The following is a 57347-nucleotide window of genomic DNA, read 5'->3' on the forward strand; positions in this document are numbered from 1 at the left end:
CCGATGGTAGTGTGGGGTCTCCCCATGCGAGAGTAGGGAACTGCCAGGCATCAAATAGTGAAGAAGCCCCGAACGAAAGTTCGGGGCTTTTTTACGTCCAGATATTAGTAAAAAAACCACTATTTCAACTCTTCTTCAGCCACTGAACAATAAAATCAGCAACCTGCATTGGTTGATTAATATCCAATACCGGCAAATTCACTTCTAAATTTTCATCAGTAGCGATTGCAATCACATACTGATCCAGCAAATCCTCAACCTTACCTTTAACGCCACGCCGCCAAAGTGCAATTTTGGGGACCGCCTCATCTTTAAAACCCTCTACCAGCACCAGATCCAACGTCGAGCTATCCATCTGCGATGCTAATTGCGTCAGACTTAACGGTTTATCGAGTGTTTCAACCATTAACGCCCAGCGCTGATTACTGGCGACGATCACTTGATCCGCCCCAGCTTTGCGCAGTAAATAGCTGTCTTTCCCCGGCGTATCGATATCCATCTGATGATGTGTGTGCTTAATTAAGCCCGATCGAATCCCCTGAGCTTTGAGCAGTGGGATAACTTGCTCGAGCAAGGTCGTTTTTCCGGTCCCACTCCACGCGGAAATCGCCAGTAAGCGCACACTCATAAACACCTTTCCTCATTCACGAGGTCGTCTGGCGTATTGATATTGCGGAACGCAGATTCTGGATCTGAAAACGCAACAGCATGCCCGCCATGCTCACGTAAAAATTGCATTAAGCGTCGCTCGCCGCGCAGTAGCCAGGCTTCAAGATCCTCAGCCAACGCACGATTGACCAGGGCTAAGGCTGGATGATCACGCAGGGAAGACTTCACCCACACGGCGGGCGCATCATTACGCTGCTGCCATAGACGCGCGACGAAATCATTGGGGATCCATGGCGTATCGCAAGCGCAGAAAGCGACCCATTCGGTTTCACTGCTGCGTAAACCACTGAGCATACCAGCCAGCGGTCCGGGATAATCGGGCAATGAATCGGTAACAACCTGACAACCACTTGCCTGATAGCGATCAATGTTACGGTTAGCGCTTATCAACACAATATTGACCTGCGGCCGGAATCGCCGCAAAACGTGCTGATAAAGGGGGTCGCCCTGTAACATCAACAACCCTTTATCCTGGCCTCCCATACGGCTGCCTTGACCACCCGCGAGGATCACGCCAGTAAATGCTGTCATCTTCGTCTCCTTGCTTCATTCTGGACGATACTTACTGAGCGGCAGCGTACCATCTGCATAAAGGAATCAATGATGAAATATCACCGACTCAATGAACTGCTCGAGCTCCTGCAACCCGCATGGCAAAAGGATGCCGATCTCAACTTACTGGCATTTTTGCAAAAACTGGCGCAGGAATCTGGTTTCAGTGGCCCATTAAGTGAATTAACCGATGATGTATTGATTTACCATCTCAAAATGCGTGACACAGACAGCCAGAGTGTCATTCCCGGCCTGAAAAAGGATTATGAAGTGGACTTCAAAACCGCGCTATTACGTGCACGCGGTGTGATTAAGGATGATGAGTAATGTTATCCTTGCGCATTAATCGCAAAGGTAACACACAGGCCAAATGATGAGCGAAGCCGCCTTTAATTTCCAGACGCTGAATCCCGATGTCATCCTTGATGCACTTTGGGATGCGGGTCTGCGTGTCGAATCAGGCTTAACCGCCCTTAATAGCTATGAAAACCGCGTCTATCAGTTCAGCGATGATGATAAACGCCGCTATGTGGCTAAGTTTTATCGTCCGCAGCGCTGGAGCGCGCAACAGGTCCTCGAAGAGCATCAGTTCACTCAGGATTTATTAGAGGATGAAGTGCCGGTTGCCGCGCCGATCGTTCTGCAGGGCAGTACGCTGAATCATCATGCCGGCTTCATGTACGCGGTCTTTCCCAGTTTAGGTGGACGGCAATATGAAACCGATAACGAGGATCAGATGGAATGGGTTGGCCGCTTTCTGGGTCGCATCCATCAAACCGCCAGGCAAAGCCTGTTTCAGCAGCGACCAACTATCGGCCTTGAAGAGTATGTGTTTCAACCGCGTAGGGAGCTAGAGCAAAGCGCGTTAGTACCGGCTTCGCTCAAAGACTTACTGCTTGCTGCCGTTGATAAGCTCAGCGCAACGCTGCAGCAGCGCTGGCATAGCCAGTGGCAGCCGTTAAGGTTGCACGGCGATTGCCATCCCGGCAATATTTTGTGGCGTGAAGGCCCGATGTTTGTCGATCTTGATGATGCCCGTAACGGGCCAGCAGTGCAGGATTTGTGGATGCTGGTCAATGGCGATCGTCAGGAACAGTTGATTCAATGGGACATTTTGCTGGAAGCCTATAATGAATTCGGTGATTTTGATTTACATGAATTGTCACTGATTGAACCTTTACGCGCTATGCGCATGGTTTATTATTTGGCCTGGGTGGTACGCCGCTGGCAGGATCCCGCTTTTCCGCGCGCCTTTCCCTGGATGACAGATGAGGATTTTTGGCGCCGGCAGATTGCATTATTTATCGAGCAGGAAAGGCTGCTACACGAACCGCCGTTGCAGCTTAGCCCGCAATATTAATGAAGTACTCAGGAGATTGTTTCACGATGAAAAAGATCATGTTTGCGCTGGTAGGTTTAATGCTGGCATTTGGCGCCTCAGCGGCACAGTTCAACGATGGTAAGCAGTTCGTTACTTTGCCAAAGCCAGTAGCGGGTGAGCCGCAGGTTCTGGAGTTCTTCTCCTTCTTCTGCCCACATTGCTACCAGTTCGAACGCGTTTATCACGTGAGCGATGCAGTGAAAAAGAACCTGCCGGCGGACACGAAAGTGACCAAATACCACGTTGATTTCCTTGGCGGTCAATTCGGTCCGGTTGTCACTCAGGCATGGGCTGTTGCCATGGCGCTGGGCGTAGAAAGCAAAGTTACTGCACCGATTTTCGACGGTATTCAGAAAACCCAAACCGTGACTGATGCAGCAAGCCTGAAAGAGACCTTTATTAAAGCGGCGGGTATCTCTTCAGAGGATTACGATGCAGCGTGGAACAGCTTCGCAGTAAAAGCGCTGGTTGCCCAGCAGCAGAAAGCGGCAGCAGACGTCAACCTGCAAGGTGTGCCAGCAATCTTTGTTAATGGCAAATATATGGTTAACAACGGTGGCCTGGATACCAGCTCAATGGACAACTTCGTTGCTGATTACGCCAACGTAGTGAAGTTCCTGGTAGAAAAGAAGTAATTTAGTTTTAAGAACGCCGGCACTGCCGGCGTTTTTTATTGCCTTTTTCGTGTTGCTTATACGTTGTATTTATTAACCCTCCGCTTAATATCCACATGGACGATCGTCTTTTCATTAGGACGGATAAGGTCACAGTAAGTATTTAACTAACTGATATAATTTAATTTTTAATATTAAAGTAATTACAATTAACGTAAATAACAATACGTTATGATTTTTACGCACAAACTTATCCACAGATTGATCCTTGCGATCCGTGCCGCGTAACGACGAAAAAGATCCTGACTTCCCCGAGTGCATTCAACATTCTCCTCCGGTTGTGGCATCCTTATAGCCCTCATTATCGCAACGAAGAAAATACGAACCTATGGCGCAAATTGCAGAAAATCCCCTGATTCTGGTCGACGGCTCATCTTATCTGTACCGTGCATATCATGCCTTTCCGCCGCTAACGAACAGTGCAGGCGAGCCAACTGGCGCCATGTATGGTGTGCTCAACATGCTGAAAAGCCTGTTGATGCAGTATCAGCCAAGCCATGTGGCTGTGGTCTTCGATGCGAAAGGCAAAACTTTCCGCGATGAGCTCTTTGAGCACTACAAATCGCACCGTCCGCCGATGCCAGACGATCTGCGAGCGCAGATTGAGCCGCTACATGAAATGGTCAAAGCGATGGGCCTGCCGCTGTTGGCGATCTCTGGCGTTGAGGCGGATGATGTCATCGGTACGCTGGCGCTAGAGGCGGAAAAACTCGGGCGCCCGGTGTTGATCAGCACCGGCGATAAAGATATGGCGCAGTTGGTGACGCCTGCGATCACCTTGATCAACACCATGACCAATACCGTGCTTGGTCCGGAAGAGGTCGAGCAGAAATATGGCGTGCCACCCGCGTTGATTATCGATTTCCTTGCCATGATGGGCGACAGCTCGGACAACATTCCGGGCGTGCCGGGCGTTGGTGAGAAAACCGCACAGGCGCTGCTGCAAGGCTTGGGCGGTATGCAGTCAATCTATGACAATCTCGATAAAGTGGCCGATCTCTCGTTCCGCGGCGCGAAAACCATGGCGGCGAAGCTGGAGCAAAATCGCGATGTCGCTTTCCTGTCTTATCAGCTGGCAACCATCAAAACCGACGTTGAGTTGGATCTGACGTGCGATCAGCTTGTCGTCAATGAACCCAATGTAGAAGCACTGCAAACCTTGTTTAGCCGCTATGAATTTAAGCGCTGGATCACCGATTTGCAGGATGGCTCATGGCTGCAACAAGGTAAAAAGAGCAACGCGCAGACTAAGAAAGCGCAGCTCAGCGAACCTGCTGCGCCCGCTGCCGAAGCGACCAGCGTGCTCTCTGCGGATGGCTACGTCACTATCCTCGATGAAGCGACATTTGCTGAATGGCTGAAAAAGCTGAAAAGCGTCGAGCTCTTCGCTTTCGATCTTGAGACCGACTCGTTGGATACCTTAAGCGCCAATATTGTCGGTATTGGGTTTGCCGTCGCGCCGGGTGAAGCGGCTTATCTGCCGGTCGCTCACGATTATCTGGATGCGCCAGATCAGCTGGATCGTAGCGAAGTACTGAAGCAGCTAAAACCGCTGCTGGAAGATGGCAAAGCGGCGAAGGTTGGCCAGAATCTCAAATACGATCGCGGCGTGCTGAAGAACTACGACATTGAACTGAACGGCATCAAATTCGACACCATGCTGGAATCCTATTGCCTGAACAGCGTGGGTGGAAAACACGATATGGATAGCCTGGCCGCGCGCTGGCTGAACCATAAAACGGTGACTTTCGAAGAGATCGCGGGCAAAGGCAAAAACCAGCTCACTTTTAACCAAATTGCTATCGAGCAAGCCGGCCACTATGCGGCGGAAGATGCCGATGTCACGCTGCAATTGCATCTGAAAATGTGGGAGAAGCTGGAGCCGGAAGCGGGACCGAAACAGGTATTTGAAGAGATCGAAATGCCGTTGTTGAAGGTGATATCGCGTATTGAGCGCAACGGCGTGCTAATTGACCAGAATATCCTGGCGAAACACTCGCAGGAGCTGACCACGCGTGTGGCAGAGCTGGAGCTGAAAGCGCACGAGCTGGCGGGCGAACCGTTCAATCTCTCGTCACCTAAACAGCTGCAAACCATTCTGTTTGAAAAGCAGGGAATCAAGCCAACCAAGAAAACGCCGGGCGGCGCACCGTCGACCAGCGAAGAAGTGTTGGCTGAGCTGGCGCTCGATTATCCATTGCCGAAAGTGATTCTTGAACATCGTGGTTTATCGAAGTTGAAATCAACTTACACCGACAAGCTGCCACTGATGATCAATCCGGTTACCGGCCGCGTGCATACTTCCTATCATCAGGCGGTAACCGCGACAGGACGACTCTCGTCTACCGATCCCAATCTGCAGAATATCCCGGTGCGCAACGAAGAAGGGCGTCGTATTCGTCAGGCGTTTATCGCCGGGTCGGGCAATCGTATTGTTGCTGCGGACTACTCACAGATTGAACTGCGCATCATGGCGCATCTGTCGCAAGACAAAGGCCTGCTGGATGCGTTTGCCCAGGGCGAAGATATTCACCGCGCCACCGCGTCAGAGGTGTTTGGTGTGGCGTTGAGCAAAGTTTCTGGTGAGCAGCGCCGCAGTGCTAAGGCGATCAACTTTGGCCTGATCTACGGAATGAGCGCATTTGGTCTCTCCCGCCAGCTGAATATCGGCGCGGGTGAGGCGAAAAAATATATGGATCTCTACTTTGAACGCTACCCGGGCGTGCTGCGTTATATGGAAGAGACGCGCGCGAAGGCGGCAGAGAAAGGCTATGTAGAAACGCTTGACGGTCGTCGCTTGTGGCTACCTGATATCACCTCCAGCAATGCCATTCGTCGTAAAGCGGCGGAGCGTGCGGCGATCAACGCCCCAATGCAAGGCACGGCGGCAGACATCATCAAACGCGCGATGATTGCAGTGGATGGCTGGCTGTTAGAGCAAAAAGACGATGCTGTGCGCATGATTATGCAGGTACACGATGAACTGGTGTTTGAGATCCGCAGCGACGCGGTAGATGGCTCGATTAAGACCATCCGTGACCTGATGGAGAACAGCATGAAGCTGGATGTGCCATTGCAGGTTGAAGTCGGAACCGGCGATAACTGGGATGAGGCGCACTGATTACGCGCATTCAGCGGCACTTGCGTGTCGCTGACATCATCATAAGAAAAAAGTTTACTTAATCGGTTCAGCAACTCCACAAAGCGGTCTATTAAATGCGCGTTTTGTAACTGCTTATCGGCTAAGCATTTTTTTAGTAATTAAACTACATCGCACACGTGAAAGTGTGATGAGCTTAGTAAAAAAGATGTCAAATCCTGAAACTTAACAACAAAAAACCCTTTGTAGGGCGCGGAAAATCAGGTAGAGTTTGTCGCGTAGGGTACAGAGGTAAGATGTTCTATCTTTCAGACCTTTTACTTCACGTAATCGGATTTGGCTGAATATTTAGCCGCCCCAGTCATTTATGACTGGGGCGTTTTTTATTGGGCTTTTTTCGCAAAAGCCGCAACAAAATTACTCTGCTGTTTCTTCGCCGTCGCCTTCTTGCGCAGGCTCCAGTTCGCTAAACCAGCTATCCAGCTTCTTACGCACAATATCAACGCCCATCTTCTTCAATGACGAGAACATTTCTACCTGCACATCACCGTTAAAGGCCAGCGACGCTTCGCGTACCATCGTCAGTTGTGCTTTACGCGCGCCTGATGCCAGCTTGTCGGCTTTGGTCAGCAAGACCAGCACGGGAATCTGGCTCTGTACAGCCCATTCAATCATGTTCTGATCGAGGTCTTTCAGCGGATGGCGAATATCCATCAATACCACCAAGCCTTTCAATGCCTGGCGTTTCTGTAAATATTCCGCCAGAGACTTTTGCCATTTGCGCTTCATCTCTTCCGGAACCTGGGCATAGCCATAACCGGGTAAATCGACCAGACATTTACCTTCAACCACTTCAAACAGGTTAATCAGCTGGGTACGACCTGGCGTTTTACTGGTACGTGCCAGACCCTTTTGATTGGTGATGGTGTTCAGCGCGCTGGATTTGCCTGCATTCGAGCGCCCGGCAAAAGCAACTTCAATACCCACATCCGCCGGTAAATGGCGAATATCCGGGGCGCTGAGCATGAAATGGGTCATGTGATAGTTCAAAGCAGACAAAGTGAAACTCCAGCAAAATGAATCGGGCAATTGGGCTGATTATACCTGTAATGGCGCAAAAGTGCCCGATAGCGTCTAAACGCGTCATTTTGTAAGAGATCTATGATTTTTACTGCCAGTGATTACCGCTTCATGGAATATTAACAATCATTTTAGGCATTTAATTTCAATGGCTTGAGATGTTTGTAGGAAATGCCACTCTAAAATAGAGACAAGTCTCACTTGTTCATTTTACCTATTAGTCTACATTTGTTGTCAGTGCACGGCAGCACCCATCAGGATGATGAGCTCAGGAGTGTCGGGGATGACCAAGAGCATGGCGGGAAGCGATTCAGGCAGGAATCGGACAAGGACAGGGAATAATCGCAGGAGCGATGTGGCGATGGAGCAACCGGGACGTTGTGAGCCGTAAAGGATTTATTCAGTGTTTCCTTCGTATGAAGGTGCGATAAAAGGCGATAGCATAGGCTATCGCCTTTTTTCTTTGCTTACTTTCTGCTAGATTTCGCCGCAATTCTATACTGAACTCACAAAGCACCGCCGAGACCGGACACCATGAAGCAACCTGCATCAGCCCCGCGTGGCAAACCTGCTGCGAAAGCCAAACGCAAATCGCGTGAAGACCTTAATCAGGAAGCGCGCGATCGCAAACGCGATAAAAAGCATAGCGGCCATAAATCTGGCAGCCGTGCCAATCCGGAAACGCAAACCGCTGGCAAAGGTCAGGGTAAAAAAGCTCAGGATCCACGCCTGGGAAGCAAAACGCCGATCGCATTAGTCGCTGATGGTAAAACCCAGCCGGCGAAAAAACCTGAAGCGAAACCAAAGCCAAAAGCGGAAAAAGTTCGCCTGACGCCGCAAGAAGAGCTGGCGAAGCTGGAAAATGACGAACGTTTGGATACGCTGCTGGATCGCCTGGAAAACGGTGAAACCTTGAGTGGCGAAGATCAGGCCTGGCTGGATCAAACCTTAGACCGCATTGACGAGCTAATGGAAACGCTGGGCATCGCGTTGGATGACGAAGCGGAAGATGAGCAGGCCGAAGAAGATATGATGCGCCTGCTCAAAGGCAATTAAGGCCAATCTTGATCGGCATGCGTTTTCGCGCATGCCGCGCTGAACAGGTATTCACCTATGTTTTGGCCTGGATCAATTTTCGCGCTGCTGCTGACATGTTATCTGCTCTGGTTATTGTTTAAACTACGCCGCCTGTCGCGTCTGAAGTCGCGTTTACGTCGGCGTTCAGCCCATCGCTTCGTCCACTCTTCTGCTACGCGACCCTCTCTCAGACGACGTCACCGTAAGGAGTGAGCATGTCATTGCAGCAGATTGATTGGGATCAGCGCCTCATCGAAAAATACAATTACGCTGGCCCGCGCTATACCTCTTATCCCACCGCGCTTGAGTTTAGTGAGAACTTTAGTGAGGCAGATTTTCAGCACGCCGTGCAGCGCTATCCCGATCGTCCGTTATCGCTGTATGTGCATATTCCGTTTTGCCATCGTCTTTGCTACTTCTGTGGCTGCAATAAAATCGTGACGCGCCAGCTGCATAAAGCCGATCGCTACCTCGATGTGCTGGAGCAGGAAATCCGCCAGCGTGCGCCCTTGTTTGCGGGCCGCTGCGTCACTCAGCTGCATTGGGGCGGCGGTACGCCGACATTCCTCAACCAGCAGCAGGTGAGCCGGCTGGTGGCGCTGCTACGCGATCATTTTACCATTGCCGATGATGTTGAAATGTCGATCGAAGTTGATCCGCGTGAAATCGAACTGGAGATGATCGATCATCTGCGCGCGGAAGGTTTTAATCGCCTGAGCATGGGCGTGCAGGACTTTAATAAAGCGGTGCAGGAACGCGTGAATCGCGTGCAGGATGAAGAAACCATCTTTGCGCTGGTGCAGCGTGCGCGTGAGCAGGGCTTCCGTTCGGTTAGCCTCGATCTGATTTATGGCTTGCCGCTGCAGACGCCGGAAAGCTTCGCCTTCACTTTACAGCGTGTTATTGCACTCAATCCCGATCGCCTCAGCGTCTTCAACTATGCGCACATGCCAGCGCTGTTCGCTGCGCAGCGCAAGATTAAAGATGACGAGCTGCCAGGCGCGGCACAGAAACTGCAAATCCTGCAGGAAACCATCGCCACCTTAACCGGCGAAGGTTACCAGTTTATCGGCATGGATCACTTCGCGCGTCCGGATGATGAACTGGCGGTGGCACAACGCGCCGGCGAACTGCATCGTAATTTTCAGGGCTACACCACTCAGGGCGAAACCGATCTGCTCGGTTTGGGCGTGTCGGCCATCAGTATGCTGGGCGACAGCTATGCGCAAAATCACAAAGAGTTGAAAGCCTATTACGCAGATGTCGAGCAGCGCGGCAATGCGCTGTGGCGCGGGCTCACGTTGAGTGACGATGATTGTTTGCGCCGCGATGTGATTAAAGCCTTAATCTGCAATTTCGCACTGGATTTTGCCGCGATAGAAGCGCAATACCCGATTGAGTTTGAACGTTATTTTGCCGAGGATTTAGCGCTGTCAGCGCCGCTGGTGGCGGATGGATTAGTGGAACAGCGCGGTCGCAGCCTGCACGTTACTGGCGTTGGGCGTTTGCTGATTCGAAACATTTGTATGTGCTTCGATGTGTATATGCGCCAAAAGGTGCGCATGCAGCAGTTCTCGCGAGTGATATAAAAAAGGGGAGCCCATTCGCTCCCCTGTATTAACACGCACAACGTGCGCGTTATTCCATTCCCAGCTCTTTCAGCTTACGCGTCAAGGTATTACGTCCCCAGCCGAGCAAGCGTGCCGCTTCCTGTTTGTGCCCTTGCGTGTGACGCAGCGCGGTGGTGAGCAGCGTGCGCTCCATCTCCGGCTGTGCTTCCGACAACAGGTTTTGATGACCGGAACGCAAGGCGCGATCTGCCCACTGCGCCAGCAGCGTGGCCCAGCTATCCGGCAACGATTGCACCGGATTGTCTGGCGTGCTGGATTCAAACAGTTCAGGCGGAAGATCCTGAATCAATACTTCCTGGCCAGCTGCCATCACCGTCAACCAGCGACAGGTATTTTCCAGCTGGCGCACGTTACCGGACCAATGCAGACGCGTCAGCGCGGTTTCGGTTTCCGGATGCAGAATCTTCGCTTCCACGCCTAACTCACGCGCAGCGACCTGCAGGAAGTAACGCGCCAGGCGCGGAATATCTTCGCGGCGTTCACGCAGCGGCGGCAGATGAACGCGAATCACGTTAAGACGATGGAACAAGTCTTCACGGAATTTGCCTTCCTGCACGCGCAGCTCAAGATTCTGGTGGGTTGCCGCGATGATACGCACATCCACTTTCACCGGCGCATAGCCGCCAACGCGATAAAACTGGCCATCGGCCAAAACGCGCAATAAGCGGGTTTGCACATCAAGCGGCATGTCACCAATTTCATCGAGGAACAGCGTGCCGCCATCGGCCTGCTCAAAACGTCCCTGACGAATCTGGTTAGCACCGGTAAACGCGCCTTTCTCGTGACCAAACAGCTCTGATTCAATCAAATCTTTGGGTATCGCCGCCATGTTCAGCGCGATAAAAGGGGACTTCGCACGCGGACTATGACGATGCAGCGCATGGGCGACCAACTCTTTACCGGTACCGGATTCACCGTTGATCAGCACGCTAATTGAGGAGCGTGAAAGACGACCAATGATGCGGAACACATCCTGCATGGCCGGCGCTTCGCCGATAATGTCGGTGGTTGGGCCGCTGACGGGCTGATTACGCGGCTGCTGCTGTTCCTGATAATGGCTAATCGCACGCTCAACCAGCGCCACCGCTTCATCAATATCAAACGGCTTTGGCAGGTAATCAAACGCACCTTGCTGATAAGCGCTGACGGCGGCATCCAGATCGGAGTGCGCGGTCATAATGATGACCGGCAGCATCGGATGGCGCTGCTTAATCTGTTTCAGAAGCGCAAGTCCATCCATGCCAGGCATACGAATGTCTGACAATAATACGTCTGGGGTTTTGCTTGCGAGCGCGTCCAATACCTCGTTAGCGCTGTCAAAGGTTGCACAGCTCAAACCGGCTCCAGTGAGTGCCCTTTCAAGCACCCAGCGGATGGAGCTATCGTCATCGACGATCCAGACTATCCCTCGTTGCATAGAAACCTCACTGGCGAATAGGCAGGTAAACCGAGAATTCGGTGTGTCCTGGCCAACTGTTAAATTCTATTTTCCCTGAATGCTGATCGATCAGGCTACGGGCGATGGACAGACCTAAACCGGTGCCGCCTTCGCGTCCGCTAACCATCGGATAGAACAGGGTGTCTTGTAGCTGGGCCGGAATCCCTGGGCCATCATCTTCAATATCAATACGTGCAACTAAACGGTAACGCGTGCCGTGCAGCGTGAGCTGGAAGGCAGTACGCGTGCGAATCACAATGGTGCCGCCTTCATCGCCTAAAGCTTGCAGGGCGTTACGCACCACATTCAACAGCACTTGTTCAATCTGGTCGGGATCGTGCGGCAATTCTGGCAGGCTTGGATCGTAATCACGCACCAGCGAGACGTTATCCGGCAACTCCATCGACACCAGATTCACCACGCGCTCGGCGACCTGATGAATGCTTTGCGTTACGTGCAAGCCCGGCTGTTGCGGGCCGAGCAGGCGATCGACCAGATTACGCAGTCGGTCGGCTTGCTCAATGATGATGCGCGTATATTCATGCAGGGAAGGATCGGGTAACGCGCGAGTCAGCAACTGCGCGGCGCCACGTAATCCTCCCAGCGGGTTTTTGATTTCATGCGCCAAACCGCGCACTAAATCGCGGGCAGCGACCTGCTGAGCATGCTGAATTTGTTCCTGGCTGAGACGACGTTGATTATCCATTGGCGCCATTTCCAGCAGAATAAAGCCATCCGGTAAGCGCTGTGCCGTGAGCGACATAATGTGCGCGCGACCATCGACCACCAACGTGACTTCGCTATCGGTAAAGCCCTGGCCAGCTCCGAGACTCTCGCTCATCACCTCAATATTCAGCGAAAAATAGCCGGTTAATTCCGGTAATGGCGTGCCGAACAATTTACGTGAGCTTTGCGCCAGTAATTGCTGAGCCGCCGGATTGGCGTAATGGATAACTAAATCGTTATCGACCAGCAAAATACTGTTGATCAGTGAGTTGAGAATCTGCCCCGCGTCGGGCAGCGTGCCAGTTGCCATACAGCGTTCCTCTGCACTAATTTAGTGCATTATAGCCTTTCAGGACGGAAATCTGTGCTTCGAACCATGAATGCGCGGAGAAAAAAGCCCATCCGGAGATGGGCTAAAGTTTCCACGGCAATATAAAATCTTCGGCGTCTTTTACACCGCCGCTGCGTTGGCTGCACTCGTTCACCCGAGTCACTGAGTTATCTCAGCTCCCCGGGATTCTCTCGATTGCCGCCTTGCGGCGATGCAAAATCCGCGAATCTTTAATGCTGATTAAACGCTGTAGTACAGTTCGAACTCAACTGGGTGCGGAGTCATACGCACGCGGTCAACGTCTGGCTTACGCAGTTCGATGTATGCATCGATAGCGTCATCAGTGAACACGCCGCCACGGGTCAGGAACTCGCGGTCTTCGTTCAGTGCGTTCAGTGCTTCTTCCAGAGAACCTGCAACTTTTGGAATCTCAGCTTCTTCTTCCGGAGGCAGGTCATACAGGTTTTTGTCCATCGCATCGCCAGGGTGGATCTTGTTGATAACACCATCAAGACCGGCCATCAGCAGCGCGGTGAATGCCAGGTATGGGTTAGCCGCTGGATCCGGGAAGCGTGCTTCGATACGACGTGCTTTCGGGCTAGCAACCACTGGAATACGGATAGAAGCAGAACGGTTACGGGCAGAGTAAGCCAGCATAACTGGTGCTTCGTAGCCTGGGACCAGACGCTTGTATGAGTTGGTGGTTGGGTTCGCCAGGGCGTTGATCGCTTTAGCGTGCTTGATGATACCGCCGATGTAGAACAGAGCCGTTTCAGACAGGCCGCCGTACTTGTCGCCAGAGAACAGGTTCACGCCGCCTTTTGACAGGGACATGTGGCAGTGCATACCAGAACCGTTATCGCCGAACATTGGCTTAGGCATGAAGGTTGCAGTTTTGCCGTACGCGTGAGCAACGTTGTGCACCACGTATTTGTAGATCTGAATTTCGTCAGCTTTTTTGGTCATGGTGTTGAAGCGGGTTGCCACTTCGTTCTGACCAGCAGTTGCTACTTCGTGGTGATGTGCTTCAACCACCAGACCCATCTGCTCCATGGTCAGACACATGGCAGAACGGATGTCCTGTGCTGAGTCAACCGGTGGCACTGGGAAGTAACCGCCTTTCAGACCTGGACGGTGACCTTTGTTACCGCCTTCGTACTCTTTACCGGTGTTCCATGCTGCTTCGATATCGTCGATAGCAACGTGTGAACCTGAAGTAGAAGAACCGAAACGGATGTCATCGAACAGGAAGAACTCTGGCTCTGGTCCAAACAGCACGGTATCCGCGATGCCTGAAGAACGCAGGAACTCTTCTGCACGCTTAGCAATGGAGCGTGGGTCACGGTCGTAGCCCTGCAGTGTGCCTGGCTCAAGGATGTCGCAACGGATGATCAGGGTCGAGTCTTCGAAGAACGGATCCATTACTGCAGTGGTTGCATCCGGCATCAGCACCATGTCTGATTCGTTAATGCCTTTCCAGCCACCGATGGAGGAGCCATCGAACATTTTGCCTTCTTCGAAGAAGTCAGCGTTAACCTGGTGAGCAGGGATAGTAACGTGCTGTTCTTTACCTTTGGTATCGGTAAAACGCAGGTCAACAAACTTAACTTCATGCTCGTTCATCATCGAGAGAACGTGTTCAGCGGACATACTCAACTCTCCTGGAAATGGTCATTATCGTCATGGTGAGAGAACTTCGTTGCCGGGAATGTGTCACGACTGCTAACCATTCCTAACCAAAGATCTCGGCAAGCTCTATCAACCGTTTTATAACTGTCGTTTTCGCTTAAAATATATAAAGCGAATTCTGTGCCAACTTTATGACAATGGTGAAAATGGCGCTACAATGCGCCCTTTCGTGAGTCGAAGGCTGCACCAGGATGGATTGCATGCATCGTTATGGTGCACCATGGGTGAAGTTAAGCACTAAATTGGTGCAAATTGCCATCGCAGTGCAGATTAATGCACCGTAAACGGTGCTAAAAACCAGCGCTACGAGAAACTTTCGGCGAAATCTGTGATCATGTTCAGTCTTCCGCTTAATCCGTGTACAATACCGCGTTATTTCTATAATGCCTGAGGCAAAGCTGTGATCGAAAATTTGCGTAACATCGCCATCATCGCGCACGTTGACCATGGTAAGACCACCCTGGTTGACAAGCTGCTCCAACAGTCCGGTACTTTTGATGCTCGTACCGAAGCGACTGAGCGCGTAATGGACTCCAACGATTTGGAGAAAGAGCGTGGGATTACCATCCTCGCAAAAAACACCGCCATCAAATGGAATGACTACCGTATCAACATCGTTGATACCCCAGGACACGCCGACTTCGGTGGTGAAGTGGAGCGCGTCATGTCCATGGTGGATTCGGTGCTGCTGGTTGTAGATGCGATGGATGGCCCTATGCCGCAAACCCGCTTCGTAACCAAGAAAGCATTTGCTCATGGTTTGAAGCCGATTGTGGTTATCAACAAAGTTGACCGTCCGGGCGCGCGTCCTGATTGGGTTGTTGATCAGGTATTTGACCTGTTCGTTAACCTGGATGCGACTGACGAGCAGCTGGACTTCCCGATCATCTTCGCTTCGGCGTTGAATGGTATCGCGGGTCTGGAACACACCGACATGGCTGACGACATGACCCCGCTGTATCAGGCGATCGTTGACCACGTTTCTCCACCTCAGGTTGAAGTTGAAGCGCCACTGCAGATGCAAATCTCGCAGCTGGACTACAACAACTATCTGGGCGTGATCGGCATCGGCCGCATCAAGCGCGGTACCGTGAAGCCGAACCAGCAAGTCACTATCATTGATAGCGAAGGCAAAACCCGTAACGGTAAAGTCGGTAAAGTGTTGGGCCACCTTGGTCTGGAGCGTATCGAAAGCACCCTGGCGGAAGCGGGCGACATCATCGCGATCACCGGTCTGGGCGAGCTGAACATCTCTGACACCATCTGCGACACGCAGAATGTGGAAGCGTTGCCAGCCCTGAGCGTCGACGAACCAACCGTAACCATGTTCTTCAACGTGAACACCTCACCGTTCTGCGGTAAAGAAGGTAAGTTCGTGACTTCGCGCCAGATCCTGGAGCGTCTGAACAAAGAACTGGTACACAACGTGGCACTGCGCGTTGAAGAAACCGAAGATTCGGATGCGTTCCGCGTTTCTGGTCGTGGTGAGCTGCACTTGTCGGTTCTGATCGAGAACATGCGTCGTGAAGGTTTCGAGCTGGCGGTATCCCGTCCGAAAGTAATCTTCCGCGAGTTCGAAGGCCGTAAGCAGGAGCCATTCGAAAACGTGACCCTCGACATCGAAGAAACCCATCAGGGTTCTGTGATGCAAGCGATGGGTGAGCGTAAAGGCGACCTGAAAAACATGGATCCAGATGGCAAAGGCCGTGTACGTCTTGACTACATGATCCCAAGCCGTGGTCTGATCGGCTTCCGTAACGAATTCATGACCATGACTTCAGGTACCGGTCTGCTGTACTCCACCTTCAGCCACTACGACGACGTTCGTCCAGGCGAAGTGGGCCAGCGTCAGAACGGCGTGCTGATCTCAAACGGTCAGGGTAAAGCGGTCGCGTTCGCCCTGTTCGGTCTGCAGGATCGCGGTAAGCTGTTCCTGGGTCACGGTGCGGAAGTATATGAAGGCCAGATCATCGGTATTCACAGCCGTTCTAACGACCTGACAGTAAACTGCCTGACCGGTAAGAAACTGACCAACATGCGTGCGTCAGGTACTGACGAAGCCACCACTCTGGTTCCACCGCAGAAAATGACGCTGGAACAGGCTATCGAGTTCATCGATGATGACGAACTGGTAGAAGTGACTCCGTTGTCAGTCCGTATTCGTAAACGTCACCTGACCGAGAACGATCGTAAGCGTTCTTCTCGCGGCAGCAAAGAGTAAGCGAAACAGTCTGATATTGAGCCCCGCACTTGCGGGGCTTTTTTATGCCTGCAACCCGCTGCAACGCTCGCTTAATGAAGTTTGGCTCCGCTTCCAGATTACTGATTTCCCACCTTTCGTCCCTGTTCAGCTCCCACTTTTGCCGCTAAAGTGAATGATCCAGGGAACGAAAAGGAGAGGCGTCATGCTGTACATCTTTGATTTAGGCAATGTGATTGTTGATATCGATTTCAATCGTGTGCTCGGCGTCTGGAGCGATTTGGGGCGCGTGCCGTTATCCACGCTGCAAAGTCGTTTCCGCATGGATGAGGCTTTTGAGCAACACGAACGCGGCGAAATCAGCGATCCGGAATTTGCTGCACGTATCTGCGACCAGCTGGATATCGCGCTGAGCTATCCGCAATTCACCGCTGGCTGGCAGGCGGTCTTTGTCGGCGTGCGTGCGGAAACGCTGGCGATCATGAACAAGCTGCGTGCCAATGGCGAGCGCGTAGTGATCCTGTCGAATACCAATCAGCTGCACTTTGAGTTCTGGCCAACCCAATATCCCGATGTTCAACAGGCGGCCGATCATCTTTATATGTCGCAGGATATCGGCATGCGTAAGCCGGAGGCGCGCATCTATAACTATGTGCTGCAGCACGAAGGTTATCAGGCCAATCAGGCGGTGTTTTTCGATGATAACCAGGCCAATATTGACGCTGCGCGCGCGCTCGGCATTGAAAGCGTGCTGGTGGTTGATGAAAAAACCGTGCCGGACTGGTTTGCGGGTCGTCTCTGAGTGCTGAACCAACGACATTTGCGCCACTCGGCGCATGCCTTTTATTTGTGGGTAAAACTGCTGTGGCGACGCATTGACGATGACAACATGACAACGCAGGCGGGTAATCTCGCCTACGTTTCATTGCTGGCATTGGTGCCGCTGATTGCCGTGGTGTTCGCGCTGTTTGCTGCTTTTCCGATGTTCTCGGATATCAGCGTGCAGTTGAAGAACTTCATCTTTACCAACTTCATCCCGGCAACGGGCGACGTGATTCAGCGTTATCTCGACCAGTTCGTCGCTAACGTCAATAAGATGACGGCGATCGGTATTGTGGGGTTGATCGTCACCGCGCTGCTGCTGATGCATTCGGTGGATAGCGCATTGAACGCCATCTGGCGCAGCGATAAGCCGCGTCCGATGGTCTATTCGTTTGCCGTTTACTGGATGATCTTAACGCTCGGCCCGCTGCTGGCAGGCGCAAGCTTAGCGCTCAGCTCCTATCTGTTGTCGCTGCGCTGGTTGAGTGTGACAGGCGTAACCAGTCTGGTTGATCAGCTGCTCCGTATTTTCCCGTTGTGCCTCTCCATCCTCGCTTTCTGGCTGCTATACAGCATTGTGCCGACGCGGCGCGTGCCCACACGCGATGCACTGATCGGCGCCATCGTTGCTGGATTGCTGTTCGAGCTGGGCAAAAAAGGCTTTGCGCTCTATGTTACGATGTTCCCTTCGTATCAGTTAATTTACGGCGTTCTGGCGGTCATCCCCATTCTGTTCCTTTGGGTCTATTGGTCGTGGTGTATTGTGTTGTTAGGCGCGGAAATCACCGTCACGCTGGATGACTATCGCCAGCTAAAACAGCAGGAACGCGAAAAAGAACGTGAGGAAACATGATTGCTTTGATTCAGCGCGTCAGCCGCGCCAGTGTTAGCGTTGACGACGCGACAGTGGGGGAAATTGGCAATGGGTTATTGGTGTTATTGGGTGTGGAAAAGGGTGACGACGAACAAAAAGCGCAGCGTCTAACCGAGCGCGTGCTGGGCTACCGCATCTTTGCGGATGAGAATGACAAAATGAATCTCAATGTGCAGCAGGCGGGTGGCAGCGTGCTGGTGGTATCGCAATTTACTCTCGCCGCAGATACTAATAAAGGGATGCGTCCCTCTTTCTCTGGCGGCGCAGAACCGGCGGAAGCCGAGCGCCTCTATGAATACTTTAGCGATTGCTGCCGAGCACAGGGCGTGACCACCGCAAACGGGCGCTTCGCCGCCAACATGCAGGTTTCGTTAGTAAACGATGGTCCGGTGACCTTCTGGTTACAGGTGTGAGGTTTTCAGCCGAGCGGCAAGGACTTAGCCACGCAAGCTCCGAACGAGAGAATCACTTTATGTATCATCTTCGCGTACCGCAAACGGCGGAAGAGCTGGATATGTATTATCAGTTCCGCTGGGAAATGTTACGAAAGCCGCTGCGTCAGCCGCAGGGTTCTGAGCGTGATGCCTGGGATGCGCTGGCACATCATCAAATGGTGGTGGATGAGCAGGGCAAACCAGTGGCGATCGGCCGTCTGTACATCAACGCCGAGAACGAAGCGGCGATTCGCTTCCTTGCCGTGCATCCTTCCGTGCAGGGCAAAGGTCTTGGCACGCTGGTGGCGATGACGCTGGAATCGGTCGCGCGTCAGGAAGGGGCGAAACGCGTCACCTGTAGCGCACGTGAAGACGCGGTTGAATTCTTTGCCAAGCTTGGCTACGTCAATCAGGGGGAAATCACCGCGCCGCAAACCACGCCGGTGCGCCACTTCCTGATGATCAAACCAGTGGTGACGCTCGACGATATTCTGCATCGCGCCGACTGGTGTGGGCAGCTGCAGCAAGCCTGGTATGAGCACATCCCGTTGAGTGAAAAAATGGGCGTGCGCATTCTGCAATACACCGGGCAGAAATTCGTTACCACCATGCCTGAAGCGGGCAACCAGAATCCTCATCACACCTTATTTGCGGGTAGCCTGTTCTCGCTCGCCACGCTGACCGGTTGGGGCTTGATTTGGCTATTGCTGCGCGAGCGTCATCTCGGCGGCACTATTATTCTGGCGGATGCGCATATTCGCTACAGCAAACCGATCAGTGGCCGTCCGGGCGCGATTGCCGATCTCGGCTCACTCAGCGGCGATCTTGACCGTTTGGCGCGAGGCCGCAAAGCGCGCGTGCAGATGGAAGTGGAGCTGTTTGGCGATGATGAGCTGGGCGCGGTATTCGAAGGCGTGTATATCGTGTTGCCCGCCGATTCGGACGGAGCGCTGGAAGAGGGCGGTTCCGGCGCCCGTATCAACTAGCATGTAAGGTCGCCATTCATGGCGACCTTGTTATTTAAACTCACTGAACCTGCCCGCCCCGCATCGTCTGCTGCACCGACTGTGCATCGGTCGTCACCGACAACGTACCATCCACGCTTGGGCGCAGCGGCGCGCTGGCGTTCAACGAACCTTTTACCTGCAGCTGCAAATTACTGTTCCCGCTCAACTGCAGCGTTGGCCAACCCCAATTTCCCAGCACGTTTGCCGGCACAGCCTGGCCTTTCAGATTCAGCGTCAGCGGACGTTGCGCATCCTGCCCAACCGTTGCTGAACCTTCCAGTAAACCGCTGCCGTTAAAGGCGCTCAACTCCGTTACCTGAATCTGTTGGTCATTGGCATTCAGCGCAATGGATGGATGGCGCAGATCGGTGCGATTAAAGGTGGCTTCAGCAGCGTTAAAGCTCGCTTTACCGGCCCAGATTCCCCATTGATGTTGACGCGCCAGCAGCAGGTTATCTGCACTGCCATCCAGTGACGTCATCTGGAACGGGAACGCTGGATTGATATCAATAATCAGATTACGGTTAGCGGTGGCGCGCGTTATCAGCACGCTATCCAGCCAATCCGGTAAGGTTTGCTGCCAGCGTTCACGCCAGTTTTGCGGCAAGGTATATTCCAGCCCGGCGACGGCCAGTTCATCCAGCGTCAGACGTTTATCGCTGCGCGTCCAGTTGCCGCTGGCGCGCACCACGCCATTCACCCAACGCGAACTGAACTGTGTCAGCGCTATGCCTTGCGGCGAAAGGTCGGCATTGACGATAGGATCGTTGAGCTCAAAGCCACCGTTAATAAAATTCCCGGCGTTCATGGAGAGTGAACCGCCATCGCTTTCCCAGTCATCGCCGCGCAGGGTGACATTTTTCAGGGTTAAATCAAGATCGGTCACCGCCCAATCCGGTCCTTGCAGGCGCGCATCGGTCATATCCAGACGGTTGATGCTCACTGAAGGCACATCGCGCAGCGGATTGAGGAAGTCGCTCAGGCTTTGATGGGTTTGCAGGCGGATATCGTTGAGGCGCAGTTGGTCGATCTTCCAGTTACCCTGCGCATCACGCTCGGCGTTGCCGGTCATCGAACCACGCGCCAGATCGGCGCCGATATTGCTCAGCACCAGTCGACGTTGATTAATGCTGCCCTGCAGCAGCACGTTGTTGCCCGGCACGCCATCCAGCGTTAGGGTGCCGGCGCTGATCTGGAACTGCGCATCGCTGCCCAGCACGTCGTTAGGCAGCGGTTTCCACGGCAGAAGACCGCCGTTGACGCGCTGAGCGGTCATCGGCAACGCGCTATGCGGATTCTCAATACGCACGTTATTCAGCTGCAGGCGATTGGCCTGAATGGGCAGCGTGGTATCGGGCGCTTGATTGGCAAGATTGATTTCACCGTCGCGTATTTCGATGCTGTTGAAGTGCAACGGATCGCTGAACTGAACCAGCGAAAGGCGGAGGTCAACGCGTTTCGCCACCAACACGGCGGGCTGGCCATCATGGCCAAAGCTGAAGTCATCGAGAATGATGTGCGAAGGAGAGGAGAAGTCGTGCTCAATCTTGCTGAGAGAGAGATGCCAGGCGGTTTTATCGCTTACCCAGCGGCTAAACCAACCTGCGCCCCATTGTGTTTGCAGCAACACATACAGCACTACCAGCGCCAGCAGAATTAGCAGCAGTAAGGTAAGGAAAAACTTGCCTAAAAATTTCATCGCACTCATCCATCCCGATATTTATCCGGTGAGTGGTTGTTATGCCTGAATTACCGTTACAGCTCAACAGCCTGGATGTAAATGCGGATAAATATCAGGCAGGCCGAAGCCTGCCGTCTGGATTACTTTTCTTGCGGGAAGATTAGGTTCAGCACGATGGCGGTAATACCACCGGCCGCAATACCAGATGAAAGCAGGGTTTTCAGCCAGTCAGGTGCAAATTGCAGAATCAGTGGCTGCTGAGAAACGCCCAAACCTACCGCCAGCGACAGCGCAATAATCATGATGGCACGACGATTCAGCGGCTCGCGTGAAACAATACGCACGCCAGATGCGGCGATAGTACCGAACATCACAATGGTTGCACCGCCCAGCACCGGTTCTGGAATGTGCTGCACAAAACCGCTTACAGCCGGGAACAGGCCAAGCACGATCAGCATCAGCGCCACGACAAACCCCACATAGCGGCTGGCAACGCCGGTAAGTTGAATCACGCCGTTGTTCTGGCCAAAACAGGAGTTCGGGAAGGTATTGAACAGCGCCGAGACAAAGGAGTTGAGCCCGTTTGCCAACACGCCACCTTTCAGACGCTTCATATACAGCGGACCACTCACCGGCTGCTCGGAAACATCAGAGGTCGCGGTGATGTCGCCGATGGTTTCCAGCGAGGTCACCATAAACACTAACATCAGCGGGATCAGCAGATTCCAGTCAAAGCCCAGGCCGTAGTAGAGCGGCGATGGCACGGCAATCAGCGGCTGATCGGCTGGCGTGCTGGTGGCGGGCAGCATATCCAGCGCCCAGGCCAGCGCATAACCTACCGCCATTGCGATTACCAGCGAAGCCACGCGCAGATAAGCATTACGCTGACGATTGAGCAGGATAATCACCACCAATACCGAAGCCGCCAGCAATAAGTTTTTCGGGGCACCGAACGTGTGATCGCTAATCGCAGCAAAGCCGCCGCCGATAGAGGTCAAACCGACCTGAATCAGCGACAGGCCAATAATCATCACCACAATGCCGGAAACCAGCGGCGTAATGATGCGGCGCGCCAGGTGCAACACGCGTGAAAGCACCATTTCGGTACAAGACGCTACCATCAGCGTGCCAAACAGCGCCGCCATCATGGTTGGAACATCAACGCCGCCGTTTTTCAGCGCCATCCCGCCCATGATCAGCGGCGTGACGAAGTTAAAGCTGGTGCCCTGGATCGACAACAGTCCGGAACCCACCGGTCCCCAGGTTTTGATTTGCAGAATCGATGCCACGCCCGAGGCAAACAGCGACATGCTGATGATGTGCTGCGTATCCTGCGCCGGTAAACCCAGCGCCTGGCAAATCAGCAGCGCGGGCGTAATCACCGCGACAAACATCGCGAGCAAATGCTGACAGGCAGCAAACAAGGTTTGCGGTAACGGTGGACGGTCTTCGAGGCGATAAATCAGTTCACTTTTCGGGCTTGCAGCGCTGGCAGGCTGGCGAGTTTCAGCGGTGTTGACGGACATGGTGGACGTTCTCAATTACAACAAAGGGGCGATTTTAAACGGTTGCGTTGTGAAAGCAATCGTTTGCAATGCCCCTTTTTACTTCCGTTGATCTAGAGCGTAAACACCGTACGGCAGCGGCTGTCATCTTCCTGCCACGCCAGCGCGACGTCACTCAGCGGTCGCATCTGGAAGGCGATGGAAAAATCGCTCTCGGCGGCGGCCGTCAGCATTTCTCCGATGCAGGCGATCAACTCTTTATCCGACACGCTGCCGAGGCCGCTGCCCATTAATATCAGCCCGGACGAACGCAGCAGTTTGCTGTGCAGGGTAATCTCCTGTCTGCTCAACGAACCGATTTGCACAAAGCGCACCGTTTTTTCTCCGCCTGCTACGGCGGCCTGCATAATATCGAGCGCGCTCTGGCCCCAGAGATAATCCAGCACTACATCAATGCCTTCTTTCATCAATGCCGGTAATGCGCCCGGCAATTCATCTAGCGTTAAAGTGAGGTCAGCACCCTGCGCGCGCAGTTGATCCAGCGCGGCGCGATTGCGGCCGGTGGCGATAATTTTTCCAGCACCCAAATGCTGCGCGATGCGCACCGCTAAACCGCCCGACGTGCCCGTTGCGCCATTGATCAGCACGGTTTCACCGGCGCGCAGCTGAGCGCGTCGGGTTAGTGCCGCCCACGATGACATGCCCGGATTCGCCAGCGCAGCGGCCAGCACCGGATCCAGTGTGGCCGGCAACGAAACGATGCTTGCGGCGGGCACTAAGGTTCTTTCTGCCATGCTGCCCCACGGCGCATTAAAGGCGAGGAAGTAAACCGGATCGCCATTGCTCAGCGTGCCGGTACCATCAATGCCGGTAATAAAGGGATAGTGCGCGGCCGCGCTGTAATGCGTACCGGCGGCGCGTGCTTTCGCTAGCTGGCTGACGGCGGCGGCTTTTACTGTCACCACCACATGGCTTTCATCAGCCTGCGGTTCAGGGAAATCACCGTAAACGGGCAGTTCACCTGCCGCAGAAACTATCGCTGCTTTCATGCTTTCACCTTCAGTAAATCGGAAACTATGTGTAATATGCACACATTAGGCTTGCCTCGGGATGACGTCAATGAAAAGTGTGCAAAATACACATAATAGTGCAGCATTCGATGATCTGCATAATGCGCTGCTGATGATTGTTGGAACCTTCAACCGTCCGCAACGTGATGAATTACTGATAAAAGAGTCGCATATTCAGCTCGATCGCGCGCTGTTTCCGCTGCTGATTCAAATTGGTCGCTTCGGCCCGATTGGCGTGGTCGAACTGGCGGAGCGTGCCGGGCGCGATTACACCACGGTGAGTCGGCAGGTGGCGAAGCTGGAGGAGCTAGGATTGGCGCAGCGCCAGAAAAATGCCAAAGACAAACGAGTGAATGAAGCGGTGATCACGGCAGCAGGTAAAGCGATGACCGACAAGATCGATGCGGCGCGTGCGCAGATCTATCAGAACCTGTTTGCCAGCTGGCCGGATGAAGAGCGCGCCGAGCTGGCGCGTCTGCTGCAGAAATTTGTCGGGGATTTCATGGCTATCGATAAAGCGATAACGGCGGATTAAGCGTTGCTGTAGCGCTCGGTTTCCGGCAGCCAGCGCTCTATCAGCGCCTGAGCCTGCTCTGGATAGTGCTGGTGGATATGACGCGCCACGCGCTGAACTTCGGGAATCATGCCCTGATCGCGCAATAAATCAGCCACTTTAAACTCGGCGTTGCCGGTTTGACGTGTGCCGAGCATCTCACCCGGACCGCGAATCTCCAGATCGTGCTGAGCAATCACGAAGCCGTCGTTGCTATCGCGCAGCACCTGCAAACGCTTCTGCGCGGTTTTGCTGAGCGGCGCTTTATACAACAACACGCAATGTGAGGCGACAGCACCACGGCCCACGCGGCCGCGCAGCTGATGCAGCTGGGCCAAACCGAGACGTTCCGGGTTTTCGATAATCATCAGGCTGGCATTCGGCACATCCACGCCCACTTCGATAACCGTGGTGGCGATCAGCAGCTGGATTTCATTGGCCTTAAACGCCGCCATCACCGCCTGTTTTTCGGCGGGCTTCATGCGGCCGTGTACCAGACCAACCTGCAAATCGGGCAGCGCCACTTTAAGCTCTTCCCAGGTTGCTTCCGCCGCCTGCGCTTCCAGCACTTCCGACTCTTCAATCAGTGTACATACCCAATAAGCCTGACGTCCTTCGTGACAGGCGCTTTGCACGCGCGTGATGATCTCACTGCGGCGGCTATCGGGAATCGCCACCGTGGTGACCGGCGTACGGCCTGGCGGTAATTCGTCGATGGTGGAGGTATCAAGATCGGCGTAAGCGGTCATTGCCAGCGTGCGCGGAATCGGCGTGGCGGTCATGATCAGCTGATGCGGATGGAAGCCTTGTTCCTCACCTTTTTCCCACAAGGCTAAGCGCTGATGTACGCCAAAGCGGTGCTGTTCGTCGATGATCACCAGCGCCATGCCGTTGAATTTTACCTGCTCCTGGAACAGCGCATGGGTGCCAACCACCATCGCGACCTGGCCGCTGGCGATGGCTTCCTGCTGCGCTTCGCGCGCTTTGCCTTTCTGCTTGCCCGCCAGCCAGCCCACTTCGATTCCCAGCGGTGCAAACCACTGGCGGAAGTTGTTGGCATGCTGCTCGGCCAGCAGTTCAGTCGGCGCCATCAGCGCCACTTGTTTGCCGTGCGCGATGACGTTCAGCGCCGCTAGTGCGGCCACCAGCGTTTTACCGGAGCCAACATCGCCCTGCACCAAACGCATCATCGGAAAATCGTTGGCCAGATCTTTTTCGATTTCTGCAACCACACGATTTTGCGCACCAGTTGGCGAGAAGGGCAGCGCCGCCAGCAGCTGATCAACCAGCTCGTGGCGCGCCGTCATCGGCAACGCATGATGGCGCTGCGCACCGGCGCGTACCGCCAGCATGCTGAGGTTATGCGCCAGCAGCTCTTCCAGAATTAAGCGTTTTTGTGCCGGATGGCGGCCGGTTTCCAGCTCGCTCAGACGCAGGTCCGGCGGCGGACGATGCAGCGTACGCAGTGCATCCGGCAAGCTAATCAGCCCGCCGCTCAGTTCAGAGGGCAGCAGCTCGGCAATCGGGCAACTCTCCAGCAGCGTCAACGCCTGATCGGTGAGATTGCGCAGTGTCGCCTGACGAATGCCTTCGGTGGTGGGATAGACCGGCGTCAGGGTTTCCTGCAGCTCAACGCCGCCTTGTTCGCCCTGCACGCGATACTCGGGATGAATGATTTCAGCACCGCGCTGACCGCGTTTAATCTCGCCATAGGCGGTAACGCGACGGCCCGGCGACAGGCTGTTTTTCATCCCGGCATTGAAATTGAAGAAGCGCATGGTCAGCATGCCGCTGCCATCGCTGATCTGGCATACCAACATGCGGCGGCGACCAAAAGTGATTTCGCTGCTCAGCACTTCACCTTCCACCGTCGCATAAACGCCCGGCAGCAGGTCATTGATTTTATACAGTTGGGTACGGTCTTCGTAGCGCAGTGGCAGATGCAGCAGTAAATCCTGAATGGTAAACAGGCCAAGTTTGGCCAGCTTGCCCGCCTGACTGGCGCCGACGCCGGTCAGGGTACTGAGCGGGATGGCATCCAGCAGACGGCCTTTCATTTTCTACCTGTTGATTGCATGGTGGCCCACCAATCGGCGTCGGCTTCCACTTCGCCCTGGCCATTGATGTACGGATAAGGCAGATTTTTTTGTTTGGCGACGCGCGCCAGCACCGGATAACCGCCTTCAAACAGCAAACGCTGTTGCTCATCTTCATCCAGCAGGCTGTAGGTGCGTTGATACATGCCGGCATTCTGTCGCTGACGTTGCGCTTCATACAGAATCAGCGCGGAAGCCACCGAGACATTGAGCGACTGCACCATGCCGACCATCGGCACAATGATGTCCTGATCGGCCAGCGCCAGCGCTTCAGAAGTAATCCCGGTTTTTTCCTGACCCATCAGAATACAGGTCGGTTTGGTGTAATCGATCTCGCGAAAATCTACCGCTTTGGCCGACAGATTCGTCGCCAGCACCTGCATGCCTTCATCCTTCAGATGACGCACCGCATCTGCAATATGCTGATGCGTTTTAACTTTCACCCAACTGTTGCTGCCCGCCGAAGCCGCAACCATAGTGCGCATACGCACGCTGGGCCACACAGCGTGCACTTCATGAATGCCCACCGCATCGGCGGTACGAATCACCGCCGAGACGTTATGCGGTTTATGCACCTGTTCCATGCAGACGGTGAGATCGTGCTGGCGCAGGGCCAGCATCTCCTGAATTCGGGCAAAACGTTGAGCGTTCATCGACTAGTTACGGTTGCGGTGAACTTTGATCACGTCCGGCATTACGCGGATTTTGCGCATAATATTCGCCAGATGGACGCGATCGTTCGCGGTGAGGCGGATAAAGGCGCTATACACGCGACCATCACGCTCTTCGGTATTCAGGCTCTGAATATTGGAACCGGCAGTGTTGATTGCCGCAGTCAGATTCGCCAGTGCGCCCTGATGATTGAACATGTCGACTTTAATCTCAGCGACAAATTCCTGATCGGTCACTTTATCCCACTCTACCGGCATGAACTTTTCAGGTTCTTTTTGGTAGCCGCGAATGTTCCGGCAGGATTCGTGGTGCACCACCAAACCTTTGCCGGGACTGACGTGCGCCACAATCGGGTCGCCAGGAATCGGACGGCAGCATTTGGCGAAGGTAATCAGCACGCCATCCGCGCCTTTGATCGGCAGCTTTTTGCGTTTGCTGTTGCTTTGCGGCTCTTCATTGCCGGACTGCAGCAAGTTTTTCGCCACCACCACGCTCATGGCGTTGCCTAAGCCGATTTCTGCCAGCAAATCATCGATAGCGGTGAGCTTCATGCGCTCAAGTTCGTGCTGAATGTTCTCAACCGGAATCTCTGCCAGCCTCTTGCTGCCGCCGAGCGCGTGGCTCAACAGACGACGACCAAGGTTAACGGAATCTTCACGCTTGAGGTTTTTCAGCAGCTGACGGATTTTGGCGCGCGCTTTTGAGCTGACGACAAAATTGAGCCAGGCAGCGTTCGGGCGAGCGCCCGGCGCGGTAATGATTTCAATGGTTTGACCGCTGGTCAGCGATTGTGACAGCGGATAAGGCTGGCGATCGACGCGGGCGCCGACGCAGGCATGACCGATATCGGTATGCACTGCATAGGCGAAATCGACTGGCGTGGCGCCAGCAGGTAATTCGACGATGCGGCCTTCCGGCGTGAACACGTAGATCTCATCCGGGAAGAGATCGGATTTCACGCTTTCGATAAATTCAAATGAGCTACCGGCGCTTTGTTGCAGCTCCAGCAGGCTTTGCAGCCAGCGTTGAGCACGAATCTGCGCGGTGGTGCCGCTGACTTCGCCGCTCTCTTTATACGCCCAGTGTGCTGCCACACCCATTTCTGCCATCTGATCCATATCTTCGGTACGGATCTGCACTTCAACCGGCACGCCGTGCGGGCCAATCATTGAAGTATGCAGCGATTGATAGCCGTTAGCCTTGGGAATGGCGATGTAATCTTTGACGCGTCCGGGACGCGGTTTGTACAAGCTGTGCATCTGTCCGAGCACGCGATAACAGGTATCCAGATCTTTCACGATGACGCGGAAAGCGTAGATATCCATGATCGAGTGAAAACGCTGCTCTTTCAGGTGCATTTTGCGGTAGATCGAATAGAGATGTTTTTCGCGTCCACTTACGCGGCAGGGAATGCCTGCTTCCTGTAAGCGACCGTCGATTTCAGCAAGGATCTTCTGAATCATCTCTTTACGGTTACCGCGCGCCGCTTTCACCACCTCTTTAATCACGCGGAAACGGTTCGGGTAGAGCGCTTCAAAGCCGAGCTCTTCCAGTTCTGTTTTTAGGTGATGAATACCAAGGCGGTGCGCCAGAGGACTGTAAATCTCCAGCGTTTCCAGCGCGATACGGCGTTTTTTATCCGGACGTAACGCGCCGAGCGTGCGCATGTTGTGCGTGCGGTCAGCCAGTTTGATCAAGATGACGCGGATATCCTGCACCATCGCCATGATCATTTTGCGGAAGTTTTCAGCCTGCGCTTCTTTCTTGTCGCGGAACTTCAGCTTATCGAGCTTTGATACACCTTCCACCAGTTCGGCAACGCTTTTACCAAACAGCTGTTCCATATCCTGGTAAGTGGCGGGCGTATCTTCAATCACGTCATGCAGCAGCGCCGCCATCAGCGTTTCATGGTCGAGTTTCATCTCGGCCAGAATGCAGGCGACAGCAACAGGATGGGTGATATAAGGCTCGCCGCTGGAGCGTGTTTGACCCTCGTGGGCATCACGCGCGACTAGATAAGCTTGCTTGAGGCGCTTAATTTGCTCCTCAGGCAAGTATTTTTCAATCAGTTGATTGAGGCTTTCAAACAGATACAAGGGCGACCTGCGAAGTGCTGTTAACGACGACCTTCAGCGATAGCGGTAACGGCTTGTAACTCAGCGGCTTCCTGCTCATGCTGTTCCTGACGATCACGGACATCCAGAATCTGGGTAGTGATCAGACCTTCTTCGATTTCGCGCAGGGCGATAACGGTTGGCTTATCGTTCTCTTCCGGAACCAGCGCATCTTTACCGCCTACCTGCATCTGACGTGCACGACGTGCAGCGACCAACACCAGGTCAAAACGGTTACCAACTTTCTCTACTGCGTCCTGAACGGTTACGCGTGCCATAGGTGTGCTACTCCACAGATGATGAAGAAATGACTGGGCATAATACTGAAAGTGAATTCAGACTGCCAATAGTTTGCTGATTAAAGCATCATGTCGCGATTTTTGGCGACCCATACGCAGACGTTCTGCGCGAATAATGGTTTTCAGATCTGACAGCGCCAGATCGAAATCATCATTAACAATTAAATAGTCATACTCGGCGTAATGGCTCATTTCTGCCACGGCCTGTTGCATACGACGGGCAATCACCTCTTCGCTGTCCTGACCGCGGCCACGCAGGCGACGATCCAACTCTTCGGTAGAAGGCGGCAGCACAAAGATGCTGCGTGCGGCAGGCATTTTCTGGCGAATTTGCTGCGCACCTTGCCAGTCGATATCCAGGAATACGTCCACGCCGGTCGCCAGCACCTGCTCAATCGCCGCGCGTGACGTACCGTAATAATTGCCAAACACTTCCGCATGTTCGAGGAAGTCGTCTGTGGCAATCATGGTCTCGAATTCGGACTTAGAGACGAAAAAGTAGTGCTCACCATGAGCTTCACCGGGACGCACGCCACGGGTGGTATGAGAAATAGACACCTGCGTATCGTACAGCGGTTGTGTCTTTAACAGCGCCTGAATCAGGCTGGATTTACCCGCGCCACTGGGGGCGGAAACTATATAAAGCGTGCCTTGAGCCATGGTTATCTTGAATTGAGTAAAGAGCGGAGTCGATTTCCTGCACAGTATACACGGCTTGGGGTGGTCACGCAGCGTTTGCCGCTTGGCTGAGGCAATTCTTTTTTCTGTGAAGCCGCGCCAGAGGCTGATGTAGCAGGCTGCAACAGCGAATTAATCTCTGGAATCTGCTTCCAGCGCGCGATTTTCATGGCTGGTAAATGGCTGCGCTGCGCTCTCCAATAGCGAAAAAGGAGAGCGAAGATGAAAGGATGTCTGAGTTTAATATGCTGCTTATTCAGCATCGGTTGCTGGGCCGAAGCGCTTTGCCCGAACTGGTCGCCGGTGCGCGCGGGGCAGGAAATCGCACAACTGCAAACCCAGCTACGACAATGGGATGACGCGTACTACCGGCAGGGCACCAATCTGGTGACCGATGCCGATTACGACAGTTTGCAACAGCGATTACAGCAGTGGCAGCGCTGTTTCACGCCGGCGCAAGCTACCTACGATGCACAACTCTCCACCGATGGCAGCATGCATCATCCGGTGGCGCATACCGGCGTGCGCAAATTGCGCGACAAGCTGGCGGTGGCGTACTGGATGCAGGATAAATCTGCGCTATGGCTGCAGCCGAAAGTCGATGGCGTCGCCGTCACCTTGGTATATCGACAGGGTAAGCTGGCGTCATTGATCAGCCGCGGCGACGGTTTGCGTGGCGAAGAGTGGCTGGCCAAATCCGCACATATTCCCTCCATTCCGCAGCGGCTGGATACTTTGCGTGAGGAAGTGGTGCTGCAAGGTGAGCTGTTTCTGCAAATGACCGATCATCAACAGGCGCGAGACGGCGGTAAGAACGCGCGTGCTCAGGTAGCGGGGGCGATGATGCGTCACGACAATAGCCCACTGCTTGAGCGACTTGGCATCTTTATCTGGGCGTGGCCGGATGGGCCAAATTCGATGCCCGATCGTCTGGCGCAACTCACACAATGGGGATTTGGACTGGCTCAGAGCTGGAGCCGTCAGGTGAGTAATGAAGAGGAAGTCGCGGTGTGGCGCGATCGCTGGTTCCATGAATCATTGCCGTTTGTCACCGATGGCGTGGTGATCCATCAGTCACCCGTCAGTGCAGGGCGCGACTGGCAACCCGGTCAGGGCAGTTGGTCTGCAGCGTGGAAATATCAACCGGCGGAAGTCAGCAGCGAAGTGCTGTCAGTGGATTTCAATGTGGGGCGCACGGGCAAGATCGCCGTGGTGCTGAATCTAATACCGGTGCAACTGGAGGACAAAACGGTACGCCGGGTAAACATTGGTTCACTACGGCGCTGGCGTGAATTGGATGTGATCGCGGGTGATGAGGTGACGCTCACACTGGCGGGATTAGGCATTCCGCGACTAGAGCGGGTGATTTGGCGCGTGGCGCAGCGCGATTATCCTGCGTCGCCACTGGATAGCGAATTCAACGGCTTAACCTGTTTGCACTTTAGCGCTGATTGCCGGGCGCAATTTTTGTCTCGCCTCAGTTGGCTCAGCCAGAAATCAGTACTCGATATTGCGGGCGTACAGCGCAGCAGCTGGCAGCGCCTGCTGGATAGTGGGGCTATCACTCATCTTTTTTCCTGGCTGACGCTGACGCCGGAGCAGATTGCGCAGGCTAATGGCATCACGCCAGTTCGCGCGCAACTTATCTGGCACCGCTTTAACCTGACGCGGCAGCAGCCGCTGCGGCGCTGGGTGAGTGCGCTTGGCTTGCCGTTGCCGCGCGCAGCGTTACAGGCTTTACCGGATGTGCAGTGGTCACAGTTGCTGACGCGAACGGCGGAAAGCTGGCAGCAGTTGCCCGGCATCGGAAGCGTGCTGGCGCAGCGGATTGTGATGATGCTGCAGGATGCGCACCTGCAGCAGTTGATTCACTATCTACAGCAGCAGGAGATTCCTGCCACTGACTCAATGTTCAGGATGGGGATAGTTGAAGATCGGCAAGCCGAGGCGGAAACGCAGCGCCAGTAAGCGGGCGAAGAAGCCGAACAGTAGCGTGATGATCACCACCGCTTCATGCGCCAGCGGCGTTTTCAGCAGCAGGATGTACATCCAACCTGAGGCGAAAGCGATCCCGGCATACAGCTCTTTCTGGAACACTAGCGGAATGCGGTTGCAGAACATATCGCGCAGCACGCCGCCAAACACGCCAGTGATCACGGCGGCGATGGCGGCGATGATGGAAGCGTGTCCGCTATCCAGCGCGACCTGGGCACCAATAATCGAGAACACCACCAAACCCAGCGCATCCAGCACCAGAAACACTTTGCGCAGGTGCGTCATCAGCGGCGCAACAAAGGTGGTCACCACCGCAGCCGCAGCAACGATCATGATGTATTCCGGGTTCTTAACCCAACTGAGCGGATAGTGGCCCAGCAGAATGTCACGCACCGAACCGCCGCCAATGGCGGTGACCGAGGCGATGATAATCACGCCAAACAGGTCCATTTTACGACGTCCTGCCGCCAACGCGCCGGTCATGGCTTCGGCTGTAATACCAATAATATAGAGAACGGTTAATAACATAGAGCACTCCAATAAATTGGCGGCAAGGCTAAAGATTTCCCAGAGTGTAGACCACTGAGATTTTCTCAATAAGGTGTCGTCGGATTAGCCTTTTTGATGGCGTGCATGCTAACAGGCTTATTTGGCGGGATACATCCGCTTTTAATGATAATTTCGCATGAGTATAAATGATGCGAATGGGCCTGAAACTGTCTTCTTAAGTTCCATTCTTTTTGTGTCGTAAGTGATTACTGCCTGCTCAACCGGGCTTATCACTCATTGGCATCAGACGAAGCAACTATTGGACAGGCATGAAAACGCGTAACGAAGACATTCTCTATTTTTCATCTGACAAACTGGCGGCGCTTGGGCTGGAGAGTCTTTTGTCCACGTTACCTTGCGCGGGACAGATACATGAATTGTGGTCTCTTAGCACTGTTATAGCTCAGTGTGAAAAACTCAAACCGCGATTACTGGTATGTATCTTTCATGAAAACATGCCCCTCGCAGGGACTTTAAAGGTGCTCTACGCCTTACAGCAGCAATTCCCCGCGATGCAAATGCTGGTGCTTACGCGACGCTTGTTACCGCTGATGCATGCGCTCAGTCGTTATCTGCCTTCGCTCACTGTTTTGGATTTAAAATCCTCGCGCCAAATGCTTTCCAGCCGCCTGCTTACCAGCATCAATACCCATGCCCAGGTACAGTTATTAGAAGGCGCGGATATTATTCTGCCCGACCGGCAATTGCGGGTGCTCCTGATGATGGCGTGGGGGTACAGCATGGAACACATCGGCATTCGCTTAGGAATTAGTCATAAAACGGTTAATGCACACAAGCTCAATGCACTGACGCGGCTGCAGATCAAAAGCAAGAATGATATGGCCGATCTGTTTATGGTGATTGATGAATTGCGCATGTTGGTGAGTTGGCTGCGCTTGCAGGGTAACGGTAAGTTAAGTGAGCTTAACTTTTACTCGCTTGAAGAGTTACTGGAAGCCTAAAAAGAAAAAAGCGTGCTGGCAACCAGCACGCGAACGCATCTTTTCAGATGCCCAGAGCCCACCATACAGACTTGTTTTTATTATCCGTTTTTTGCTCGCACGTTAGCGAAACTTTTCAGGCTAAAACGGTATTCTGGCTGGAACCATGAGCGACCGTAGTAGCAGTAGATCAGCATTCTGATGGATACCATCGCGAGGTAGCCCCAGATGGCGCACAGCACTGAAGGTGTCAGCCACACGGTAAACAGTGTGATGCCTAATCCCACAAGTACAGATGCTATTTCCGCAAAAGCGATGCGCGAAAATTGGTTTTCCCGCTGTAATATGGCGCGATAATGTTGTCCCTGCGGAATAATGATGAATATGACCGACATCATCTCCAGCATGATTGCCATTTCGGGCTGATTCATTATACGACTGGAAATATCGCTGCCAATAAACAGTGCAGCAAAAATTGCCAGGCCGCTTAATACATTCCCCCAATACAATATTGAGAGATCGCTGTTATTCAGTTTTTTACTTCTAATAATTCTATTACCAAATCCGCGATCGGCCAGCGTATCAATAATTAATAACATCACAATGGCAATGGCGAGTAGATCTAACTCGTTTGCCTGGAGTATTTGTGCCAGAAGTGAAAGTTGTAAAACACCAATGCCGACGATTTTAATCGATGACAAAATTGACCATTTAGTGTTAGCCAGATTTTTTTCTCTTATCGTCATACTCTGCTCATTATGGTACATGTACCAGTGCAATTAAGGGTTTACCCTGGCCGCAGGCCAAAGCACAGCTCACATTAATGCAGCGTGTCCTGACGCAGCCCTGATATTCCTTTCAGGTTTTGCCACGTAAAGATGCTCGCAATTAAATGATGTTCTGAATTTATTAAGATGCCCCTGGCGCTTAATGGTGTTGTTGTCTTAATGGTATCTCCTCCTGTGCGGAGGAAATCCGTAAGATCATTATAAAATCCCTTTTCGTTTATATATTCCCCGGCCAGCATCCGCCTGGCAATCTCAACGAATTCTTTTTCTGATAACAAAGGATAGGTTGAGCGATCCATGTTATTTCCCTGCTGTTGTTATTATGGTTACTGCTGTGTGTGAATGAGTTATACCGTGTTTTAATTAAATTAACACCATCAGAAAACTCCTATAAATAGACCGCAGGAATAAATGGTTTCAGAATTTGCATCAGAATATATAAGGCGAGTGATTTACTATTTATTAGTGCTTTTCTTGATTCCAGGCTGATTAATCAAGAAGTGTTCGAGGCAATTTGAAAAAACTTCGATAAATCAGAGTGACTCAGCATTTTCATGCGCATCCTCACCAGGACTTTTCCTGCTGAGGATGCTTAAGCCAGACTGGTGAATAACAGATAAACAAGAGAAGGTTTGAGTGAAACAGTTAAACGCTACTGAGCAAAAAAGTAACCGATTTTTATTGATTGATTCCAGCATGCGTTAAAGAGGCGAGCGCTGCATAATCCATTGATTCTAATGAGTTAACAGATGGAGGAGCTGTTCCAGGTCGCGTTTTACCCATGCAACATCCCCGGCAAACTTCTCGTCAGACATGAACGGTTGACGGTAAACCACCATCACCACTTCCGCACCTTGCTCGTTAGCAATCACCCGCATCGGCATATAAATCTCTTTACCGTTTCCGGTATCAATCCAGTGATCCATCACGCCAAACGGATTGTGTGGGGTAAAGCGAATCTTCACCGTTCCCTCGGGGCCTTTGGCTTTCCAGCTGTTCCCTTCCTGCGTCAGCGTACTTGCGCTCAGCCCGCTCGCCCATTTCGCAAAGCATTCAGGTTTCCAGATGGTTTCATACAAATCTAACCAGTTGCGTGGAACCGTGAGTGTGACTGTCTGAGATGGCAGCATGGAACCTCCTAATGAGCAAACAAGAAGTCATTAAAGCACGCTGATACCGGGCTGCAAACGGCCCGGTCATGGAAGTGTGGGACAGCAGCGGTTTCCGTGAAAATGCTGTAATCAGATAAACTTGCCGCGCCCCTGAATATCCTGCTCTTCACCCGCACCATCAGCATGGCGCAACACAAAGCGATCGGACTGCGCAACCACCGCGCAGCTGTGGTTAGGGAAGATGCGCAGCAGCGCACCAACGGCTGGTGCCTGTTCAGCGTATTGCAGGAAGCCATGCTCTTCCGACAGCTTCAACACTTCATAGTGATTGCCTTGCTCATCCACGGCGATACCAAATCCGCTGGCATTGGTGCCATGCGGGCCTTTGTCAGAGCTAAGCATTTTGGAACCGGCATCAATAATGGCGAAGTGCGGATTGACGGATACCACACGCGTCACCACGCTCAGCGCCAATGCATCTGGCGTGCAGAGACCCAAACGCCATGCGGTGAGATCGAGCAATGCGTAATTGCCGGGACGGATTTCATCGCTGCCCTGCGCGACGGGCGCTGCCAATGCCGTTGGCGTTGAACCGACCGAAATCGGGCAGTGCGCAAAACCGGCGGCAATCAGGCGCTGTTGAAGATCCTTCATCAGTGCGATTTCCTGCAAGGCTACTTCTGCAATCGCCGTGGCGTTACCTGCGCCATACGCGTGACCAGCATGTGAAACTAGTCCGGCAAAAGTGAGGCCCGCATCCTGAATCTGCTGCGCCAGCGTAATGGCAGTATCGCTGTGCGGATCAACGCCGATGCGATGTAATCCCATATCCACTTTGATGGCTAACGCCAGCTGACAATCGGGCTGGCGCTGATGTGCAGCCGCTATTGCCGCCACGCCATTGGCGCAATCAGCAATGCAGGTAATGCGCGCCTGATGTTGTGCGGCCACCGCCAAAAACTCTTTCAGTGTTTCGGCATGCACAATCGGATAAGCCAGCAGCAGATCGCGTTCGCCACCCAGAATAAAAGCGATGCCTTCACTCGGCTTAGATACGGTAATGCCACGCGCACCGAGCATGCGCTGTTGCTCAGCAATCCAGACACTTTTATGGGTTTTGATATGAGGGCGCAGCGCGACGCCAGCGGCATCGGCTTTTTGCTGCATCTGTTGCAGGTTACGCTGCAGGCGCGCGGCGTCAATTTCGAGGTAAGGCGTCAGTCGATCGGCAATCAGAGGCCGCAACCAGCCAGCCTCAATATTCTGTTCCATCATAATAGTCCGCAGGTGATTACACAGTGCGGACTATGATTCATCAACGCACGGCAGAATGCCAGCCGGCAAAATCTGCACATTCATGTGCACCCTACAAAAACCTTTCCAAACAACTGTAGGGTCGCCATTCATGGCGACCTTTTCAAACTTGAGAGCTGCCGCTCTGGAATCCGCCGCCCAAATCCTCAATCAACACCACCGCGAGATTAATCTGCTGTGCCTTCAGCGCCACCAGTTTTTGGTCGGATTCAATCAGCTGATTTTGAATGGTTAATACATCCAGATACGGACGCAGGCCCGCAGCGTATTCGCGATGCAAATCATCCCACGCACTGTGAATCAGCTGGTTGGCGCTTTCCTGCTGCGCCAGCTGATCCTGAATCGACTGCAGCTGCGTGATGGTATCGCTGATATTACCTAATGAACCGATCAGCAGCTTATTGTACTGCGCCACCGCCAGATCCCAGTTGGCATCGCTTTCGGCTAAATCAGCGCGACGTTTGCCCGCGTCAAAGATCGGCAACGACAGGCTCGGGCCCACATTAAAGAAACGACTTGGCGCGCCGAGGAAGGCATCGCCGAGCAGTGATTTGGTGCCGGCTTCAGCCACCAGATTGATGTTGGGATAGAACTCGGTTTTGCTGGCGGCAATCTGTTTCGATGCCGCTTCAACGCGCCAGCGCGCGGCCACCACATCAGGACGACGTCCCAGCAGTTCAGCCGGAATGGCGTTTGGCAGCATGGCGGCGACCGGCACATTCATCTGCGCCGGTTTTAACTGGTGCCAGTAATCCGGGCCTTTACCAATCAATGTCGAAAGCTGAATACCGGCATCGGTGACATCTTGTTTGGCTTCAGTCACTCCGGCTTGCGCCGTTTTTTGCTGCGACATCGCCTGCTTATATTGGTAATCGGAAGTGAGTCCGGCGCTGACATATTGCTGCTGAATGTTGGCGATACCCACAGCACGTTCGAGATTCTGCTGTGCCAGTTCGGCATTATTCCAGGCGAGATTAAGGTTATTCCACGCTCGCGTCACGTTTGCGGCTAAGGTTAACTGGCTGGCCTGACGATCCAGCTCGCTGGCGCGTGCTTGCCCCAGCGCGGCTTCAGCGGCATCTTTTTTGCCGCCCCACAAATCGAAGGTGTAGCTCAATCCAACGTTGGCGGTACGCAGCGTACTGTAGCTTTTGCCCTCCAGCAGCGGATCATCCACTTTTGCCACGCGCGAGCGCGTAATTCCAGCGTTGAGATCGACATCCGGATAGCGCTCGGCATCGGCGGCAATCACCTGTGCATTGGCTTTATCCGCCTGCGCGTTGACCACCTGCAAATCCGGGCTGGAAGCCATCGCATCATTAATCAGTCGATTGAGTTGAGCATCGTTAAAGCTTTGCCACCATTCGCTCTTTGGCCAATTCGCGGCGCTGAAATGCGCATCTTTTAGGGATTGATTGGCTTGCAGAGTGTTGGCATCGAGTAGCGTGTTTTTGGTGTGTAAGCCGTGTGAAATGGCACAACTGGTCAGCAGCGCAGTGGCAACGGCCAGCGCGAGAAATTTGCAATGGAAGTGCTGTGTCATGGTTCTGGTCAAAGAGAGGAGGAGGCGACCATTACAAGAGGCAGGACAGATTTTGACAAACCTGTTTTTCGTTAAGAATGGTTGTTAAATGTGAGTAGAGAAAATGAGCAGCAGGCGAAAACCTGCTGCATCAAGATTAGATATAAAGTGACGCTTCACCCGGCGGGCGGGTTTTAAAGCGACGGTGCAGCCACAGATATTGATCGGGTGCACGCAGAATTTCTTTCTCGATGACACGATTCATATAAGCAGCGGCGGCGGCCTCATCTTCATACGGATAATTTTCCAGTTCCGGCTGAATGATCAGCTGATAACCGCTTTTATCCTGATTGCGAATCAGCACGATGGTTAACATCGCCGGTTTCGCCAGACGAGAAAGCACAAAGGTGCCGTTGGTGGTCGCCGCTTGTTTAACCGCAAATAGCGGGGCAAACACGCTGCCTTTAGGGCCGTAATCCTGATCCGGCGCGAACCACACCGCTTCGCCTTTTTTCAGCGCCTGCACCATGCCGCGCAAATCGCGACGGTCGATCATCGCCTTATTCGAACGCATGCGACCTTTTGTCTGTGCCCATTCCATCGCTTGATTATTGTGCGGACGGTACATCGCCATCATTGGCTGGCATAAACCGGTAATGCGGCCGCCCAACTCCAGCGACATAAAGTGCACACCAATAACCATCACACCACGCTGGTGGCTTTGCGCGTGCTGCAGGTTTTCGAGACCGCTGACCTGGAAGTAGCGACGTACGCGTGCATCGGACCAGAACCAGGCGATGCCGGTTTCTGCCAGCGCCATTCCCAGAGATTCGAAGTTGCCGGCGATCATCGCTTCTTTCTTCTCTTCATCAATATTGGGGAAGCACAGCTCGATATTGCGGCGAGTGATACGTTCGCGACGCTTGAGGAAGTGACGCGACAATTTGCCAGCGCCCGCGCCAAGCCGGATCAAAATGGGGTAAGGAAGTTGCACCAGCAGCCACAGCACACCTAGCCCAAACCAGGTAAACCAATAGCGGGGATGCAGAAGTTTGGAGCGGAACTGCCTGGATTTCGTCATAACGCCTTCATGTCGGGAGAAAATGTATCGCACTAAGAAGAGAGTCCATGAGTTCCTGGCGGTACAACTGTTCTAATTACGACCAGTAGATTAACAAATAGTGCCGTCAAAGAAACGCGATCTCCACAATCTTTAAGATTAAAGGAAATCATTGATGAGGCGACTATTAGCAGGTTAATGGCTATCTGATGGATATTTTTCAATTCTAACAAAGATTTAATCACAGTGTTTAGTGCAGTTTTCTCATGCTGTTTGCGCGCTTAAATGCGCGGCAGAAATGTTTTTATATCATTGCTGACACTATTTTTACGCTAATGGCTAAAAATTTGTCTCAATCAGGCTAGCTTAAACTCTTTAAGACAATCCCTGCATTCGTTAATGGTTGATCTCGGTTTTTTTCACGCACAAAAAAAAGAATTATAAAAAGCATTTATAAATCATAGTTTTATGTGGTTGCTGGTGAGGCTGATAAGGATCGCATGAGGAAAGTCATTATTGAAACTTCAGCTTTAGTTATCGGATTCTCACTCTTTAATGCGTCAGCGATGGCCGCCGATGATAACGGACGTGTAACCTTTCATGGACAGATTATTGATGGCGATTCACCTTGTTTAATCGGCCACGCCGACAACGATCGGGCGATTCTCTGTCTGCCACCAAAACCAGCGCGTTTTATTGAGGGGTAATCTTTGTAGTGTTGAAACCTTGCAAGGCATTACCGCTTCTCAAATGCCAACATAATCCCTACCAAAAACAGCCGTGGCCAGTTGCTCAATGCAACACCACTTAGCCTCGCCTTGAGCCAGCAGCTCACACTGGATTTCACCGCTAGCGCGGCATCATCAAATACCCACAGTTGTAGCAGTATCAGATTGACCAGCGTCGCTACGAATTAGTCCAGCAGGACGATCAAATAAAAAATGCTTTTTTAAGTGGAGGTGTTTTAAATTAAAGTAGAGCGAGCTAGAAAATCTATTTTTAATGAGTTAATTTTTTTGCAAAACATGAGATTTTAAGAATACTTTTGTGATCGAGTAAATGGCAATAGGGATGGCTACTGCAAAGAGCGATGTTATCAGAAACCCTAATAAAGCATGATCGATATAACCATCGAAAATTCTCTGCGGTAAAAAGTAAAAATAAAGATACATCAGGAAGAAGAAATATACAGGTTTAATCATAATCACTAAGCTTTCAAAAGCAAATGTCTTAACGCGAATTATCTCCTTGTATCGGTATCTTTTGATGCATGTTTTTAATGTTGAGTAGATTAATCCGCTGGTGGTAAATAAGATAAATAAACAAATTATGGTATGGATTCTACTATACGCATGTTCTGGTCTGGCTCTCCAGAATGATTGAGTAAGTTTATCGGCTACTTCATAAGGTATATTTTTCTCGATTAAGTTAAATAGGATATCTGTTTCAGCTATTCCGATCGTTACAAGAGTCGCTAAAAAAGTCGAAAAAAATATCATAAGCATTGTAACTGCACATTTTTTCATTCGTTGCATCATTGTTAACGGTCTTGGTTTTATAAAAAAGGCGTGAAGATGTGTCGATTATAGGAAGGTTTTTTTCGATTAAAAGTAAACAATATTTTAATGTGGGGATGCTGTGAGCATTTGAGACGGTTCTCAAAGTTGTGAGTCTTTATTGTTACTGTTTTAAAATATTTCCTTACCTGTCTTTTTACAAAATAATAAAGCCCGCGATGCGGGCTTTATTATCAACCGTGACCATCAGCAAAAACTATTCGATATTCTGAATCTGCTCACGCATCTGCTCAATCAACACTTTCAGCTCAATCGCTGATGTAGTGATCTCGGCGTTAATCGATTTCGAAGCCAGCGTGTTCGATTCGCGGTTGAACTCCTGCATCATAAAGTCGAGGCGGCGGCCAACGGCTTCTTTCTTTTTCAGGATGTTGTAGGTCTCTTTGACGTGCGCATCCAGACGATCCAGCTCTTCTGAAACATCGGTGCGCTGCGCCATCATTACCAGCTCTTGCTCGAGGCGATTATTTTCCAGCTGCACTTCGGCTTCTTCCAGCTTGGTCACCAGACGCTCGCGCTGCCATTTGATCACTTCTGGCATCTGCGCGCGCACTTTGCTGACTTCGTGCGATACGCCTTCCAGACGCTGTTCAATCATCGCTTTCAGCGCGGTACCTTCGCTTTCACGCGCTTCGATAAAGTCATCCAATGCGCCATCCAGCGCCACCAGCAATTCAGCGTTAATAGCGTCAAGATCCTGCTCTTGTGCGGACATCACGCCCGGCCAGCGCAGAATATCCAGCGGATTAATCGCGCCTTCATCACTCTGCATCTTCACCCAGTTGGCGGCCTGCACCAGCTGCTTGGCTAGCGATTCATTCAGCTGCAGTTCGCCTTGCGCGCTGGCATCGGCGTCATAACGCAGGTTGCACTCGATTTTACCGCGCGTCAGACGATTGCGGATGCGCTCGCGGATTACCGGCTCCAGACCACGAAATTGCTCCGGTAGGCGGATATAGGTTTCCAGATAGCGCTGGTTAACCGAACGGATTTCCCAGGCGGCGCTGCCCCAGTGGCCTTTGGCTTCGCGGCGGGCGTAAGCGGTCATACTGCGGATCATAGTCGTCTTCTCTTTTTCAGAAATGTTGGGTGAAGTATAGCGAGGCAGCCTCGACGCTAACAGGCATAAGCGCACTTAAGCTTGAATAACAAAAAATTACCCCTTTTACCTACAGACACTTATGCTTAGCGCTGGTTCGCTTAAAAGGATGAAGTGATGTTCCGCTCTCTGGCTCTTCCTGCTTTATTAACCTTACTGCTCGCTGGCTGTCAGGCACCGTCGACAGCAACGCAACAGATCCCGCCCAACACTGCGCCAGTCGCGGTATGCGGTTCGGGTGACGTGATGATGCAAACCACGCTGTGGTTTGGCATGAACAAACCGAAAGGTGGCATCGTTAGCAGCAGCGAATGGCAGCAGTTTGTTGATAACGATGTGACGCCGCGTTTCAAAGACGGTTTATCGGTATATGACGCAAAAGGGCAGTGGCTGGGCGAGAACGGCAAGCTGGCGCGGGAAAACAGCAAAGCGCTGATGCTGATTCACAATCCGGATTTAGCGAGTTCTGAGAGCATCAATAAGCTTCGTGATGTGTATAAAAAGCGCTTTGAGCAGGAATCGGTGATGCGAGTTGATTCACTGGTGTGCGTGGCGTTTTAAAAAATGGCGGCCATCTAGCCGCCATGCGTTATCAGATAAACAGCCCGGCGAACGCGGCCGAAAGCAAGCTCACCAGCGTGGAGCCATACACCAGTTTCCAGCCAAAGCGTGAAACCACATTGCCCTGTTTCTCGTTCAGGCCTTTAATCGCACCGGCAACGATGCCGATTGAGGCGAAGTTAGCGAACGAAACCAGGAACACTGACAGAATCCCCAATCCGCGCGGCGTCATCTCAGCCGCCACTTTCTTCAGCTCGATCATCGCGACAAATTCATTCGCCACCAGTTTGGTGGCCATAATACTCGCCGCCTGCAAGGCATCAGCGGACGGAATGCCAACCAGCCATGCAAACGGATAGAAAACGTAGCCGAGCAGCTGCTGGAAGCTGTAGCCAAATAGCGCCGCGAACAGCGCATTGATCGCCGCAATTAACGCGATAAAACCAATCAGCATCGCCATGATGATCATCGCCACTTTAAAACCGGCGAGAATGTATTCGCCCAGCATCTCAAAGAAGCTCTGATCTTCGTGCAGCTTATCCAGCGCAATCTGCTCTTCGTTTTCCGGGCGGGTTGGATTGATGATCGAGAGGATAATAAAGGTGCTGAACATATTGAGCAGCAGCGCCGCGACCACATATTTGGCATCAATCATCGACATATACGCGCCAACAATCGACAGCGAAACCGTCGACATCGCCGTCGCCGCCATGGTGTACATACGCGGAGCGGAGATATCGGCGAGAATACCTTTATAAGCGATGAAGTTCTCCGACTGGCCAAGAATCAAGGTGCTGACAGCGTTAAACGACTCCAGCTTGCCCATGCCATTCACCTTCGACAACAGAGTACCAACGGCGCGAATCAGCAGCGGCAGAATGCGCCAGTGCTGCAAAATGCCGATCAGTGCGGAAATAAACACAATCGGGCAGAGCACGCCGAGGAAAATAAAGGCTAATCCCTGATCCGCCATATTACCGAAGACAAAGTTGGTCCCTTGCGCGGCGTAGGTTAATAAGGTTTCGAAGAAGCGGCCCACCGCAGAGACCACCGATTGGCCGCCCGCCGAATGCAGGAAGAACCAGCCCAGCGCGGCTTCAACAATCAGCAGCTGAATAATAAAGCGGGGACGAATGCGTTTGCGGTCGTGGCTGACCAATAGCGCAAGGGCAAAGATCACCACCAGCGCCAGCAGGAAATGGAGTATCGCGGTCATCATTTATCTTTTTTAGGGAGGAAACGCGCATTTAGCCACAGCCACCACAGAATTTCATCCAGGATTGTGGCGATCGCGGGCAGGACAGCCGCAGCCGAAGTCCGTATAATGCGCAGCCAAACCTAAGCAAGCCGGAGAGAAACCATGCGTCCAGCAGGCCGTAGTGCATCTGAAACACGTCCCGTCACACTCACTCGTCACTACACCAAACATGCAGAAGGCTCTGTGCTCGTTGAGTTCGGCGAAACCAAAGTGCTGTGCACCGCAACCGTCGAAGAGAGCGTGCCGCGTTTCCTCAAAGGCAAAGGTCAAGGCTGGATTACCGCAGAATATGGCATGCTGCCGCGTTCTACCCACAGCCGCATGGCGCGTGAAGCGGCCAAAGGCAAACAGGGCGGCCGTACGCTGGAGATTCAGCGTCTGATCGCCCGTTCACTGCGCGCGGCAGTGGATTTGGAAGCGCTGGGTGAATTCACCATCACGCTGGATTGCGATGTGATTCAGGCCGATGGCGGCACGCGTACCGCATCCATTACCGGTGCCTGCGTGGCGCTGGCCGATGCATTGAATGCGCTGGTTGCTGCTGGCAAGCTGAAAGCCAGCCCGCTGAAAGGCATGGTGGCGGCGATTTCTGTGGGTATCGTCGGCGGTGAAGCGCTGTGCGATCTGGAGTATGTGGAAGATTCCGCCGCAGAAACTGACATGAACGTGGTGATGACCGAAGACGGTCGCATGATTGAAGTGCAGGGCACCGCAGAAGGTGAACCCTTCAGCCACGACGAGTTACTGCAGCTGCTGGCGCTGGCGCGAGGCGGCATTGAGCAGTTGATTCAGGCGCAGAAAGCGGCGCTAACTAATTGATGTAACAGGCGACCATAGAGTCGCCTTTTCTTTATTTGAGGAGTGAGAAATGAAAGCCTGGCAGCGTCAGTTTATAGAATTCGCCCTGAACAAAGGGGTGCTGAAGTTTGGTGAGTTCACCCTGAAATCGGGACGTAAAAGCCCCTATTTCTTCAATGCCGGTCTGTTTAACACCGGTCGCGATTTAGCGCTGTTAGGCCGTTTCTACGCGCAGGCGCTCGTCGATGGCGGTGTCGATTTCGACCTGCTGTTTGGCCCGGCGTATAAAGGCATCCCGATTGCCACCACTACTGCGGTAGCGCTGGCCGATCATCATGAGCGTGACGTGCCTTACTGCTTTAACCGTAAAGAAGCCAAAGATCACGGTGAAGGCGGTTTGCTGGTCGGCAGCCCGCTGCAAGGCAAAGTGATGCTGGTGGATGATGTGATCACCGCCGGCACCGCGATTCGTGAATCAATGGATATCATTAGTGCGCATAACGCGACGTTAGCGGGCGTGCTGATTTCGCTGGATCGTCAGGAACGCGGCCGCAGCGATATTTCGGCGATTCAGGAAGTGGAACGCGACTATAAATGCAAAGTCACCGCGATTATTACGCTGGCAGAATTGATTGATTACCTGGAAGAGAAGCCGGAGATGGCTGATCATCTGGCGAAAGTGCGCGCGTATCGCAAAGAGTACGGGATTTAAGGACGTGAGGGACAGTGCGTGCTGTCCCTCACCCCGACCCTCTCCCGCAGGCGGGAGAGGGAGACGCTGCCATATGTTCGATCAATCAGCGCCGATCGGTTCCCTCGCCCGCTTGCGGGAGAGGGCTAGGGTGAGGGGCAGCGATCTGGTAAATTAAACCAACTGCGCAGCCATCAGCGGCCAGCGGCTATCGAAATCCACGGTCGGACGAAACCGAAACTCCGAGCGCACATAGCGCGACAACAGCCCTTCACAAAACGCCAGTAACTGGCTCGCCAGCAGCGTTTCGTCGTTCTGGAAACTTTCACCATCACGCATTTTCTTCTCGCGCATCACCTGACGCAGCTGCACTTCAATACGTTCGAACAGCTGGTTGATACGCCCTTGCAGGCGATCCTGTTCAAACATCAGCGCGTGGCCGGTCAAAATACGCGTCAGCCCCGGATTACGCTCACCAAATCCCAGAATCAGCTGCACGATTAAACGCAGTCGCGTCAGTGTCTCTTTTTCATCTTTCAGGATCAGATTGATGCGGGTAATCAGACTGTCTTCAATAAACTCGATCAGGCTGTCAAACATGCGCGTTTTGCTGGGAAAGTGGCGATAAAGCGCCGCTTCCGACACGCCGACATTAGCGGCCAGCTTCGCGGTGGTGATGCGCTGACTGCCATCGCCCGACTCCAGCATTTGCGCCAGCGCCTGCAAAATCTCTTCGCGACGATTCCGTTTCGCGACTTTTTTTTCTGCCATGACCTTCAACACCCCTGAAATTCACCAAAAACAGGCAATACTGCCTCATCTGCCACAAGCAAAGCGGCCTGTGGCGACAAGAAATAAAAAGATGGCTTAGCGAAAAGTGTCGCGTGTTACTGACGGCCTGAGTGACCGAAGCCGCCTGCGCCGCGATCGCTGGTGTCAAAATCTTCCACCAGGTTAAATTCGGCCTGCACGACCGGCACGAAGACCAGCTGTGCCAAACGGTCGCCTGGCTGCAGCGTGAAGCTGTCCTGACCACGGTTCCAGACGGAAACCATCAATTGGCCCTGATAATCGGAGTCGATCAAACCGACCAGGTTGCCCAGCACGATGCCATGTTTATGGCCAAGGCCGGAGCGCGGCAGAATCACGGCTGCCAGACCTGGATCGCCAATGTGAATCGCCAAACCGGTGGGAACCAGCGTGGTCATGCCCGGTGCGATTTCCAGTGCATCATCCAGGCAGGCGCGTAAATCGAGACCTGCGGAACCAGAGGTTGCATAAGTCGGCAGCGGGAATTCGTTGCCCACACGTGCATCAAGAATTTTAACGTCGATTTTTTTCATCATAACGGCTGACAATCTCGTCTATTAATTGTTGGCCAAGGAGCGTCTTATCACTGAGCGGTAAGACTTTTTCTCCTTCCTGCCAAAAAAGGTGAAGAGCATTGGTGTCGCTATTGAAGCCCTGACCCGCCTGTGCCACATCGTTGGCACAAATCAGATCCAGGTTTTTTCGCACCCGTTTTTGCCGCGCGTATTCTTCCACATTCTGGGTTTCGGCAGCAAATCCCACAACGTAAGGGCGATTTTTCTGCAGCGCCGCTACGCCTGCGACAATATCGGGGTTCTTCACCAACTGCAGCGTGACGCTATCGTCGCCACCCTGTTTTTTGATTTTCTCTGCGGCAATGTTAGCCGCCCGGTAGTCTGCCACGGCTGCGCTGGCAATGAAAATATGTTGTTGCTGGATTTGCGCCATCACCGCCGCTTCCATCTCCAGCGCGCTGTCGACGTCCACGCGTTGCACGCCGGCTGGCGTTGGCAGCGCCACCGGACCGGCAACCAGCGTCACCTTCGCACCGCGTTTTGCTGCCGCAGCCGCAATCGCAAAGCCCATCTTGCCCGAGCTGTGATTGCTGATATAACGCACCGGGTCCAGCGCTTCGCGTGTTGGACCGGCGGTGATCATAATGTTGAGATGTTGCAGATCGTTGACGGGCGCAGCCCATTCAAGTGCGTGCGCCACAATCGCCAGCGGGTCGAGCATGCGGCCCGGACCAATATCGCCGCACGCCTGGCTGCCGCTGTCGGGTCCCCAAATCAGCACGCCGCGCTGATGCAGGCGTTGCAGGTTCTCTTGCGTGATCGCCGCGCGGTACATCTGCTGATTCATGGCCGGGACGATGGCAACGGGCGCTGCGGTTGCCAGACACGCGGTGGTGACCAAATCATTCGCCATACCGGCCGTCACGCGGGCAATCAGATCGGCGGTTGCCGGCGCCAGCACAATCAAATCGGCCCATTTTGCCAATTCAATATGTCCCATCGCCGCTTCCGCCGCCGGGTCGAGCAAATCATCAAATACCGGATAACCGGAAACCGCCTGCAGGCTCAGCGGGGTAATAAAAGCTTTGGCCGCTTCGGTCATCATTACGCGCACATCAGCGCCGCGATCGCGCAGCCGACGCACCAGCTCCGGCGCTTTATACGCAGCGATGCCGCCGCTCACGCCCAGCAGAATTTTCTTTCCGGCTAATCCCGTCATGTTGTTCGCCTCAAAGCAGATTGCCGCGTCAGGGGCGGCAGATGCAGGCAACTTTATCACAAAATCCGCAACGCGCCTTTTCACTGCCTGCGGCCTTTGCGAGCCGGCTCTGAAATCGTTCAATGCGTGCTGGCGCTGAATGTGGCTGACGCGCAGAATCGCCGCAACGCAGGGAGGAGAAGGTCATGACGGAACTGGCACCACGGGAAAAACTGATGTTAATGGGCGCAGAAGTGCTGAGTGATGCTGAGCTGCTGGCGATTTTTTTGCGCACCGGCATCAGCGGCACCAGCGTGCTGCTGTTGGCACATCAGATGCTGAACGAGTTTGGTTCGCTCTATCGCATTATGACGGCCAGCAAAGAGGAGCTCGGGCAGATTAAAGGTGTGGGCAGCGCCAAAATGACGCAGCTGTATGCCATAGCCGAATTGGGAAGACGGTTTTTTGCCAGCCAGCTGGCGCGGGAGAACGTGATGGAGAATCCACAGGTGACACGCCATTATCTGCAAAGCGTGCTGGCGCACCAGGAGCGCGAAGTGTTTATGGCGCTGTTCCTTGATAACCAGCACCGCGTGTTGCAGGCACAGAAGATGTTTTCCGGCTCGATTGCCAGCGTGGAAGTTCATCCGCGCGAAATCGTGCGCGAAGCGCTGAAACTCAACGCGGCAGCGGTGATTCTGGCACACAATCACCCGTCGGGAATCGCTGAACCCAGCCGAGCTGATCGCGAGATTACCGGAAAAGTAGGGCAAGCGTGCGCGCTGCTCAATATCCGTTTACTTGATCATTTGGTGATCGGTCACGGCGAGTTTACCTCTTTCGCCGAGCGCGGTTGGTTGTAATTCATCGATTCAACTGAACAGAAATGAGGCATTTTTGCGCGATCCAGAGGGATCTTTATCTGTTCGGGACTTGAGCACTCGGGCTGAGCGGCGTATACTACGCCACCTTTGAGAATCTCGGGTTTGGCGTTTGGGCCAGCTTAGCGGGTTCACATGGAACTCGCCTAGGCGGGCTAAGGCCTGACGAGGCGGCCAAAACCTAGTTTTTAAAGCTCGAGCTGATTTGATTTTTGGAGAATAGAAATGTCACGAGTCTGCCAGGTAACTGGAAAGCGTCCGGTAACGGGTAACAACCGTTCCCACGCAATGAACGCGACGAAACGCCGTTTCCTGCCGAACCTGCACTCTCACCGTTTCTGGGTTGAGAGCGAAAAGCGCTTCGTTACTCTGCGTGTATCTGCTAAAGGTATGCGTGTTATTGATAAAAAGGGCATCGATACGGTTCTGACCGAAATCCGCGCCCGTGGTGAGAAGTACTAAGGAACTGAATCATGGCTAAAGGTATTCGTGAGAAGATCAAGCTGGTTTCCTCTGCTGGTACAGGTCACTTCTATACCACCACGAAGAACAAGCGTACTAAACCAGAGAAATTAGAACTGAAAAAGTTCGATCCGGTTGTACGTCAGCACGTGATCTACAAAGAAGCTAAAATTAAGTAATTTTAGTGTTCTGTGAAAAACCCGGCTTCGGCCGGGTTTTTTGTTTCTGCGATTCGTTGAGGAGATGAGATGCCTGAATTACCTGAGGTAGAAACCAGTCGTCGCGGTATCGAACCCCATATGGTGGGTGCCACGATTCTGCATGCAGTGGTGCGCAATCCACGTTTGCGCTGGCCGGTCTCGCATGAAATCCACGCGCTGAGCGATCAACCGGTATTGAGCGTGCAGCGTCGCGCTAAATATCTGCTGCTCGAACTGCCGCATGGCTGGATCATCATTCACCTCGGCATGTCCGGCAGCCTGCGTGTGCTACCCGGCGAACAACCGGCCGCTAAACATGACCACGTCGATTTGGTGATGAGCAACGGCAAAGTGCTGCGCTATACCGATCCACGTCGCTTTGGCGCCTGGCTGTGGAGCAATGACCTTGCAGGCAGCAGCGTGCTGGCGCATCTCGGCCCGGAGCCGCTCAGCAGCGAATTTGATGGCGCTTATCTGTTTGAAAAGTCACGCGGCAAACGCACCGTGATTAAACAGTGGCTGATGGATAACAAAGTGGTGGTAGGCGTCGGGAATATCTACGCCAGCGAATCGCTGTTTACCGCCGGGATCTTGCCCGATCGTTCGGCGATGAGTTTGAGTCAGGAAGAGGCGGAACTGCTGGTTAACACCATCAAAGCGGTGTTGCTACGCTCGATAGAGCAGGGCGGCACCACGCTGCGTGATTTCCTGCAAACTGACGGTAAACCTGGCTACTTTGCGCAAGAGCTGCAGGTTTATGGTCGCACCGGTGAACCTTGTCGCGCCTGCGGTACGCCGATTGTCAGCGGCAAGCATGGCCAGCGCAGCACCTTCTGGTGCCCACGCTGCCAGCACTGAGTTAAGGCTGTGCCAGTCGCGCCAGTAACGCCTTATGCACCACGGCAGGCAGAAATGCCTGCACGTCACCGGCGTGGCGCGCCACTTCTTTGACTAGTGAAGAAGAGACGAACGAGAAACCTTCTGATGGCATCAGAAACACGCTTTCCAGCGTGGGCAGCAGATGCCGATTCATCTGCGCCAGCTGCAGCTCATACTCGAAATCCGATACCGCACGCAATCCACGCACCAGTACATTGGCATTCTGCACCTGGGCAAAATTCGCCATCAGATCGCTAAACCCAATAACTTCGACATTCGGCAGATGTGCCGTCACCTGACGCGCCATATCCACGCGCTCATCCAGAGTGAACAGCGGCTTTTTACTCGGGCTGGCGGCAATCGCCACGACGATGCGGTCAAACATCTTCGCTGCGCGCGTCACAATATCCAGATGGCCCAAGGTAAAGGGATCAAAGGTGCCGGGATAAATCGCTTTGGTACTCATACGCGGCCTTGTGTTGAGGTGTGATGCAGCGCCCAGAGCGCCGAGTATTTGTTGAAAGTGTATTGCGCGTTAACCACCGCCAGAATCCAGCCCTGTTTGCCATCGAGAAAACCGGCGCGCAGCAGCAGCGTTTTAACGAACGCGCCGAGCGTATGGCTAAAGATCGAGAATAAGCCGCAGCGTTTGCCGCGCTGGAAACGCTCTTTTGCCCAGGCTTCGGCGTAGTTCATCTGCTTACGCTGAAATGCAATCAGGTCGCGGCAGGTGAGATGTTGCAGATCGCCCGCCAGCTTCACCACCGGCGCACCTTGCGTCTCCAGTGATTCGTGTACCAGATTGTCGTTGTAATTGAGCTTACGCGGATAAAGACGCATGACGCGGTCAGGATACCAGCCGCTGTGGCGCATAAAGCGACCGAGAAACAGATTGCTGCGGCCAAGGCTGTAAACGTTGTCCGATGCGGGCTGCGCGAGAACCTGCTCGATAGCGCGACGCAGTTCTGGCGTCACGCGCTCGTCGGCATCGATCATCAAAATCATCTCGCCTTGCGCATGGGCCTGCGCGCGCTGGCGCTGCTTGCCAAATCCCTGCCAGCCTTCAGCATGGAACACCTGCGCGCCCTGTTCGCGAGCCACCTGCACCGTGTTATCGCTGCTGCCGGAATCCAGCACCACAATCTCATCCGCCCAACTGACAGAAGCCAGCGCCTCCGGCAGCAGTTCAGCTTCGTTTTTGGCGATCATCACTACGGAGAGACGTTGGCGTTGCGACATGAATTAGTGAGCTCGCGGCGGTAAGTGAGGTTCGAGTAACTGTAGCAGACGCTGTAATGCGCCCTGATTTTGATGCAGCACTTCCACAGCATGGCGGCCGTAATAGCGGCGATAATCGTCATCCTGCAGCAGGTTAGCGACCTCTTTCTGCAGCGATACCACGTCAGTGACGGTAATCAGCCCTTCGGCTTGCTGCAGCTTGGCGCAGATATCTTTGAAGTTCCAGATATGCGGGCCCATCAACACCGGAATGGCATGTGCTGCCGGTTCCAGCGGGTTGTGACCGCCGCGCTCAACCAGGCTACCGCCCACAAAGGCGAGATCGGCGATGCCGTACAGCATCATCAACTCGCCCATGGTGTCGCCAATCACCACTTGCGTGGAGCTTGAAGGAATTTCGCCGCTGCTGCGCAGGGTAAAGCTGAAGCCACGTTTTTGCGTCAGGTCGCAGGCATCTTTGAAACGTTCCGGATGGCGTGGCACCAAAATCAGCAACAGATCGGGGAACTGTTGCAGCAGGCGACGATGCGCATCGAGCACAATCGCTTCTTCGCCTTCGTGGGTGCTGGTGGCGATCCACACCGGACGACGCGATGCCCACTGACGACGCAGCGTGACCGCTTTTGCCGCCAGCTCTGGCGTCACGGAAATATCAAATTTGAGGCTGCCGGTAACGGTGAGATGCGAACGCTTCAGGCCAAGGCTGAGGAAACGGTCGCCATCTTCGGCGTTTTGCGCGGCAATCAGCGTGATGCGCTGCAGCAAATCGCGCATAAAGCCGCCAAGTTTTTTGTAGCCTTTGGCCGAGCGCTCAGACAGGCGCGCGTTGGCAATCACCAGCGGAATCTTGCGCTGATGAAGAATACGAATAATGTTTGGCCACAGCTCGGTTTCCATGATGATCACCAGGCGTGGATCGACGGTATCAAGGAAACGGTTGATGGAACCTGGCAGATCGTACGGCAGGTAAACGTGGTGCACATCTTTGCCAAACGCTGACTGCGCACGTTCGGAGCCGGTCGGCGTCATGGTGGTGACGGTAATCGGTAGCGTCGGATAGCGGTGACGCAGCGCGCGCACCAGCGGCACCGCCGCCAGCGTCTCGCCGACGGAAACCGAGTGCAACACAATGCCATGCGGCAGCACTTTTCCAGTGCAATAGCCGTAGCGTTCTGCCCAACGTTTACGATAGGCCGGTGCTTTTCGACCGCGCAGCCACAGGCGCAGCCAGATTAGTGGCTGAATCAGATAGAGCAAGGCTGTGTATAGAGTCGTCATAGTTACCGTTACGACAGAATCGCGTCAAAAAACAGAGGAAAGGCGGCATGTTATCAGAAATTAACCGCCTGCTCATACCACTTCGTCAGCGGGTCTGCAGCACTTGCTGATACAGCGAGGTCAGCGCTTGCGCCAGCCGCTGCGGACCATAAGGTTCAATTCTGCGACGTGCGGCTTCGCCCATGGCAGAATTGTGTGAAAGCGCCGGTGTTGCTTTTACGGCTTCGTTTAACGCTTTGATATCTAATGCATCGCAGACGAAACCTTCCTGGCCTGCAGTGATAAACTCCGCGCCGCCGCAGCCGGTGCTGGTGATCACCGCCAAACCGCAGGCCATCGCTTCCAGCACCACATTCGGGAAGGGATCATATAGTGTGGGCAGCAGCAGCGCATCGGCTGCATGGTAGAACGGTTGCACGTCCTGCTGCACACCAACAAAGCGTAAGCGGTCGAGGCAATTTAGCTGGTTTGCCAATTGCTGATAGCGCGACAGCTGCTTATCCTGGCCGACCACCACCAGATAACGATCGCTTTTCGCCACCGCTTCAATCGCAGCCTTCAATCCTTTACGCTCAAAGCCCGAACCTACGTAGATCATTACCGTGGCATCTTGCGGCAGTTTGAGCTGCTGGCGTGCTGCATGGCGCAGCGCTTCGCTGGCTGGCTGGAAGCGTTGGCTATCAATGGCGTTGTGAATGACATGGATCTTGCTGGCATCAAGCGTGAAGTGCCGCAAAATATCCTGCTTCACCATCTCTGAATTACAGATCACCGCTTTCAACGACGGCGCGTTGAACATTTCGGCTTCCGCCTGCAACACATAACGATGATAAGGGCTGAGGCGGGCACTTAAGCGCTGCCACGGCGACACGATGCGCGCGCGCTGCTCCAGCCAAACGCGGTGCACGCCATCACCGGCACGAAAGATATCGCAACCGGCGATGCGTTCGTGGCTCTGCACAATATCGAACTTCTCGCGTTCCCAACATTCACGTGCGGCACGCGCAAAACCGCGTTCGCGCGAAATGCGACCGAATTTTGCTGGATTGCAGATGTGCAGATGCCAGGCCGGATTCGGCGTGCCCTGCCAGCTGCGGGTGATGATATTGAGATCGAGCTGCTCGCTATCCAGCGCTTCCAGCGCACGCGAAATAAAACGTTCTGCGCCGCCGTCTGGGCGGTATTTCTGCCGGACGATCGCCAGGCGTAACTTACTCATGCAAAAAACTCCGGGCGGCGGCCACCACATCCTCAACAGGAATGGCAGAAAGATAGCGCTGTTGCGTGTTGGTATCGATGGCGTCTGGCGAGGGCAGCGGACCATAATCGCCGGCCCAAATCACGCGGTTGTTATCGCCCCATGGACGCCAGTGTTGCAGCTTGGTGGGGCCAAACAGCGCCAAACAAGGCGTTTCCAGCGCGGCGGCCATATGCATCGGCGCAGAATCCACACCGATAAACAGCTGTGCCGCATCGATCAACGCCGCCAGCTGCGGCAAGGATAATTCACCGGCCAGCGACACCACGTTATGGCTATGGCACAGCGACTGAATATTGGCGATCATCGCCATTTCTTTCTGGTCCGGCGCCGCAGTCAGTACCACGGTGCGGCCTTCGGCGACCAGCGCATCGATCAGCTGTGCGACTTTTTCATCTTCCCAGCATTTGAACAGCCAGCGTGAGGTGGGTTGCACCACAACAAACGGCATTTTCACCGCGTGCTGCGCCAGCACATCCTGCACTTTCTGTTGATCGGCTGCGCTGAAATGCATTGAGGCTTTTGCGCCTGCGCCACTGATGCCCAGTGGCTTCAGCGCCGCCATATTCTGTTCGACCGTATGCAGCTGATTATGATCTTCCGTGCTGACCAGCTGATTGTGCATCCAGCGCCATAAGGCGTTATCACGTTTGCGGAAGGCAAACCCAATGCGCACTGGCGCGCCAGAGAAACCGGTAATAATGGCGCTGCGCCACTGATCGGCAAGGTTAATCACAAGGTCATAATGGCAAGCACGCACCGCTGAAAGCAGCGCCATTTCATGTCGGAATTTCTGCCAGCCGCCTTCCTTCTTCCAGTTGCGATCGATGATGTGTAACTGGCGAATGGCCGGATGCGCTTCCAGCATCGGACGGGTTTCTTTATACAGCAGGACGTCAATGTTGGCCTGCGGATAGCGCTGGCGAAGAGCGTTGATAGCGGGCGTAGTCAGCAGCATATCGCCGTGATGGCGCAGCTTGATCAGCAGAATATTTTTCGGTGCAAATTGGTCTGGAATCGGGCTTGCCATACTCAAATGATCTCAGAATTCAGTCAGCTGATTGTAGGGCAAACCCCAAAGGGGTGAAAGCCAGACGCGGCGCTTATTTCTTACGCCAGCGGTAAATCCGGCTCAGCCACAACAGCAGTTGATACCATTGGCGTACGCCGCGCGCATTACGCAGCATGCGCTTATGGGTTTGCGTGGCGAATAGATCGGCAATCATCGCCTGACGCGCGCTTTCTTCGGGCTCGCGTCGGATACAGTGACAGACGCTGAGCGCCTCGTGCGTAATCTGATAATGAAACGCCGGGTAGATTTTCACTTGATGGCGATAGCGTGCGTTGAGTTCTTCCAGTAACTGCGCAATTTTCAGGTAATGACGCTGATACTCGACGTTACGCTGGCCAGTACGTTTACGGTTACTGATTGAGGCATCATGCATGTAATAACGGTAAAGCACCCGATCGGTGTAGCGCACGCGTTGGGCATTGAGCATGAACTCGGTAGTCCACGGAATATCCTGATGATGCAGGCCAGGTTCAAAGTAGAGTTTGAGCCGTTCGATCAATTCACGGCGGTAAATACCCAGCCAAACCACATGCATATAGCGATGCGTTTGCAGCGCCTTGTTAAGCCACTCAGGGCCGCCGAGTACTTCGGTGCTGGTGAGGCGATCGAGAGGAATAAGCGGTTTAACTTGCTGACTGGCTTTGAAAAACCACTCTGCGTTGCACTGCGCAGCATCGAGATTGTCGCGTTCTGCCATCTCAACCAGCGTTTGATACATCGCCGGATCCATGGTGTCGTCGGCATCTGGAAACGAAACGTACTTACCGCGCGCTACCGCTAAGCCGGCATTGCGCGCGCGCGATACGCCGCCGTTGGCCTGGTGGATCACTCGCACATGTGGGTGCTGCTGCGCGTAGGCGTCGGCGCGTTCGCCGGAACCGTCCGTGGAGCCATCATCGACAACGATGATTTCCAGTGAGGTAAGCGTTTGCGCCAGCAACGACTGCATGCAGGCGGCAAAATCACTGCCCGCATTGAACATGGGAATAATGAGGCTGAGTAACGGGGATGATCTTTCAGGCTGCATGGTCATGCTGTTTTCATGTTCTTCCGTCGCGCCAAACGTTGCTGCTGACGCGCGCTGATAAAATCGTGAATGTCGTCTAACTTCCGCTGATCCAGTTCAAAAAGCTGTTCAGTGGGATGCATGAATTTGTACTGCGCCGCGAACACAAAGGATGAAGGCGCAATATGATTTGGGCCAATCAATAATACTTCGCCCAGAGGGCGCTGCTCCTCGACGCAACATGGGCCATAAATCAAAATGATCGGCACCTGCTGCGCATCGGCGATATAGACATTGCCGGAATCTGACGCGATATAGAAATCCATTTCACCGATAGCCGCTGGCACGTCTTCTAATGGCACCTTGCCAACCAGGCTGATGAGGTTCTCGCGCGCGCCGACAACTTTATACAGCTCCTGCAAGCGTGATTGTTCATTCGGTGCGCCAAAGGCGTAAAAATGACAGGGCAGATCGCTCAAGTGGTCAAAAAGTCGCTGCCAAATCATCGGCGGGATAGTCTTTGCCTGGTTACCTGCGGTGATGCTGATGCCAATACGAATGCCATCATGCTGGAATATTTCATCCGGCAACGATTTGGGTTGCCAAAGTGGTTGTGTGGCATGCTTCGGATAGCTCTCTTTAGTAAATGAGCGATCGGCGAGTTTTAAGTAATTTTCCAGAGTCAGGGTATTTTTCTCATGCTCGACCACGCCGCTTGCGGTGAGATAAAACAGTCCCTGATAACCTTTGCGGCGATAGCTGGAAAGAAACTGTTTGTTGCTGGCATTACAGCAAGCGGCAATAAACAGATTAAGATTGGTTGGATGTAATAGATAGATGTTGTCGTAGCGGTTGAGTATCTGCCACACCAACTTCATTTTTTTGACTAAGCCTGAACGATGCTCTTCGATATACCAGATGTTTTCCAGCG

At 53.4% G+C, this 57347-nt stretch carries 55 protein-coding genes (1 of these 55 running past the window's edge); 22 read left to right on the top strand and 33 right to left on the bottom strand.

The window, feature by feature from the left end; all coding sequences use genetic code 11:
• Window positions 1-124: 124 nt before the first annotated feature.
• Both mobB and mobA read right to left on the bottom strand, forming a co-directional pair.
• Entirely contained in the window at window positions 125-628 is a 504-nt protein-coding gene (gene mobB / locus FHW71_RS22645; RefSeq protein ID WP_179453151.1) for a molybdopterin-guanine dinucleotide biosynthesis protein MobB, read from the bottom strand.
• The gene (gene mobA, locus FHW71_RS22650) at window positions 625-1200 is read right to left on the bottom strand and encodes a molybdenum cofactor guanylyltransferase MobA (RefSeq protein WP_179453152.1); all 576 of its coding nucleotides are present in this window, start codon (window positions 1198-1200) and stop codon (window positions 625-627) included. The genes mobB and mobA overlap by 4 nt, the downstream gene beginning before the upstream one ends.
• A 72-nt stretch (window positions 1201-1272) precedes the next feature.
• Here mobA and FHW71_RS22655 point away from each other — a divergent pair, with 72 nt between their 5' ends.
• From FHW71_RS22655 to polA, 4 genes are all read left to right on the top strand, one after another.
• Window positions 1273-1548 (top strand): YihD family protein, encoded by a 276-nt coding sequence (locus FHW71_RS22655; protein ID WP_179453153.1) that lies wholly within the window; start codon window positions 1273-1275, stop codon window positions 1546-1548.
• 46 nt (window positions 1549-1594) lie between these two features.
• Window positions 1595-2581: a serine/threonine protein kinase gene (locus FHW71_RS22660; protein ID WP_179453154.1), complete on the top strand. Its 987-nt coding sequence runs from the start codon at window positions 1595-1597 to the stop codon at window positions 2579-2581.
• A 26-nt stretch (window positions 2582-2607) separates the two neighbouring features.
• Window positions 2608-3237 (top strand): thiol:disulfide interchange protein DsbA, encoded by a 630-nt coding sequence (gene dsbA, locus FHW71_RS22665; protein ID WP_008109808.1) that lies wholly within the window; start codon window positions 2608-2610, stop codon window positions 3235-3237.
• Between the two features lie 367 nt (window positions 3238-3604).
• Window positions 3605-6397, top strand: coding sequence for a DNA polymerase I (polA, locus tag FHW71_RS22670; protein ID WP_179453155.1), 2793 nt, complete (start codon window positions 3605-3607; stop codon window positions 6395-6397).
• Between the two features lie 396 nt (window positions 6398-6793).
• On the opposite strand, the gene yihA is transcribed toward polA, so the two are convergent.
• Window positions 6794-7435, bottom strand: a complete 642-nt coding sequence (yihA, locus tag FHW71_RS22675; protein WP_008109805.1) for a ribosome biogenesis GTP-binding protein YihA/YsxC — start codon at window positions 7433-7435, stop codon at window positions 6794-6796.
• Window positions 7436-7990: 555 nt separating this feature from the next.
• Here yihA and yihI point away from each other — a divergent pair.
• Window positions 7991-8512 carry a Der GTPase-activating protein YihI gene (yihI, locus tag FHW71_RS22680; RefSeq protein ID WP_008109804.1) on the top strand — a complete coding sequence of 174 codons (522 nt, stop codon included), beginning with the start codon at window positions 7991-7993 and terminating at the stop codon, window positions 8510-8512.
• Window positions 8513-8748: 236 nt separating this feature from the next.
• Window positions 8749-10122, top strand: a complete 1374-nt coding sequence (hemN, locus tag FHW71_RS22685; RefSeq protein ID WP_179453156.1) for an oxygen-independent coproporphyrinogen III oxidase — start codon at window positions 8749-8751, stop codon at window positions 10120-10122.
• A gap of 49 nt (window positions 10123-10171) precedes the next feature.
• On the opposite strand, the gene glnG is transcribed toward hemN, so the two are convergent.
• From glnG to glnA, 3 genes are all read right to left on the bottom strand, one after another.
• Window positions 10172-11581, bottom strand: coding sequence for a nitrogen regulation protein NR(I) (glnG, locus tag FHW71_RS22690; RefSeq protein ID WP_008109800.1), 1410 nt, complete (start codon window positions 11579-11581; stop codon window positions 10172-10174).
• A 7-nt stretch (window positions 11582-11588) separates the two neighbouring features.
• On the bottom strand, window positions 11589-12638 hold the full coding sequence (glnL, locus tag FHW71_RS22695; protein WP_008109798.1) for a nitrogen regulation protein NR(II): 1050 nt from the start codon (window positions 12636-12638) through the stop codon (window positions 11589-11591).
• 261 nt (window positions 12639-12899) lie between these two features.
• On the bottom strand, window positions 12900-14309 hold the full coding sequence (gene glnA / locus FHW71_RS22700) for a glutamate--ammonia ligase (protein WP_008109796.1): 1410 nt from the start codon (window positions 14307-14309) through the stop codon (window positions 12900-12902).
• Window positions 14310-14748: 439 nt separating this feature from the next.
• On the opposite strand from glnA, the gene typA reads away from it, so the two are divergent.
• From typA to fabY, 5 genes are all read left to right on the top strand, one after another.
• On the top strand, window positions 14749-16569 hold the full coding sequence (gene typA, locus FHW71_RS22705) for a ribosome-dependent GTPase TypA (protein ID WP_007885247.1): 1821 nt from the start codon (window positions 14749-14751) through the stop codon (window positions 16567-16569).
• 184 nt (window positions 16570-16753) lie between these two features.
• Window positions 16754-17350, top strand: a complete 597-nt coding sequence (gene yihX, locus FHW71_RS22710) for a glucose-1-phosphatase (protein WP_061720525.1) — start codon at window positions 16754-16756, stop codon at window positions 17348-17350.
• A complete protein-coding gene (locus FHW71_RS22715; RefSeq protein WP_008109791.1) occupies window positions 17351-18223 on the top strand; it encodes a virulence factor BrkB family protein in 873 nt (290 codons plus the stop codon).
• Window positions 18220-18657 (top strand): D-aminoacyl-tRNA deacylase, encoded by a 438-nt coding sequence (gene dtd / locus FHW71_RS22720; protein WP_154194899.1) that lies wholly within the window; start codon window positions 18220-18222, stop codon window positions 18655-18657. Before FHW71_RS22715 ends, dtd begins: the two co-directional genes overlap by 4 nt.
• A 59-nt stretch (window positions 18658-18716) precedes the next feature.
• Window positions 18717-19664: a fatty acid biosynthesis protein FabY gene (gene fabY / locus FHW71_RS22725; RefSeq protein ID WP_008109787.1), complete on the top strand. Its 948-nt coding sequence runs from the start codon at window positions 18717-18719 to the stop codon at window positions 19662-19664.
• A 40-nt stretch (window positions 19665-19704) separates the two neighbouring features.
• Here the strand turns inward: fabY and FHW71_RS22730 are convergent, their stop codons facing one another.
• The 3 genes from FHW71_RS22730 to FHW71_RS22740 all read right to left on the bottom strand — a co-directional run bounded on the left by FHW71_RS22730 (window position 19705) and on the right by FHW71_RS22740 (window position 23920).
• Complete coding sequence (locus FHW71_RS22730; protein ID WP_179453157.1) at window positions 19705-21384, bottom strand: AsmA family protein; 1680 nt, start codon at window positions 21382-21384, stop codon at window positions 19705-19707.
• Window positions 21385-21506: 122 nt separating this feature from the next.
• Window positions 21507-22892 (bottom strand): uracil-xanthine permease family protein, encoded by a 1386-nt coding sequence (locus FHW71_RS22735; protein WP_179453158.1) that lies wholly within the window; start codon window positions 22890-22892, stop codon window positions 21507-21509.
• A 92-nt stretch (window positions 22893-22984) separates the two neighbouring features.
• The gene (locus FHW71_RS22740; RefSeq protein ID WP_179453159.1) at window positions 22985-23920 is read right to left on the bottom strand and encodes a zinc-binding alcohol dehydrogenase family protein; all 936 of its coding nucleotides are present in this window, start codon (window positions 23918-23920) and stop codon (window positions 22985-22987) included.
• A 70-nt stretch (window positions 23921-23990) separates the two neighbouring features.
• On the opposite strand from FHW71_RS22740, the gene FHW71_RS22745 reads away from it, so the two are divergent.
• A complete protein-coding gene (locus tag FHW71_RS22745) occupies window positions 23991-24476 on the top strand; it encodes a MarR family winged helix-turn-helix transcriptional regulator (protein ID WP_179453160.1) in 486 nt (161 codons plus the stop codon).
• Here FHW71_RS22745 and recG read toward each other — a convergent pair.
• The 5 genes from recG to gmk are packed head-to-tail and all read right to left on the bottom strand — an operon-like array spanning window position 24473 to window position 30335.
• Window positions 24473-26551 (bottom strand): ATP-dependent DNA helicase RecG, encoded by a 2079-nt coding sequence (recG, locus tag FHW71_RS22750; RefSeq protein WP_179453161.1) that lies wholly within the window; start codon window positions 26549-26551, stop codon window positions 24473-24475. The genes FHW71_RS22745 and recG overlap by 4 nt on opposite strands.
• Window positions 26548-27243, bottom strand: a complete 696-nt coding sequence (trmH, locus tag FHW71_RS22755; protein ID WP_154157461.1) for a tRNA (guanosine(18)-2'-O)-methyltransferase TrmH — start codon at window positions 27241-27243, stop codon at window positions 26548-26550. The genes recG and trmH overlap by 4 nt, the downstream gene beginning before the upstream one ends.
• A gap of 3 nt (window positions 27244-27246) precedes the next feature.
• A complete protein-coding gene (spoT, locus tag FHW71_RS22760) occupies window positions 27247-29358 on the bottom strand; it encodes a bifunctional GTP diphosphokinase/guanosine-3',5'-bis pyrophosphate 3'-pyrophosphohydrolase (protein ID WP_179453162.1) in 2112 nt (703 codons plus the stop codon).
• Between the two features lie 20 nt (window positions 29359-29378).
• Window positions 29379-29654: a DNA-directed RNA polymerase subunit omega gene (gene rpoZ, locus FHW71_RS22765; RefSeq protein WP_007885265.1), complete on the bottom strand. Its 276-nt coding sequence runs from the start codon at window positions 29652-29654 to the stop codon at window positions 29379-29381.
• A gap of 57 nt (window positions 29655-29711) precedes the next feature.
• Window positions 29712-30335 carry a guanylate kinase gene (gene gmk / locus FHW71_RS22770; protein ID WP_008109768.1) on the bottom strand — a complete coding sequence of 208 codons (624 nt, stop codon included), beginning with the start codon at window positions 30333-30335 and terminating at the stop codon, window positions 29712-29714.
• Window positions 30336-30575: 240 nt separating this feature from the next.
• On the opposite strand from gmk, the gene ligB reads away from it, so the two are divergent.
• Window positions 30576-32321 (top strand): NAD-dependent DNA ligase LigB, encoded by a 1746-nt coding sequence (gene ligB, locus FHW71_RS22775; RefSeq protein WP_179453163.1) that lies wholly within the window; start codon window positions 30576-30578, stop codon window positions 32319-32321.
• Here ligB and FHW71_RS22780 read toward each other — a convergent pair.
• On the bottom strand, window positions 32259-32876 hold the full coding sequence (locus FHW71_RS22780; protein WP_008109765.1) for a trimeric intracellular cation channel family protein: 618 nt from the start codon (window positions 32874-32876) through the stop codon (window positions 32259-32261). The genes ligB and FHW71_RS22780 overlap by 63 nt on opposite strands.
• Before the next feature lie 290 nt (window positions 32877-33166).
• Between FHW71_RS22780 and FHW71_RS22785 the strand changes: the two genes are divergently transcribed.
• Window positions 33167-33859 (top strand): LuxR C-terminal-related transcriptional regulator, encoded by a 693-nt coding sequence (locus tag FHW71_RS22785; RefSeq protein ID WP_008109763.1) that lies wholly within the window; start codon window positions 33167-33169, stop codon window positions 33857-33859.
• Between the two features lie 80 nt (window positions 33860-33939).
• Here the strand turns inward: FHW71_RS22785 and FHW71_RS22790 are convergent, their stop codons facing one another.
• The 6 genes from FHW71_RS22790 to lpxP all read right to left on the bottom strand — a co-directional run bounded on the left by FHW71_RS22790 (window position 33940) and on the right by lpxP (window position 39655).
• A complete protein-coding gene (locus tag FHW71_RS22790) occupies window positions 33940-34584 on the bottom strand; it encodes an oligosaccharide flippase family protein (RefSeq protein ID WP_179453164.1) in 645 nt (214 codons plus the stop codon).
• Between the two features lie 74 nt (window positions 34585-34658).
• Window positions 34659-34925 carry a hypothetical protein gene (locus FHW71_RS22795; RefSeq protein WP_179453165.1) on the bottom strand — a complete coding sequence of 89 codons (267 nt, stop codon included), beginning with the start codon at window positions 34923-34925 and terminating at the stop codon, window positions 34659-34661.
• A 435-nt stretch (window positions 34926-35360) separates the two neighbouring features.
• Entirely contained in the window at window positions 35361-35756 is a 396-nt protein-coding gene (locus FHW71_RS22800) for a polyketide cyclase (protein WP_179453166.1), read from the bottom strand.
• Window positions 35757-35867: 111 nt separating this feature from the next.
• Window positions 35868-37010, bottom strand: a complete 1143-nt coding sequence (locus FHW71_RS22805) for an alanine racemase (protein ID WP_179453194.1) — start codon at window positions 37008-37010, stop codon at window positions 35868-35870.
• A 145-nt stretch (window positions 37011-37155) separates the two neighbouring features.
• Entirely contained in the window at window positions 37156-38595 is a 1440-nt protein-coding gene (locus FHW71_RS22810) for an efflux transporter outer membrane subunit (protein ID WP_179453167.1), read from the bottom strand.
• A 136-nt stretch (window positions 38596-38731) separates the two neighbouring features.
• Window positions 38732-39655 carry a kdo(2)-lipid IV(A) palmitoleoyltransferase gene (gene lpxP / locus FHW71_RS22815; protein WP_061720540.1) on the bottom strand — a complete coding sequence of 308 codons (924 nt, stop codon included), beginning with the start codon at window positions 39653-39655 and terminating at the stop codon, window positions 38732-38734.
• Between the two features lie 479 nt (window positions 39656-40134).
• Here lpxP and FHW71_RS22820 point away from each other — a divergent pair, with 479 nt between their 5' ends.
• Entirely contained in the window at window positions 40135-40341 is a 207-nt protein-coding gene (locus FHW71_RS22820; protein WP_154157457.1) for a hypothetical protein, read from the top strand.
• Between the two features lie 1066 nt (window positions 40342-41407).
• Here the strand turns inward: FHW71_RS22820 and FHW71_RS22825 are convergent.
• Window positions 41408-42271, bottom strand: a complete 864-nt coding sequence (locus FHW71_RS22825) for a YicC/YloC family endoribonuclease (RefSeq protein ID WP_061720336.1) — start codon at window positions 42269-42271, stop codon at window positions 41408-41410.
• A gap of 156 nt (window positions 42272-42427) precedes the next feature.
• Between FHW71_RS22825 and FHW71_RS22830 the strand changes: the two genes are divergently transcribed.
• A complete protein-coding gene (locus FHW71_RS22830; protein ID WP_179453168.1) occupies window positions 42428-42871 on the top strand; it encodes a DUF3574 domain-containing protein in 444 nt (147 codons plus the stop codon).
• A 31-nt stretch (window positions 42872-42902) separates the two neighbouring features.
• Here FHW71_RS22830 and FHW71_RS22835 read toward each other — a convergent pair whose 3' ends face one another.
• Window positions 42903-44087, bottom strand: coding sequence for a nucleoside transporter C-terminal domain-containing protein (locus FHW71_RS22835; RefSeq protein ID WP_179453169.1), 1185 nt, complete (start codon window positions 44085-44087; stop codon window positions 42903-42905).
• A gap of 144 nt (window positions 44088-44231) precedes the next feature.
• Here FHW71_RS22835 and rph point away from each other — a divergent pair, with 144 nt between their 5' ends.
• Both rph and pyrE read left to right on the top strand, forming a co-directional pair.
• Window positions 44232-44948, top strand: coding sequence for a ribonuclease PH (gene rph / locus FHW71_RS22840; RefSeq protein ID WP_061720334.1), 717 nt, complete (start codon window positions 44232-44234; stop codon window positions 44946-44948).
• 49 nt (window positions 44949-44997) lie between these two features.
• Entirely contained in the window at window positions 44998-45639 is a 642-nt protein-coding gene (pyrE, locus tag FHW71_RS22845; protein WP_008109749.1) for an orotate phosphoribosyltransferase, read from the top strand.
• 153 nt (window positions 45640-45792) lie between these two features.
• Here pyrE and slmA read toward each other — a convergent pair whose 3' ends face one another.
• From slmA to coaBC, 3 genes are all read right to left on the bottom strand, one after another.
• Complete coding sequence (gene slmA / locus FHW71_RS22850; RefSeq protein WP_179453170.1) at window positions 45793-46389, bottom strand: nucleoid occlusion factor SlmA; 597 nt, start codon at window positions 46387-46389, stop codon at window positions 45793-45795.
• 116 nt (window positions 46390-46505) lie between these two features.
• The gene (gene dut / locus FHW71_RS22855; protein WP_008109745.1) at window positions 46506-46964 is read right to left on the bottom strand and encodes a dUTP diphosphatase; all 459 of its coding nucleotides are present in this window, start codon (window positions 46962-46964) and stop codon (window positions 46506-46508) included.
• The gene (gene coaBC, locus FHW71_RS22860) at window positions 46942-48162 is read right to left on the bottom strand and encodes a bifunctional phosphopantothenoylcysteine decarboxylase/phosphopantothenate--cysteine ligase CoaBC (RefSeq protein WP_061720332.1); all 1221 of its coding nucleotides are present in this window, start codon (window positions 48160-48162) and stop codon (window positions 46942-46944) included. The genes dut and coaBC overlap by 23 nt, the downstream gene beginning before the upstream one ends.
• A gap of 185 nt (window positions 48163-48347) precedes the next feature.
• Between coaBC and radC the strand changes: the two genes are divergently transcribed.
• From radC to mutM, 4 genes are all read left to right on the top strand, one after another.
• Window positions 48348-49004 carry a DNA repair protein RadC gene (gene radC / locus FHW71_RS22865; protein WP_091004304.1) on the top strand — a complete coding sequence of 219 codons (657 nt, stop codon included), beginning with the start codon at window positions 48348-48350 and terminating at the stop codon, window positions 49002-49004.
• 243 nt (window positions 49005-49247) lie between these two features.
• A complete protein-coding gene (rpmB, locus tag FHW71_RS22870; protein WP_007885297.1) occupies window positions 49248-49484 on the top strand; it encodes a 50S ribosomal protein L28 in 237 nt (78 codons plus the stop codon).
• Window positions 49485-49495: 11 nt separating this feature from the next.
• Window positions 49496-49663 (top strand): 50S ribosomal protein L33, encoded by a 168-nt coding sequence (rpmG, locus tag FHW71_RS22875; RefSeq protein ID WP_001051798.1) that lies wholly within the window; start codon window positions 49496-49498, stop codon window positions 49661-49663.
• A gap of 69 nt (window positions 49664-49732) precedes the next feature.
• Entirely contained in the window at window positions 49733-50542 is an 810-nt protein-coding gene (gene mutM / locus FHW71_RS22880) for a bifunctional DNA-formamidopyrimidine glycosylase/DNA-(apurinic or apyrimidinic site) lyase (protein WP_061720330.1), read from the top strand.
• Window position 50543: 1 nt separating this feature from the next.
• On the opposite strand, the gene coaD is transcribed toward mutM, so the two are convergent.
• From coaD to FHW71_RS22915, 7 genes are all read right to left on the bottom strand, one after another.
• Complete coding sequence (gene coaD / locus FHW71_RS22885; protein WP_179453171.1) at window positions 50544-51029, bottom strand: pantetheine-phosphate adenylyltransferase; 486 nt, start codon at window positions 51027-51029, stop codon at window positions 50544-50546.
• Entirely contained in the window at window positions 51026-51802 is a 777-nt protein-coding gene (locus tag FHW71_RS22890) for a glycosyltransferase family 2 protein (RefSeq protein WP_179453172.1), read from the bottom strand. Before FHW71_RS22890 ends, coaD begins: the two co-directional genes overlap by 4 nt.
• Before the next feature lie 3 nt (window positions 51803-51805).
• The gene (gene waaA / locus FHW71_RS22895) at window positions 51806-53080 is read right to left on the bottom strand and encodes a lipid IV(A) 3-deoxy-D-manno-octulosonic acid transferase (protein WP_008109734.1); all 1275 of its coding nucleotides are present in this window, start codon (window positions 53078-53080) and stop codon (window positions 51806-51808) included.
• 85 nt (window positions 53081-53165) lie between these two features.
• Window positions 53166-54299, bottom strand: coding sequence for a glycosyltransferase family 4 protein (locus tag FHW71_RS22900; protein WP_179453173.1), 1134 nt, complete (start codon window positions 54297-54299; stop codon window positions 53166-53168).
• Window positions 54292-55368: a putative lipopolysaccharide heptosyltransferase III gene (rfaQ, locus tag FHW71_RS22905; protein ID WP_154183195.1), complete on the bottom strand. Its 1077-nt coding sequence runs from the start codon at window positions 55366-55368 to the stop codon at window positions 54292-54294. Before rfaQ ends, FHW71_RS22900 begins: the two co-directional genes overlap by 8 nt.
• Window positions 55369-55441: 73 nt before the next feature.
• Window positions 55442-56443 (bottom strand): glycosyltransferase, encoded by a 1002-nt coding sequence (locus FHW71_RS22910; RefSeq protein ID WP_179453174.1) that lies wholly within the window; start codon window positions 56441-56443, stop codon window positions 55442-55444.
• A protein-coding gene (locus FHW71_RS22915; RefSeq protein ID WP_179453175.1) for a glycosyltransferase family 9 protein crosses the window boundary here: on the bottom strand, window positions 56440-57347 show its 3' portion. Its footprint extends 202 nt past the window's final position; only the last 908 of its 1110 coding nucleotides appear in the window; the start codon falls outside the window, past its right edge — the gene reads right to left on this strand; the stop codon is at window positions 56440-56442. Before FHW71_RS22915 ends, FHW71_RS22910 begins: the two co-directional genes overlap by 4 nt.

It is taken from the genome of Enterobacter sp. Sphag1F (assembly GCF_014193275.1).
GTDB classification, from domain to species: Bacteria; Pseudomonadota; Gammaproteobacteria; order Enterobacterales; family Enterobacteriaceae; genus Pantoea; species Pantoea symbiotica.

Bases quoted from the DNA above. Each gene is read 5' to 3' on its own strand.
- mobB (WP_179453151.1), bottom strand. From the start codon at position 628: ATGAGTGTGCGCTTACTGGCGATTTCCGCGTGGAGTGGGACCGGAAAA.
- mobA (WP_179453152.1), bottom strand. From the start codon at position 1,200: ATGACAGCATTTACTGGCGTGATCCTCGCGGGTGGTCAAGGCAGCCGT.
- FHW71_RS22655 (WP_179453153.1), top strand. From the start codon at position 1,273: ATGAAATATCACCGACTCAATGAACTGCTCGAGCTCCTGCAACCCGCA.
- FHW71_RS22660 (WP_179453154.1), top strand. From the start codon at position 1,595: ATGAGCGAAGCCGCCTTTAATTTCCAGACGCTGAATCCCGATGTCATC.
- dsbA (WP_008109808.1), top strand. From the start codon at position 2,608: ATGAAAAAGATCATGTTTGCGCTGGTAGGTTTAATGCTGGCATTTGGC.
- polA (WP_179453155.1), top strand. From the start codon at position 3,605: ATGGCGCAAATTGCAGAAAATCCCCTGATTCTGGTCGACGGCTCATCT.
- yihI (WP_008109804.1), top strand. From the start codon at position 7,991: ATGAAGCAACCTGCATCAGCCCCGCGTGGCAAACCTGCTGCGAAAGCC.
- hemN (WP_179453156.1), top strand. From the start codon at position 8,749: ATGTCATTGCAGCAGATTGATTGGGATCAGCGCCTCATCGAAAAATAC.
- glnG (WP_008109800.1), bottom strand. From the start codon at position 11,581: ATGCAACGAGGGATAGTCTGGATCGTCGATGACGATAGCTCCATCCGC.
- glnL (WP_008109798.1), bottom strand. From the start codon at position 12,638: ATGGCAACTGGCACGCTGCCCGACGCGGGGCAGATTCTCAACTCACTG.
- glnA (WP_008109796.1), bottom strand. From the start codon at position 14,309: ATGTCCGCTGAACACGTTCTCTCGATGATGAACGAGCATGAAGTTAAG.
- yihX (WP_061720525.1), top strand. From the start codon at position 16,754: ATGCTGTACATCTTTGATTTAGGCAATGTGATTGTTGATATCGATTTC.
- dtd (WP_154194899.1), top strand. From the start codon at position 18,220: ATGATTGCTTTGATTCAGCGCGTCAGCCGCGCCAGTGTTAGCGTTGAC.
- fabY (WP_008109787.1), top strand. From the start codon at position 18,717: ATGTATCATCTTCGCGTACCGCAAACGGCGGAAGAGCTGGATATGTAT.
- FHW71_RS22730 (WP_179453157.1), bottom strand. From the start codon at position 21,384: ATGAAATTTTTAGGCAAGTTTTTCCTTACCTTACTGCTGCTAATTCTG.
- FHW71_RS22735 (WP_179453158.1), bottom strand. From the start codon at position 22,892: ATGTCCGTCAACACCGCTGAAACTCGCCAGCCTGCCAGCGCTGCAAGC.
- FHW71_RS22740 (WP_179453159.1), bottom strand. From the start codon at position 23,920: ATGAAAGCAGCGATAGTTTCTGCGGCAGGTGAACTGCCCGTTTACGGT.
- FHW71_RS22745 (WP_179453160.1), top strand. From the start codon at position 23,991: ATGAAAAGTGTGCAAAATACACATAATAGTGCAGCATTCGATGATCTG.
- recG (WP_179453161.1), bottom strand. From the start codon at position 26,551: ATGAAAGGCCGTCTGCTGGATGCCATCCCGCTCAGTACCCTGACCGGC.
- trmH (WP_154157461.1), bottom strand. From the start codon at position 27,243: ATGAACGCTCAACGTTTTGCCCGAATTCAGGAGATGCTGGCCCTGCGC.
- rpoZ (WP_007885265.1), bottom strand. From the start codon at position 29,654: ATGGCACGCGTAACCGTTCAGGACGCAGTAGAGAAAGTTGGTAACCGT.
- gmk (WP_008109768.1), bottom strand. From the start codon at position 30,335: ATGGCTCAAGGCACGCTTTATATAGTTTCCGCCCCCAGTGGCGCGGGT.
- ligB (WP_179453163.1), top strand. From the start codon at position 30,576: ATGAAAGGATGTCTGAGTTTAATATGCTGCTTATTCAGCATCGGTTGC.
- FHW71_RS22780 (WP_008109765.1), bottom strand. From the start codon at position 32,876: ATGTTATTAACCGTTCTCTATATTATTGGTATTACAGCCGAAGCCATG.
- FHW71_RS22785 (WP_008109763.1), top strand. From the start codon at position 33,167: ATGAAAACGCGTAACGAAGACATTCTCTATTTTTCATCTGACAAACTG.
- FHW71_RS22790 (WP_179453164.1), bottom strand. From the start codon at position 34,584: ATGACGATAAGAGAAAAAAATCTGGCTAACACTAAATGGTCAATTTTG.
- FHW71_RS22795 (WP_179453165.1), bottom strand. From the start codon at position 34,925: ATGGATCGCTCAACCTATCCTTTGTTATCAGAAAAAGAATTCGTTGAG.
- FHW71_RS22800 (WP_179453166.1), bottom strand. From the start codon at position 35,756: ATGCTGCCATCTCAGACAGTCACACTCACGGTTCCACGCAACTGGTTA.
- FHW71_RS22805 (WP_179453194.1), bottom strand. From the start codon at position 37,010: ATGGAACAGAATATTGAGGCTGGCTGGTTGCGGCCTCTGATTGCCGAT.
- FHW71_RS22810 (WP_179453167.1), bottom strand. From the start codon at position 38,595: ATGACACAGCACTTCCATTGCAAATTTCTCGCGCTGGCCGTTGCCACT.
- lpxP (WP_061720540.1), bottom strand. From the start codon at position 39,655: ATGACGAAATCCAGGCAGTTCCGCTCCAAACTTCTGCATCCCCGCTAT.
- FHW71_RS22820 (WP_154157457.1), top strand. From the start codon at position 40,135: ATGAGGAAAGTCATTATTGAAACTTCAGCTTTAGTTATCGGATTCTCA.
- FHW71_RS22825 (WP_061720336.1), bottom strand. From the start codon at position 42,271: ATGATCCGCAGTATGACCGCTTACGCCCGCCGCGAAGCCAAAGGCCAC.
- FHW71_RS22830 (WP_179453168.1), top strand. From the start codon at position 42,428: ATGTTCCGCTCTCTGGCTCTTCCTGCTTTATTAACCTTACTGCTCGCT.
- FHW71_RS22835 (WP_179453169.1), bottom strand. From the start codon at position 44,087: ATGACCGCGATACTCCATTTCCTGCTGGCGCTGGTGGTGATCTTTGCC.
- rph (WP_061720334.1), top strand. From the start codon at position 44,232: ATGCGTCCAGCAGGCCGTAGTGCATCTGAAACACGTCCCGTCACACTC.
- pyrE (WP_008109749.1), top strand. From the start codon at position 44,998: ATGAAAGCCTGGCAGCGTCAGTTTATAGAATTCGCCCTGAACAAAGGG.
- slmA (WP_179453170.1), bottom strand. From the start codon at position 46,389: ATGGCAGAAAAAAAAGTCGCGAAACGGAATCGTCGCGAAGAGATTTTG.
- dut (WP_008109745.1), bottom strand. From the start codon at position 46,964: ATGATGAAAAAAATCGACGTTAAAATTCTTGATGCACGTGTGGGCAAC.
- coaBC (WP_061720332.1), bottom strand. From the start codon at position 48,162: ATGACGGGATTAGCCGGAAAGAAAATTCTGCTGGGCGTGAGCGGCGGC.
- radC (WP_091004304.1), top strand. From the start codon at position 48,348: ATGACGGAACTGGCACCACGGGAAAAACTGATGTTAATGGGCGCAGAA.
- rpmB (WP_007885297.1), top strand. From the start codon at position 49,248: ATGTCACGAGTCTGCCAGGTAACTGGAAAGCGTCCGGTAACGGGTAAC.
- rpmG (WP_001051798.1), top strand. From the start codon at position 49,496: ATGGCTAAAGGTATTCGTGAGAAGATCAAGCTGGTTTCCTCTGCTGGT.
- mutM (WP_061720330.1), top strand. From the start codon at position 49,733: ATGCCTGAATTACCTGAGGTAGAAACCAGTCGTCGCGGTATCGAACCC.
- coaD (WP_179453171.1), bottom strand. From the start codon at position 51,029: ATGAGTACCAAAGCGATTTATCCCGGCACCTTTGATCCCTTTACCTTG.
- FHW71_RS22890 (WP_179453172.1), bottom strand. From the start codon at position 51,802: ATGTCGCAACGCCAACGTCTCTCCGTAGTGATGATCGCCAAAAACGAA.
- waaA (WP_008109734.1), bottom strand. From the start codon at position 53,080: ATGACGACTCTATACACAGCCTTGCTCTATCTGATTCAGCCACTAATC.
- FHW71_RS22900 (WP_179453173.1), bottom strand. From the start codon at position 54,299: ATGAGTAAGTTACGCCTGGCGATCGTCCGGCAGAAATACCGCCCAGAC.
- rfaQ (WP_154183195.1), bottom strand. From the start codon at position 55,368: ATGGCAAGCCCGATTCCAGACCAATTTGCACCGAAAAATATTCTGCTG.
- FHW71_RS22910 (WP_179453174.1), bottom strand. From the start codon at position 56,443: ATGACCATGCAGCCTGAAAGATCATCCCCGTTACTCAGCCTCATTATT.